This window comes from Peribacillus butanolivorans, assembly GCF_001273755.1.
GTDB classification, from domain to species: Bacteria; Bacillota; Bacilli; order Bacillales; family DSM-1321; genus Peribacillus; species Peribacillus butanolivorans.
Genome location: NZ_LGYA01000001.1, coordinates 2,757,101 through 2,814,771 on the forward strand (window position 1 = coordinate 2,757,101; position 57,671 = coordinate 2,814,771).

Sequence of the window (57,671 nt, forward strand, 5' to 3'; positions counted from 1 at the left end):
CGTACTCATCAAGATGTAAAACCTATATATGCGAAACGTAAAGAAACGATTGAGCGTGTATTCGCAGATGCAAAAGAAAAGCATGGTATGCGTTGGACTACTTTAAGGGGACTTAAAAAATTGTCGATGCAGGCGATGCTTACTTTCGCTGCCATTAATTTAAAGAAGATGGCCAATTGGACATGGCAAGGTCCAAAAATGGCCTAACAGAGTGGGCTCGTAGAGCCCCAATCTTAACCTTGGGCCAAAATTCAAAGGGAATTTCAAAAGGGGTTCGGAATTTTATAATTCCGAACCCCTTTTGTCTACAAACTGAACAAAAAAACCTTCATAGAAGGTTTTTTTGTTTTAAAATATTATTGAGTGACTTTTTCTTCAACTTTCGTAGTCCAGTTTAATTCATCTTCAACCTTACCTGTTTGGATACCAGTTAATGTATCATAAAGTTTTTTAGATAATTCACCAGTCTCTCCGTTTTGAACTATCATTTCTTCACCATTCCACAAGAATTCACCAATTGGAGAAATCACAGCAGCTGTACCAGTACCGAATGCTTCTTCTAATTGTCCTGATTTAAAGGCTTCATAGACTTCCTCCATAGAAATACGCCGTTCTGTTACTGGAAGATTCCAATGCTTTAACAATTCAATAATAGAATCCCGAGTAATTCCTGAAAGGATGCTACCATTTAAAGCTGGAGTAATGATTTCACCATTGATTTTGAAGAAGACATTCATGCTTCCTACTTCTTCAATATATTTTTTTTCTACTCCGTCTAGCCAAAGCACTTGAGAATATCCCATCTTTTCAGATTCCTCTTGAGCTTTAAGGCTTGATGCATAATTACCGCCTGTTTTAGCTTCTCCTGTACCACCATTTACGGCACGTGTAAAAGCTGATTCCACCGCTATTTTAACAGGGTGAATTCCCTCTTTATAATAAGAACCTACCGGTGACATAATGATGATAAATTGATAGCGATCTGATGGAGAAACTCCGAGATAAGGTTCAGTAGCTATAATAAAAGGTCGAATATATAAGGACGTCCCTTCTGCTCGAGGAATCCATTCTTTATCAACGCTAATTAAGGTTTTTAAGGCCTTTAACGCGAATTCCACATCAACATCTGGTATACATAGGCGACTATTTGAATTATTTAAGCGTTCAAAATTCTTTTTCGGGCGGAATAAAATAATTTCATCATCTGATGATACATATGCTTTTAATCCTTCAAAAACAGATTGTCCATAGTGAAAAATCATAGCTGACGGCTCTAATGCGAGCGGTTGATAAGGAACAATTCTTGGATCATGCCACCCTTGCCCTCGTGTGTAATCCATAATAAACATATGATCGGTAAATTTCTTACCGAACTCAAGCTGGTCCGCTTGTGGTTTTTCTTTCTTTGTTGTACTAAGCGTGATTTGCATGTCATGTTCCTTCATTACCAAAACCCCTTGTTGAATATTTTTACAAGATTTCACTTCCATAAAATCTATCTTAACTTAGTTTACTCCTATCAGGAATCATAGTTCAAGCCCTTATGACTAAATTTTCGGAATTTTTTCAAAATAATTTGATTTTTTTTGATTACTTTACGTATGATTCCTGAAAAAAGACTCTAATATTCCTTTTTTGTCAGAAAAAAACTTTTATTATTCCTATTAAAATCCTTTAATTCTAATGGCTTGATTGGAATTCTGAAGATTCTTTTATAAAGTCTTAGGTTAATTTTAACAAATATCATTGAATAATGCCAATGTGCATCTTTTCCGTTTGCCGTTGTAGATTACCATCTTGATTACGTAAGACCTTCAATAGCGAAGGAAAATCACTACCGATTCAAAATTGATAGAATGGAGCGAATTAAGGGCATTTGCCACATTCAAAATGCCAATCACAATCAAGATACAAGGGATTCTTATATAACATTCTACAGCTGCTAATTTATGCCTCTCACCTAAATTTGTCTTCCTATTCCCTATGTGAGTAAGATATAAAATAAAATTTTTTTCTAAGCCGATTCGGATTTGTATAAGAATGTTATAGCAACATTTTTTTTAGTAAAATTCAATTTAGTAGTTTACTACTAAATAATAATCTTATATACTTATCCCACGAGATAGACAAAATGCATGCAATTCATATTATTATAGATAAAACGCATGCAACTCTCTTATACTTCACGAAAAGGGGTAACAAAATGAAAAAAAACAGGTGGTTAATTGCTTTATCTGCTATTGCCATTCACCTTTCCATTGGTGGTGCATACGCATATAGCGTATACAAGAAACCTTTAGTTGAGACTATGGGGTGGTCAGAAACTGAAGTAACTTTAGCATTTACAATAATGATGGCGCTTGCAGGAACCTCTGCAGCTTTCTTTGGTAAATTTGTTGAAAAGAATGGTCCAAGAAAATCTGCCTTAGTTGCTGCTGTATTATTCGGTTTAGGACAAGCCGGTTCTGGTTTGGCTGTCATGATCGATTCACTTCCACTTTACTTACTAACATATGGAGTATTAAGTGGACTTGGTATGGGTATTGGGTACATTTCACCAGTATCTACTCTTGTCAAATGGTTCCCTGATAGAAGAGGATTAGCAACAGGTATGGCTGTACTCGGTTTTGGTGCTGGATCTCTTATTACTGCCCCAGTTGCAGCAAGTCTTATGGAATCCGTTGGAATTTATTCTACTTATTATATATTAGGAGCAGGCTATTTCATTCTTATGTTTTTAGGTGCTTCATATATTGCACCACCAAAAGCGAATTACATTCCTGAAGGTATGAAAAAAGATTTTGAGTCAGGAAAAAAAGAAATTAAAAAAGATCTAAGACAATTAACTGCAAAAGAAGCCGTTAAAACAAAACATTTCTGGATGCTTTGGTCTATGAAATTAATTAATACTAGTGCAGGGATAATGATGATTTCTGTGGCTTCTCCTATGGCTCAAGACGTAGTTGGATTGTCTGTAGCTGGCGCAGCAGCACTGGTAGGTATCATGGGAATCTTTAATGGTGGAGGCAGACTTGGTTGGGCAGCAGCCTCTGATTATATCGGTCGCTCAAATGTTTTCGTCATATTCTTTATTATTCAAATCGGAGCATTCCTTTTACTTCCAACTACTACAAATACGTTATTGTTCCAAGGACTTATTTTGTTAGTTGTTAGTTGTTATGGTGGAGGTTTCTCAAATCTCCCTGCATTTGCTGGAGATTTATTTGGAACAAAAGAAATTGGTGCTATCCATGGTTATCTTTTAACAACATGGTCTCTTGGAGGAGTTTGTGGACCAATGCTGGTTACCGCAATTAGAGAAAGTACAAACAGTTATATTCCAGTGTTCTATGTTTTCGCTGGATTAATTGCAATCGCTTTCATCATTTCCATCTGGCTACGTTTAGATATCAAAAAAATGCAAAGAGAACAGAAACAAGGATTTACTAATACATTAAGTAAAATATCATAAACCAGAGTTGTTTATCTGACTATATTGTTAGATAAATCTTTTAGATCAAGGCATTATCAAGATAACTTCCTTATTGGGAATTTTCTTGTGATAATGCCTTTTTCATTTTATATTTTACTCTTTATTATATTTTCATCAGAATTTATATTTTATAAAAATTGAAAACAATTACTGTATGGGCACTTTTCAGGAACTTCATAAGAAAGTACTTTTATTCCTTCTAGAAAAACTAGCTACCCTACTCCCCCTATCTCACTCAAACTCAAAAGTATAAAATCGTTTTATCATATTTAGAAGGCAGTCTATAATTTACACTTTTAAAAATTCAGGCTTTATATTATTAGCATTTTCTTTTTGTATTATATATTTTTGAACCACCCTAAACTGTGATAAAGGCCTAGTTTTTTCTATTAAAAAATCCTAAATTAGTTATTTCGTAATAGCATATCTTTAAAACTAATGTATAATAACTGTTGGTAATCTTTGTTTAGTAAGTATTTTTAAGGGTTTTTACTACTAAATAAGAAACACATTCTAACAAATTTTTTTGAAACATCAGGTAGGGGGAGCAATATGAGTTATTATAACCCGCAACAAATGGCGAAAATTGCAATCAAAGCAGGAACTAAGAAAGCAACATTGCCACTAACTAGTCTAATAATACTAGGTTTCCTAGGTGGGGCCTTTATCGCTTTGGGCTATTTATTTAACATAAGGGTCACTGCAGGCTTACCACATGAGTGGGGTACACTGAATAACTTAATAGGTGGTTTAGTATTCCCGTTAGGTTTAATACTTACTGTAATTGCCGGCGGAGAATTATTAACTGGAAATATGATGGCTGTATCGATGGCTGCGCTTGCTAAAAAAGTATCTGTTAAACAATTATCAATAAACTGGATCTTAATTGCTATAACCACTTCGCAGGTGCTATTTTTGTTGCTTACTTTTTCGGACATCTACTTGGATTGACCGAAACTGATATCTTTTTGAATAAAACGATAGCTGCAGCACAATCAAAGGTGGATGCCAATTTTATCGAAGCATTCATTTCAGCTGTCGGCTGTAACTGGCTGGTAGCCCTGGCTATTTGGATTACATACAGCGCTGAAGATACTACAGGAAAAATCATTGGATTGTTCTTGCCGATTTGTGCTTTCATTACACTTGGATTCCAGCATATTGTTGCCAATATGTTTGTCATTCCAGCAGGAATTTTCGTTGGTGCCGTTACTTGGGGTGAGTATTTTATGAACTTTATCCCAGTCTTCCTTGGAAATGCTGTTGGTGGTGCCATTCTCGTAGGCGGTCTGTATTACGGAGCTTATGCACGTCAGGACAAAAAAGTTGTAGAAGAAATAAAGTATATAAAAAAATCATCATAATTTTTTTATACAACGCCTTCATTTTCCAATGGAGGTTTGTTTTTCATTTTAACCAAAGAATTTTGGTATTTTAATATGAGGTCTCAGCTTCCTATTACTTAAAATATATTGGTTTATTAAAGAACTTCAATGATTCTGTGAAGTAAATGAGATACATGCATCTGCCCTAAATTAGAAATTACTTTAGAATACATCCTTTGCTCCGAATTACGAAATATTTGAATTCTAATTAAAGGTAGAATCAACAACTCGCTTGAAAACAGTCTGTAATTGAACCATCGAATGTCAAATTACATCTATTGCCCCCCTAATCATTTATTACTCTTGGTATTATTGTTTAACTCTAAGCCTAACAAGGGAATTAAGTAGCAGATGAGATTTAGGGGAGATTGTCTTGTTGATAAACAAACCCTTTTTTAAGTATGCATGTGGAATTATCTTAATAATTTTAATTATTTTTTGGCAAGATTGATTATATTCTTTTGCCGATTCAAAAAATCATTACAGCAATGTTTTTCCCAATCATTGTGGCTGGACTATTTTACTATATATTACGACCTGTCGTTAACTTTTTAACTAAATTTATACCAAGGACAGTCAGCATTTTTATTGTCTTCTTGGTTATATTTGGAATAACGGGGACAGGCAGTTACTTTGGAAGTCCTGTAGTCATGGATCAATTCCAAAAATTATCTGCTAACCTTCCAAGCAAAGTCAAGGAATTCTCTAAGGAATCGGAAGTCATGATAGAACAAAATGATTTTGGTATGGTTAATATAAAAAACTTGAAAGCAAATGGCATATCCCATTTTAAAAATTATTCTGAAAAACTTATAGAAAATGTTAATACCATATTCTCTGCGATTATAAGTGTTCTAACTGTACTGGTTATTACACCATTTATCTTATTTTATTTCTTAAAGGATGGAGATAAGCTAAGACCGTTTTTATTAAAGTATATACCGACTGAAGTTGAACCAGAAGGGAACGCGATTTTAAAAGATGTAGATAAAACCCTTTCAACTTATATCATCGGCAAATTCATCGTTTCATTCGTAATAGGGGCTTTTATGTATGTGGGGTACCTAATTATTGGACTCGATTATGCACTCGTATTAGCCCTTTTCGCAATGATTTTTACCGTTGTACCCTTTCTAGGTCCATTAATCAGAGTTATTCCAGCCCTTTTCATAGCCTTACAGCAAGATGTAGGATTGGCTGTAAAAGTACTCATTGTCCTTACTGTCGTTCAACAAGCAGAAGGCCACCTCGTTACTCCGAATATTATTGGGAAACGACTTAATATTCACCCATTAACCATTATCTTATTGCTACTTGGTGCCGGTTCAATAAACGGATTCATTGGAATTCTTATAGCCATCCCTGCTTATTCTGTGGTTAAAACGATTATAGGAAACTTCAGAAAGTTTTATAGGTTAAGGAAGATGAATACATAATTAACAGATTTGCTATCTGATCAACTTTTCCAACTGATAAAACAAAAAGTTACGTATACATAAAGCAGATAGGCATCCTTTTTATTTTATTAGGGTAATTTAATATAACTTCATTAATTACTCATGAATTTCCACAACCCTATAGGAGTTTACTAAAAAAACGCTGATTGAATTTTTCAGCGTTTTTTTATAAATTTTCTAACCAATTGTTTGATAAATGCTTTGACACTGTTTTTCTTTTTAACTTGATTGAACTGCTTCTTCTTCTCAATATAAATCTCTTCTTTATTTATGGCATTTTTTTCTGCTAGTACTAGGCCTAATTCGGAGTTATGGTCTTTGTTTAGGACAATTTTGTAAGGAATATTATGTCGATTAGCTAATTTAATATATTTCCCTAGGTATTGATAGTCCATTTGACCATTTAAAAACAAATTTGACAGTGGAAATTGCTTCATCATTTCCTCAATCTCTGGATATACATTTAGTTCAAATACTTGAGGTTTTTTTAGGACGACAATAACGCGCTCTCGTAATGTGCCAAGGAATTCCCTTCGTTCACCAGGTTTTATTTCTTTTGGACCGTACATCCCTTGTTCAAGGTAGTCCTCTACTTTTAAGCGTGACAATCTTTTCCCACCTCCGGTTTCACTTCAATAATGTATGTAATGTGACCACAAACAGTGCCCTTCTTTCTTTTTAGTAATTTTGCAACGATAAAATCCGATTTGAGTAAATCCTTCTTATTTTAAGTTTACCTTTCCTTTGAAAAAATGTCACTTTAGCTTCACTTCGTGCATAGGATAGTATATGCGTGAATATGCAGGTACTTAAATAAAGGACGGGGAAAACATGAAAAAATTTATTGTATTTGTATTAATGTTCTTTTTTTGTTTTGGTGGATACAGTAATTCTTCAGATGCAGCATCAAAACAACTGATTATCATCAATAAGTCCAATAATCAGCTTGCCTACTATGAAAATAATAAATTAGTGAGGGTATTTATCGTAGCGACTGGAAAAAAATCCTCCTACACTCCTGAAGGAAAGTTTAAGGTAGTTACAAAGATTGTCAATCGCCCCTATTATAAAGGCAAAATTAGAGGAGGAGATCCAAAAAATCCTCTAGGCAATCGATGGTTGGGGATTAATGCACGAAATACACCAGGAAATACGTATGCAATACATGGAAATAATGATTCAAATTCCATTGGAAAATATATAAGTGCCGGCTGTGTTCGTATGTATAATGAAGATGTAAAGTGGTTATATGGTAAGGTTAATATGAACACAACCGTCATAATTACCAGTTCCAGTAAATCATTTGCTTCCATAGCGGCTACAAATGGATATAAGGTTAGCGGATCAGAGAGTATCCCAGTGGGGAATACAATTTCAATTTTAAAGAAAGGAAGCAACGGACCACAAGTACGTGAACTTCAAAAAAGATTAACAACTCTTGGATATAGTACAAAGGGGATAGATGGGGTATTTGGAAATAATACAGAAATATCTGTAAAGAAATTCCAGAAGAATAACAAACTAACACCTGATGGGATAGTTGGACCAAAAACGAAGAAAGCCCTTGGAATTAAATAATCGATCAATGATATCATCTGTTATTGATGATATCTTTTTTTCGGCTAGATTTTAGTCTAAAATGTAACAATTATTACATTCTCATACATTTCGGTGCCTTTTTCCCACCTTCACTTGTAAAATTTATGTTATAATTTATACATAAACAGCTAATCATAACCGCATTGTCTTTCATTACATACAAGGAGGGAATACAAATGTACGATGAACTACTCATAAATATACTTAAAGTAACTTTTGTTGCCGGTACTATATCAATGTTTGTGATTTTAGGATTCGTTAAAGGGCGCCATTTTTAATTTTTTTCCCACTTCTTAATATGAACTTCATTGCCTGATTACTTTATATTTCTTTTTATAATGGTAATCAGGTTAATTTTCCCACAGAAAAGAAGCATATCCTCTAGGCATGCTTTACTTTACCAGTTATCCGTTTTATCTAATAATTGATCAATATCAAATGTATAGAGATTGAATGGAACTGACTCTTCGGCAATCTCTTCTGTAGCTAGCAACAATTGGTCGATATCTATAATAGCCAAAACAGTCTGCCTCCCTTTTAGTTTAAGTAACTTTTACCCTCATTTTTAATATATTAAACATTACGTTCAAAAGATATTTTATTTGAGGGTATCTTTACCTATTTCTACATTTGAGATTTATTTAAGGGCAATGAACTTGTTTCATCTACTCCTTGTGAAGAAAGCGTATGTATCAATTTAACAAGCTTATATAACGTTCCACTACAGATAGTTACTCCAGGTAAATTATGGAAAATTGATTTTTTATTAATATGGTAATTGTCTTTCTCTGGAGAATATACAACAATTTTCTTATTTAAGGACAAAGCATATCCAAGCTCATAAAGATTTCCTTTACCTGCAGTAAGAAAAATTAGCATAAAATCTGCATCCTCAATCCCCTTTTTTTCGTACTCCCCTATACTATCTATAACTCCTTGTTTATCGTCGTTCTCGATTAAATTCGAGTCATTTACACATGTAAATCCCTTGGCATTCAATTTTTTTATCAACGATCTAACTTGCTTCAAATTTTTTTCGTCTGATGCTATATAATATTTCATTCATATACCTCCAAATCTTTAACTATTGATACTTTTTACCTAGATTACCTTTACTATACATATTCGTTATAGAGAACGCAATATCCTTTCCAAAAAAATATTAATTTTAATAAATAAGGATTATTTCTTTAAATACTTGTTTTTCTTATTTTATTTAATTTTTTTAAAAAAAGCCATCATTCCTCTATAGGTAATGATGGTTTTGTTTTCAATATTATATTTTTCAAAGAAGGTCTCTTTCCCCTGTGCCCCCATATTATAACTCAATAATCGGATGCGCTCTCCATGCCTTCAGGAAAAAAGTTCTCATCTTATATCTCTTCATTTACTATCATTGTTTTCCTGGTTTCGAGATCATAACATTAACAAACAAGTATGCCTTTTTAGGCTCGAGAATACAAGACCCAATATCTTTGTAACGTTTTTTACATACCAATGTGCCAATTTTATATAAGGTTATTTTTAGGCGAATGAATTATTTTCTGCAGTTACAAGATCTAGCGATTTCAATTGGGCTATTACATAAGCCGGTAACCTAAATGGCATTTTTCTTTTCAGCTAGATACTTCCGTTTTTACAACTTCTAAAGGACTCATAGATGTTATTATTATCAAACAAAAAACCTTGTCTTCTACCAGGCAAGGTTTTTTTATTTCTCATATATGATATTTTCTATTTCAATGCGAAATGGAGCAGCCTCGCATATATTAATACCTCTATCTAAATTCACTTTTTCCATTTCACTGGCATCAGGGATTGTTTTTTTGTCGTGAATAAAATGTTCGACCATGGATTCTAACAGTTCTTGAGCACAAGCTAAAGCTTCGACCCGATTTCTGCCGCTAACGGTAGAGATAAATCCTTTTCGCTTAAAATCTGGAAAACAAACTTGAACGGAAAATGAGTCTAATATTAAGGGGTGTTTTTCGTAATAAAAAACGGCTGGATACTCATAGATTTGAACGGTCAAAAATATCATCCCTCCTATGAATCTTTAGGTTTTTATGTTAATTATAGCACAAAATTCCATTTAAAATAATTTCAACTTATTTTTCTTTGTCAAATTTACATTTGAAATTTAATAAACCATACTGTCCGTATTTACTGTGAAAAAAAATAACACAAGAAAAATAAGAATCATAATCACATTTAGGATTATTCCGATAATACTACATATTTTACCAGCAGTCACCAAACCCTTTCCAGATTCCCCCGATTGGGCCATTTCTTTTTTACTCTTTGAAGCAAAAATCAAACCTAGAATACCTAATATAATTCCGATGAATGGAATAAGAAGAGATAAAATCCCCATAATTAATGATACAATTGCTTTACTATTACTTTGTTTAATTTCAGACAATTATTCCACCTACTTTCTTTTTTACTTATATATACGGTTTATGTCAGTAAAAGATTCATTTATTGAGTAATTCATTACAAACTACTTTTTGATACAATGCCAATTGAGTGGAATGAATCCTCCAAATAAAACATGAATGTTAAAAAATCCGACTCAAATAAATGAGTCGGATTTTTTAAGTTCGTTTCAATTCAAGTCTCTGTGCTACTATAGACAAACTATAATTAACGACGAAATACATGAGAGCAACGAGAATTAAAATTGGTATCAAAAATTTTTGACTTTGCCCATAAATAATTTGGCCATGATGAGTTAGCTCCGGTAATGATATAACAACCGCTAAAGAGGTATCCTTTAATAAAGATATAAATTGACTGACAATAGGAGGTACCATGCGGCGCAAAGCCTGAGGGAGGATGATATGTATCAATGCCTGTACATAGCTCAAACCTGATGAACGCGCAGCCTCCATTTGGCCTTTATCAACGGATTTTAATCCACTTCGAATTACCTCAGAAAGCATGGCTGACTCAAAAATTGTCAAGGCAACGATAGCAGCCGGAATGATTTCTAATTTTATTCGTACCTCTGGTAAAGCAAAATACGTAAAAAATATAATTAATAGCAGTGGTAAATTACGTACTGTTTCCACAATCATTGCCAATATTTGTGATAACACTGGCACTTTTGCATACCGAATTATTCCCACAAGCCCACCAATAATGAAACTCAAAATAATAGATACAAAGGCCACCTGTATTGTTACCCAAAAACCTTCTAATAAAAATTTGATATTATCTGGTGTATAGGCACCTGCAAAATCCATGTCTTATACCTCCCTCAATTACTCTTAGCCAGACGTTTTTCTAAATAACCAACGCCAAGACTTAAAGGAATGGTAAGAATTAAGTAAAAAGCTGCGACGAAAATATAGACATCGAATACAATAAATGTCCTTGAAGAAATCAAATCACCATGGTACATAAGATCAAGCCCAGCAACCACGGCTAAAATGGAAGAATTTTTAACAAGATTGATAAATTGGTTTCCAAGCGGGGGAATAACTATTTTTACTGCTTGTGGCAGAATGACAAGTCTCATTGCCTGCCCATAGGTCAGTCCTGATGAACGCGCAGCTTCCATTTGGCCCTTTGGTACAGAAAGTATACCAGCTCGAATGGCTTCTGCTATAAAAGATGACGTGTAAATAGTTAAGGCTAAGGTTCCTGCGTATATTCCACTTAATTTAAGACCCAAAAAGAAGAAAAATGTAATAATCAATAACGGAATATTTCGAATAATCTCGACATAGGCGGTTCCAAGCCAGTTTAGTGGCTTTAGCGGGGCTATCCGCATAATAGCAACAAGCACACCAAGAATCAAACTCGCTACCAACGCTATCAAACTCGACATGATTGTATTTTTGAAGCCTACTAAATACATATCTAGATTCTCTGTTAAAATGGAGAAATCAAGCACGGCATACACTCCCCTAACTAATCAGGATGAGTAATTTGCTCATCCTGACAGATGACAATGTTTAAACTTCAGAATTATTATAAAAATCCAATTTAAACTTATTCACCTTTTTAAAAGGTAAATGTATTAATGTTTAATCCATTTATCATGGATTTCATCATACTTGCCTGAATCTTTAAGAGACTTAAGTGCCTTATTCAATTCAGCCACAAAGTTTTCATTCCCTTTTTTAACAGCAATTCCATAAGGTTCGTCTGTAAATGTACCACCAACAAGCTCATAATTCGGATCTTCATCTGCCATTCCATAAAGGATGGAATCATCTGTAGTTAAGGCGTCGCCTTGGCCAGACTTAAGTGCAGCAAATGCTTCAGAATAGTTTTCAAATTCCAGTACTTGTGCGTCAGGAGCTTTTTCACGGATATTTATGGCTGAAGTAGAACCTTTTACAGCCAATACCTTTTTACCTTTTAAACTATCAATACCTTTAATATCGCTTCCTTTTTTAACAAGTAAAGATTGTCCAGCATCAAAGTATACATCAGTGAAATCAACTTCTTTTTTACGATCATCTGTGATTGTCATAGTAGCTACAATCGCATCGATATCTCCATTATTCAATAATGCCATTCTTGTTTTCGAAGTTACTTCTTTGAATTCAACTTTCTTTTCGTCACCAAGAATCTCAGCTGCAAGAGCTTTAGCAATATCAATATCGAATCCTTCTACCTCACCTGTACTCGGGTTTTTCAAGCCGAATAACCGTGTATCATTTTTTACGCCGAAAACAATCTTATCCTTATCCTTTACCTGTGTTAGAACGTCTTTATCTTTGTCTTTGCTACCGCTTTCTTTACCATTATTGGACACTTTGTCCCCGCCACAGCCAGCTAATAAAATTACAGCCAGTACTGATAGCAATGATAATTGCAACCACTTTTTTTTCTTCAACATGTTATTCACCCCTGTTTTTTATTTAATGATTTAATATACGGCTAAGAAATAATCGAGCCCTCTCTTCACGAGGATTTGCGTAAAACTCAGCCGGTATTGCCTCTTCTAAAACCTTGCCCTCGTCCATGAAAACGATTCGATCTGCGACTTCACGGGCAAATCCCATTTCGTGCGTTACTACGACCATCGTCATTCCTTCATGGGCAAGTGCCTTCATTACATCCAGTACCTCGCCAATCATTTCTGGATCCAAGGCTGAGGTTGGTTCATCAAACAACATGATTTCCGGTCCCATAGCCAAGCCTCTAGCAATGGCTACCCGCTGCTGCTGTCCACCTGAAAGCTGCGAAGGAAAAGAATTTGCTTTATCTGCAATTCCCACCTTTTCCAAATACTTTTGCGCGATTTTTTTCGCTTCCGCATCTGTTTGTCCTAAAACCTTCTTAGGAGCAAGCATGATATTCTCAAGCACGGTTTTATGAGGATAGAGATGAAAATGTTGAAAAACCATACCAATATTTCGGCGCAGCTTGTTTATATCTGTTTTTTTATCCGCTACATTCAATCCGTTAACCGAAAGTGAACCTTCTGATATCGTTTCTAAGCGATTAATACAACGAAGCAGTGTACTTTTTCCAGAGCCGGATGGACCAATGACAACAACTACTTCCCCTTTGTTAATTGTAAGATTAATATTTTTCAAAACATGAAAATCACCATAATACTTATTAACTTGATCAAAAACAATCATAATTAACCTCCCTAAGCCCGTAAGATATGTAAAAGTGATTAAAGTCCGAAAATTAATAATAATCAGAATTCTAAGTATATAAAGTTGCAATCTGTTGGGTAAAACATCTTCTTTTTAATATCTATCTGAAATCATAAGTTAAACCTTCATCTTCTATTATTTCCCTTGAAACGATGAAAATATATAAGACGATTATTAAAGCTATATTAAACTAGTAATTTAAATATCATATTCTATCATTACATTTTTATTATATCTAACATTTCTTAAAATTACCATATAAACTTAAAATTGTTAAAAACCTTAATATGTTTCATGATATTATTGCTATATTTCATAAATTTCACCTAATTAGGTCTATTTCACCACACGTTATTTTCCTTCATAATCAAAAAAAAGTATTTATTTCCCAAAAATACCGGTCAGCGGTACGTACGTTTTAGCGGAAGACAGCAAATGTTAATAAAACAAGTAGACCAATAAAAAAGACAGCAATACGCCGTCTTTTTTATTCCTTTATAGCATCTTCAAACGGCGCTGAAAATAGACCTTTTGGTCCCAACATATCCGTTTCCGATTCACGACTTTCCCCATCCACAATATAATAACCTGCAGGAAAAAAATCAAACAAATTACTTTCCTTATGCAGCTTTAAGAAATACTCGTATAGATCATCCATAAGTTGTTGGTGTTCTTCTAACTTTATGATTTCACCACATTCATCAATTTCAAAATTTTCGTTAATCGCATCTTGAAGTTCTTCATGATTTGAAGCGGCGATATAAAGATCCACATCTCCACATTCCATACATAGCAGAAGTCTTTCTTCCCGCACCTCTTCATAGGAGTTTTGAACAATTTCTTTTAAAACGGAATCAATTTTGTCAGGATTAGCTAGTTGGATTTGAGTCTGAAACACAAAATCTCCTCCCCAGTTTTTTTAAAAATAATTGTATAGAAAATTATAAACTAGCTGCGCAGAAAATAAAAAAAGTAAGCTCAGCTTTAAGATTTTATGCTAAATTCCACATGCCAGACTGCCCCTTTTTCTTTAGTTGAATCATTCCAATACTCTATAGCTACGCATCCTGTAACAAAGGATCTTGCATCATTCCAAACTTCTCCAGGAAGTTTTATTAGAACACTAAAGAAGCCATGATGTCTAGGCCCCACCTGTTAATGGAGCTTTTTTCATTTTTGAAGCTAAATTAGCATATAGGATTTTATGAATCTTGTGGTGTTAAAATATCCTGAATACTACATAATTATCTCCTATCAATTCATTACATAAAAAACTCCATTCCTGCCGACGACTCCATATCGAACATCCTTAGCCGTTATTTTGCGATCTTTGCATTGTTTCATAACCCATTCTTTGTTGTAGACAGAGGTTAAATTTTTTGTAATAATTACACCATTATATATGAGCTCAATGGGAATTTCGGAAGATAATAGATCTTTATCTTTCTTCAATAATGGCTGGTATTCTTCTTTTTTTTCAATCGAAAGTTTACCACTAACTTCGAGTATTGCTGTTTCTATTTGATCTATCTTAAATACCCCTTGTTCCCTGATTTGCTGTTTTAAATCATCGATAGAATATTTAGCTTTTCTCATGTTAAACTCATTGATTTCCCCTTTTTCAATAATAATAATAGGCTGTCCTGATAAGTATTTTCGAAAACCTCTTTGTTTGAAAGAAAAAATAGAAGATAGAAAAAAGATAAAAATCAGTGTTAGAAAAGAAGCAAGTGTTGGAAAAAATTTAAGGTTTGTATCAAATCCCATATTTGCAATATAGGAGCCAACTGTTACGGATAAAGCAAAACTATAATAATTTAGTTGGGAATTCATGCGTTTACCATACAAATATGTAAAAACAAGTAAGACTATATAGGAAATACCTGTACGAATAATTGGTTGCATTAAGTCTTCCATGAAAAGCTCCTTTTAGTATGTTTCAAATTTCATTGAGATTTCTTATTCCAATAAATACAACAGATCTAAATCAGACCCGTATACTTTTCGTGGTTTTCTCCTTCCATATAATCCCCTCACTTTATTTGCTCTATAAACCATCATAATTATTATGTCCATTTTTTTCAGAGCCTTAATGATTGATAATAGCTGCATTTGTCAAAGTCAGCTTAATTTCTTAGTTTGAGTTGTTCTACTAATGCTATTTCTATTTACCCTTGCCGCTACTAAGTTCAGACAGAGTAATACCGTTACAATTATTAAGTAACTTTCCTAACTTAGGCCTTTTCTATTCTTTCCTAACCATAACTTTAAATCAGTTCTCTTAGCTATTTTTCGTTCCCTATTATTGACTGATCTATATGTCTTTATTCACCATCTATTATTTGGTTTTTGAAAAATATTGTGAAATATGAACAAGCATTTTCCATTGGCAATTACGCCATCCTTATTAAGCGTTATTCTCTTGAATCTTGCAGCTATGATTAATCCAGTCTTTATTGGAATCACTGCAGGTCTTCTCCTAATTGCGCTAATTGGGGTACCGTTCTGAAAATGCGGTTTTACAACATTAAGTATATCTTTCTAACGATTCCCCACCTATACGAGGAAGAAAAATGTATCATTGATCAACAGGTTCAAAAATAGTCATTGGGCAACCTTTTCTGAAATCCCTTTATAGTAAAATTAACATTTCGAAAGGATGGTTAACTTGATGCTATCTAAAGAGAAAAAAACTGTACTCGCCCACTTATCTATCATCTATTATCGTTCTTAATGTCTTATTGATGGGTTTTTATTTATTAGGGCTTTTGGTTTTTTCCCATCTACTTGGATGGATGCATTGCTTTTTAATCCACGTATCTCTTATTGCATAATAGTATATGAATTTTAACATCAATTATCCTTATACACTTTTGCAATGTAAAAAAACTTGTACAGATTATTCATGTACAAGTTTTTCACACATCTTATTCATGGCCAAGAGGTTTAAGATTTTAAGTTTCATAATAAACTAAAATTCCCTAATTTATTTTCATAAATATTAAAATATTATCTATAATACAAAGAAAAAGACAATAGGAAGCGTAATCAAACTTAAGGATGTACTAATGAACGTGGCACTTGATACAAATTCAGGCTCCGTATTAAATTGGAGAGCGTACATCGTGGTGTTAGCTGCCGTCGGCATAGCAGCTACGATAATCATAATATGCCTGACCATATCATCTACCGGCAAAGCAAGTGATAATAGGAAAGCAATGGCTGGAGATATAGCAAGCTTTACCAGCAACGAGATAGAGAGCTTTTGTAGCGCGATTTTTTTTAGTGAGATGTTGGCAAGCTGCATTCCAAGTGTAATCATAATTGTCGGAATTGCCGCATTTGCAACAAGGTTGACGGCTTCCATAACCGAATTGCTTAAAGGAATGTTCACAAGCTTAAAAACCACACCTGCAATTGCTCCGTACACAATCGGCATCCTACACACAGCTTTAAGTGCAGAATGTACTCCGTTACCTTCCGGACTTCCCTTTGCAGCAAAATATATACCTATTGTACACATGACTAACTGCTGGCCTACCATTAAAATGATGGCATAATCAAGTCCTGCTGCTCCAAATAGAAGGAAAATGACTGGTGTTCCGTAATTTCCATTATTCATGAATGCGGACGCTAAGATCATCCCACTCGTTTCCGTTACTGTATAATTACGAAAAAACGAAATGATATAGACAACCAAAATAAGAGAAAGACAGAGTACAATCGTGAATAAAAACAGATAAAAATAATTAACATTAAATTCAGCTGTATAAAAAGTACGGAACACAAGAAAAGGTGACATTAAATATAATGCTGCCGTCGAAATGGATTTTGTATCAAGTTGAAACCTTTTCTGACCGACGAACCCTAAAACAAAAATACCGAATATCGGTAAAAGAACTCCCAAAAACCCCATACATTTCACCTTCATAATCTTAATGATTTTCTTCTAACAATATCAGTTTTAAAATAATTTGTAAAAATACTTCTTAATATTTTAAATATTTTATACGTTATATTTTCTAACACAAAAGTATTTTTTATTATTTTCTGAAAATATTATTCAACTTTTATCCATATATGGTATATTATTTATTATATTTACGGCATGAAACATCACACAAACTATTTACTGTTTATCAAAAATTTTGATAGGGGTGTTTTTATTGGATGTAAAATTCATGGAGATGGCAGTTCAACTTGCATATGAAAATGTATTGGCAAAGAACGGAGGACCATTTGGGGCTATTATTGTAAAAGATGGCGTGGTCGTAGGGAGAGGTTGTAATAATGTGACAACAGCCAATGATCCGACCGCTCATGCTGAAGTACAAGCGATTCGTGATGCTTGCAGAAATCTGAACAGTTTCCAGCTTACTGATTGTGAAATATACACAAGCTGCGAACCGTGTCCAATGTGTATCGGTGCTCTTTATTGGGCCCGTCCAAAAGTGATTTATTACGCTTGTACGAAAGAGGATGCGGCCTGTATCGGCTTTGATGACCAATTTATATACCAAGAACTCGCGGTACCAATGGAGAGCCGTTCTATTAAAATGCAGCAAATGTCTTTTAGTAACCATGATTTACCGTTCCGTACATGGGAGACATATTCGGAAAAAGTGAAATACTAATCGGAAAGATTTTTTAGAAACGGAGGGCATAATAATGGAAAAAAGTTTGATTCAAAGGAGAATCGACGTTGCGTCAGGAAGAAAGCCTGCTGATTGCGTCATTAAAAATGGTCGGATTATTGATGTATTTAATGGCGATACCTATACTGGCGACATCGCAATCGTGGATGGTTTTTTTGCCGGTATTGGAAGTTACGAGGGCAAATCAGAAATTGATGCCGCTGGTAAATATGTTTCACCCACCTTTATCGATGGTCATGTCCATATTGAATCCTCAATGGTTCGTCCTTCTGAACTAGCAAAAATACTGCTTTTACATGGAGTGACCTGCATTGTTGCAGATCCGCATGAAATTGCCAATGTTTCAGGAACAAAGGGCATTCAATACATGATCGAACAATCCAATGACCTTCCTTTTGACTTCTACTTTATGATGCCATCTTGTGTACCGTCGACAAAATTCGAACATTCAGGTGCTGTCTTGAATAGCGAAGATCTAACCCCATTCTATCAAAATCCAAGGGTTCTTGGTTTAGCCGAAGTGATGAATTTTCCAGCCGTCTCCAATACAGAAGAGGATATGCTACAAAAATTAAACGATGCAATAAAACATGGCAAAAACATTGATGGCCACGCCGCGGGCTTAACCGAACAACAGCTCAATGTTTATATGTCTGCAGGTATTAAAACCGATCATGAATGCACCACAGCAAAAGAGGCAAAAGAGAGACTTCGTAAAGGAATGTATATTATGATCAGGGAGGGCACTGTTGCCAAAGACTTAATAAACCTGGTTCCAGCCATAAATGAGAGAAATTCCCGTCGTTGTTTATTTGTCACAGATGACCGACATCTGGATGATATTGTGTCAGAAGGAAGCATTGACCATAGCGTTCGACTTTCCATAGAAAATGGCATTCCCCCTCTGACTGCAATTCAAATGGCGACCATTAACGCGGCCGAATGCTTTGGTTTAAAGGAGCACGGGGCAATTGCACCTGGATATAGGGCAGACTTTCTTCTATTTGATGATCTTGTTTCTCTCCAAATTCACTCCGTATTTAAAGATGGAAATCTTATTGTACAAAATAATCAACTAATAAACTTTCCAGAAAACAAGGAATGTATTATGGAAAATGAATTAAAACATTCTGTAAACCTTCATAATATAACAGAGAAAGATTTATCCATTCAGCTCAAAAATAAATTGGCTAATATTATTGAAATAACACCAAACAGCTTGATTACAAAGCACCTGATTGAACCGGTTTATCTTAATAATGGCCAATTCCAGTTTTCTGAACGAAATGATCACATTAAGCTCGCAGTTATTGAACGGCATCATTTGACAAAACAAATAGGGCTCGGAATTGTCAAAGGACTTGGCTTGCAATCAGGTGCGATTGCCACGACAGTCGCCCATGATTCACATAATTTAATCATTGCGGGCACGAATGATCAGGATATGCTCATAGCAGCAAAGGAAATTAAAAAGATGCAGGGTGGATTAGTCGTAATCCAAGATGGAAGAACACTTGCTTCCCTTCCTCTCCATATTTCCGGATTAATGAGCACAGGTACTTATAATGAAGTTGTTGATTCCTTAAAAAGGATCGACGAGGCGTTATTAACACTCGGTGCTAATCGCCATTTCAATCCTTTCCTGACTCTCGCCTTTTTAGCACTTCCTGTTATCCCGGAAATTAAACTGACAGACCAAGGCTTATTTTCGGTCTCCTCTTTTATGCACATCTCTATCGAAGCAGTTTTACCAGTCAATAGAATGGAAATTACATAATCCCCTACAAGGGGGATTTTTTTCATTCAAAAACTTTTACATAATAAAGGTTCCAACTCCACTTAAACCAGGAAAAAGGTATATATGTGCTTTCTATGTTAAAATAAACTCAAATCTTTCTTGGAGGGGATAAATATGGTAAAACAGAATCAACAAACCATTATAGGATATATAGGAACATACACAAAAGGAAACAGCAAGGGCATTTATCGTTTTACTCTCGATACAGTTGAAGGAAAAATAAGTACACCTGTACTTGCAGCAGAATTAACCGATCCAACATATATCACAATTAGCGAAGACAATAAGCATCTATATGCCATTTTAAAGGAAGCAGGAAGCGGCGGTGTTTCTGCCTACTCCATCAATGAAGATTCAAGCGATCTTACTTACCTAGGCAAACAACTTACACCTAATGGGTCTTCTTGCCATATCAGTATTGATAGCGAGAAACACATTTTAGTTACTTCCAATTACGGAGACGGCATTATTGAAGCTTATCAACTTCAGAAAGATGCGACCCCTCTACCTGTATCATCCACTATCCGTCATGAAGGAAAAGGACCGAATAAGGATCGTCAGGAAAAAGCACATACACACTTTGCAGGATTCACACCGGATGAAAAGTTCATAGCGGTAGTCGATCTCGGAATTGATAAAGTCATCACCTATAAAATACATAATGGAGTCTTGGAAGAAGTAAATAGTTTATCAGTAGCTCCCGGCAGCGGCCCCCGGCATTTGACCTTCCATCCTAATGGAAAATTTGCATTTGTGATGGCAGAGCTAGTACCCGAAGTTATTGTGTTAAGCTACAACAGCTTAAACGGGCGCTTTTCTGAATTACAAACCGTACGGACTGTTCCAGAAGATTTTAGTGAAAATAATCAAGGCAGTGCCATTCATATTTCAGCGGATGGGCATTTCGTATATGCCGCAAACCGTGGACATGATAGTATTGCTGTTTTCCAAACTAATCATGCAACCGGTAATCTTACATTAGTTGAACTGGTATCAACTGAAGGCCACTGGCCACGGGACTTTGCAATAGATCCTAGCGGAAAATTCCTTGTTGCTTCTAATGAAGAATCAGGAAACTTGACACTATATTCTCGGAATGAAAGTACTGGAAAATTAACATTACTTCAAAAGGATGTTCAAGTTCCCTTCCCTGTATGTGTGAAATTTCTTCAAGGCTAATCTTATTAGTAATACCCAAAAAAAGGATTGGAGCTAAACTACAGCTTCAATCCTTTTCTTTTTCAATAAACAAATGCATTATTATCTAATATATCCATTTGTAAAATTGATTTCTTTAATCTATTTTTACGACAGACTTTCAAATTTGATAATAATAAATGAATAAATTTATTTCTCTACTTCCATACCTCCGCCATTTCTGGGAAATCAATAAATGGATTTCGGTTACCCTGCACTTCAAATATAGCTTGGTTTCTATGCTTTTCATAAAGACTGACTGGAAAAAGCTGATGCCATTCTAACAAAAGTTCCATGTTAACATTGGCGCTATCAATGATCCCCTCATATCGGAGTAAAAAATACAGAGTTGCCCTGGCCACAATACCTTTACCATATTCTGGCTCGAATTTTCCTTCCTCTGTCTTTCCGCACCCCTCTTTTATTCCTCTAGATGATACCTCAGGCACATAATCCTTGAAATCATGATATGGATAGTTCCCTCGGCTACTGTTACAAGTTGGTTCACAGGCGAATAAGTGATGCAAATCCCCCCTCATCGGTTCTTTTTTACTAAACCATGATTGAGGTACGACATGTTCACAATTAACGATAATATTTTCAACATTTGATGTTTGAATGTCTTTTGTCAAGATTTCAAGGATACGAATATCTTCCTCAATGACCTGCACAGGGTCCATCCTTTTCCCGGAATACAAACTTTTCAGCTTGCCGTTTTCCTGTAAATCAACCCATGGATAAACATGACGATGTGGGGAGTAGTTCAGCTGGTTTTTGTGGGTGGTTACAAGCAGGTGGTTCAGTCTTTCTCTGTCCCAGGAGCCAGCCTGATAGTATTCTTCCTGAATTTTTCGATCTTTTTTTTCATCGTAGTATTCACGGTTTTCATTGAATTTCACAAGTTCAGCCAATGCCAATTCTCGTTCCCTTTCAAGTAATTCCAAACTATACTTCATCCACTCATCCCCCCGCCTTTTATTAAACCTAACTTTTACCATATTTAAAGTTTAATAGATTTCAATTCAGAATAAAAGGTGCTTTAGAAGTGTCTAACGTAGAATTTCAATAAAATGGGTAAGGATTTTCGCCGTCATTCCCCAGATTACTCGGCCGTTATACAAGTAGAAATATTCTTCCATTTGTCTAGGCTGCCATTTATAATTTTCCCCGCCAACTACTAATTTGTGGGGGAAGTTTTCGGGTGGTTCGACTCTATAGTTCACATGATAGATCTCTGGCAGTTTTTCTATAAAAAAAGACAGGGGTACCGTAAAAATTGTTTCCACTTCAGAAGGGTTAGGTGTTATTTGATGATGGTTACGGACAAATCCTGCATAGGGATAAACAATCATCCCAAACGGAGAAACAAGATAATCAATCGGAAAGACATTATATATATCTTCCTTTTTCAAACCAAGTTCTTCATGTGTTTCCCTGAGAGCTGCTGCCTGCTCATTACTATCCTGTTTATCGATTCTTCCGCCTGGAAAACAAATATCCCCTGGCTGCCTTCTTAGTTTGTGTGAGCGCTCTTCAAAAAGAACATGTATGCCATCTTCTTTTTCTAAGAGGGGTAAAAGCACTGCATACTTTGAAAAATTCCCACTCCCTAGAATTTCGGGGCTATGTAAAGTTAATTTTTTGGTTATGTCTTCATTTTTCATGTCCCACACCTCTTTTGACTGATAATATTAACGATGAGATCTTTTGTTCTCCAATCACTTATTATATTCTATTTTCAAGCATCTGGTATAACTAAGCAAGGAAAACGATTCCAGAATATTACCTTTAATATGTACAATATTTAGCATTCATTTAAACAAAAGGTAGCAATCCTTTTTGGTATTAGCTTTTTTCAGCATCCTTATGCTAAACAATATTTGTGACTGCCTGTATTTGCGACTCGACCAAACTAAGCTTCTAGTAAAAGCAACCTCCTCTTTATTGCAGCTTGTTATTGTTTCTGGTAGTACGCTGATTAAATTGATAGCTGCTGACATTGCCATATTCTTCAGATCCAAGACTTGAATTCATAATTGTGGAATCAATCAAATCATTTACATAAATATACGTTGATAATCCTTTAGATGAGATAGCTATTGAATGTGGTCCTGATTTGATATGACCAATAGTCAAAATCCCTTTTTCATCTGTTTTCCCCTTAAATGGTTCCCCTTTATCAATCGTATACACCACTTCACTATTAGCGACAATCTCTCTGCCTTTTTTGATTGTTATAGCTGCAGTATAAGGATAGTACACATGAAAAGTAACTGCCCTTGACCTACTTTTGCTTACCGGATAGTAAAAAACTCCATCCCCCGCTTTGGTCAACTTTGTAATGTACTCTTCAAATATTATATCCAATGAAGCACCTTCACCAATATTAGTTAGGCTTTTTAGCATTGTATAGCCATCTCCACCGGCTGTTTCAAAATTATTTGAAGCAAGTACGATTTTTGTCGTAGTGTCTGAACGATTTAATACTTCGCCATCTGACCCTTCTGCATCAAGTAAAATGATTTTAGTGACCCGTTCCCCTTTTGTAAACGGCTTTGTAGTGTCTGTCGTATTGGCAGCGGTTTTCGATGGATCAAATTCAAATCGCATTCCTGAAATTTGTGGATACCTTCCATCCACACCGGTAATAAACCCAGTTTTCGGATTAACGCTCTCTATTTTTGAAACACCATTTTCCAGTACATCATATAAAATAGCAGGACTAACTTCTTTGAGAAATAAAATATTACCAAAAGGGAGGGTTGAAATGACTTGTCCTCGGTTAATAATACCCTCAGGTATCGAATCGCGTATGCCTCCCCCATTTATCAAGGAGACAATCGGCTGGTTTTCATAACTGGATTCTTTAACCTGTGACGAAGCAGACCAAACCATTGAATCCGCAATCAAATCTCCTAGGTTAGTTTCACTAATCCTGCCGATAGCAATCCCATTTACTGTCGCACCCCAAAGAGGGGTTTCAGTTCGGCCAACAACTTGATTAAAGCTCGTACCTTGTGATTCACTGATTTTTTTAGTGAAGTTAGCCACTTCGACTTCAGACTTGTAGGTCAAAGATTCTGTTTTAGATATCAAGGTTTCTTTTGCTTCGACTATTCCATCATTTTTTAGAGTAATGTCCACTTTGCCTACATTTGCACTTGCACTGCCGGTTTGAGCAATCAATGTTCCATTCACATGCTCATTAATGAGAGTATGACTGTGACCATCCAATAAAACATCAATTCCATCTACTTCAATTGCAACATCTTCACTTTTCAATTTACTGGAAGTTTCATTACCTATATGAACAATACCGACAATAACATCTGCTCCTGCTTTTTCTAACTTGTCGACCTGATTTTGTGCAGTTTTTAAAGGATCTTCAAATGTAACTCCCTTCACATTATTCGGGTTAGTTTTATACGCGGTTTCTTGAGTGGTAATTCCAAAGAACCCTACTTCTACTCCATTAATTTCTTTAATGAAGAACGCCCCGTTATTTCCGTTTATACCTGCAAGAAGTGGTTTGCCCCTATATATCGTGTTGGCTGAGATAACAGGAAATTTAGCAAGTGCCACATTCTTTAACACTTGTTCCAAGCCAAAATCAAATTCATGATTCCCCAAAGCCATACCATCATAACCAGCTGCATTCATTAAGGCAATCACATCTTTACCTTTTCTTAAATTAGCAAAAGGAAGGCCCTGGGTTGCATCCCCAGCATCAATCAGCAGAGAATTCGATTCCATATTTTTCATACTTGCAATAATATCAATACCAATCTGATTCGAATTATTCAGCAAATGGCCATGCATGTCATTGGTGTGAAAAATCGTGATTTGCTTGATTCCATTCTCTGCTGTTGCCACCAGCACATTATTTGGTAATAACGAAAAAACGATTACCAATGAACTAAGCATAGAAAAGGTGTACAAAATTGATACCTTCAACCCAGATCCCCCCTTATTCATCATTTCAGTTCATTAAAGAACAACCAACCTTCTTAAATTAGGAATATTATTATTTATTGCCTTTAATTAAAAAAATAATAAGTTCTATAACGATAGGAAAATAATGTGAAACGGTGATGGTTTTCGTATTCCTGAAACATGCCTTGTGTGATTTCCTAAAGATAAGAGTTTCAAGGTCTAAGAACAATATCCGTCTAAAGTTAGACAATAACAAAACCTTGAGTACACAAGATATACTTTGGGATTTTTTCGTAATTTCCCAAGATTTCAAGGAAGAAAGAATCAGGAAAATTAGAGCGCAGATTGCATCTGACTTTCCTATAAATTGGTGATATAAATCATATAACCCTACAATTTTTAGTGCATTCTAGTTTCTCATCACTCCTCTAGTACTTTTCAAGGAACGGAGATAACATACTTTTATATACAAAAAAGGAACAGAAGAAAAATAGATTCTGTTCCCACTGTTTATTAATATTTTTTACAGTTCAGCTAATACTTGCTTTACCGTCATTACAATAAAAGAAAAATCCTCTTCAGTAATACTTAACGGAGGTGCAAGCGTCAGGACATTATTGTAACCAGCAACGGTATCACCATTCTTGCCGATGATGAGTCCTTTATTTTTGCACGATGCAATTACTTTATTGATTTTGGAAATATCAATCGGTTGTTTTGTTTGTTTATCTTCTACAAGTTCAATTCCAACCAACAAACCTTTGCCACGGACATCTCCAACATTTGGATGAGACTTAATTTCATCTAATTCTTGTAGCAAACGAAGACCTAAATCTTTGGACCGTTCAATTAGTTTCTCATTTTCATATATCTCCATATTTTTCAAAGCCAAGGCACAGGAAGCAGGATTGCCACCAAATGTATTTACGTGTCGGAAGCGGTCATATTCTTCGGAACCAGCGTACGCTTCATAAATTTCACGTTTTACAGCTGTAGCGGAAAGCGGCAGGTAAGCGCTAGTAATCCCTTTTGCCATCGTAATGATGTCTGGTTGAACATCATAATTCATAAATCCAAACTTCTTCCCAGTACGGCCAAAACCGCAAATAACTTCATCTGAAATAAGAAGAACTCCATTTTTCTCACAAATTTCTTTAACCCTTTTCATATATCCATCAGGAGGCATCAGAATCCCTCCGCCAGTAATAATTGGTTCCATAATAACTGCCGCTACCGTTTCACTTAATTCCCATGTAATGGCACGATCAATTTCCGCAGCACTTTTTTCACCGCTTTCGTCTTCTGGATTTCGGTATAAATCAGGAGGTGAGACATGAAGAAACCCTGGCGCAAGTGGTTCATATTTATACTTCCGTTGTGCCTGCCCAGTCGCTGCAAGCGCTCCCATTGAATTTCCATGATAAGCACGATAACGGGAAATGAATTTATAGCGTCCATGTTCACCCTTTTGCTGATGATACTGACGGGCAATTTTAAAAGCGGTTTCATTTGCTTCTGAACCACTGTTCGAGAAGAAAATTACATAATCTCCTCCCAGCCAATCATTTAACTTCTCAGCAAGCCTAATAGCGGGAATGTGACTGTTTGTTAAAGGAGAATAAGGAAGTTCCTTCAACTGCTCGTAAGCTGCTTCTGCTAGTTCTGTCCGTCCATAACCAACATTGACACACCATAATCCTGACATCCCGTCAAGATAACGATTTCCATCAACATCCGTGATCCATGCCCCTTCCCCTTTTTGAACGACCATTGTCCCAGGATTCGGTCCAGCTCCTTTCATATGATGCCAAACATATTTTTCATCTATCGTCTTAAGATCTTGACCTTGTTTTTCAACCTGCATAATCCCCACTCCTCTTATAATTGTATAAAGGAAGGCCGACCATAAATAGCGTCGACCTCCTTTCTATATCAGTATCTTGCTGTTAGCATTTTTTTCCTTGTGTAAAATTCTACGCCGTCTCTTCCATTTGCATGCAGGTCTCCATAAAATGAGCTTTTATAGCCGGAGAATGGAAAGAACGCCATCGGAGCAGGTACACCAAGATTCACCCCTAGCATTCCAGCATCAATTTCTTCACGGAATTCACGGACAGCTTTCGCGCTATCTGTATAGAGACAGGCACCATTAGCAAATTCGGATTGGTTAGTTAATTCAATTGCTTCCTCAAGTGTATTAACCCGCACTATTGATAAAACAGGAGCAAAAATTTCATCCTTCCAAATTTTCATATCTGTTTTAACATGATCAAATAATGTTGGTCCTACATAATAGCCGTTTTCCTGATCACCTTCATTTCGACCGTCACGAAGGAGAACCGCCCCTTCTTTTTCACCAATCTCAATATATTGTTCCGTCCTCTTTTTATGAGTATCACGAATGACTGGGCCAAGGAAAACTTCTTTATCCATTCCATTCCCAATCTTGATTTCATCAGCTGCTGCCTTTAATCTTTCTACAAGCAGATCTCCCACTTCTCCTACTGCAACAACTACTGAAGCGGCCATACAGCGCTCACCTGCAGATCCGAAAGCAGCGTTGGTAATGTTGGTTACTGCATTATCCAGATCTGCATCAGGCATTACAATTGAATGATTTTTTGCTCCTGATAAAGCCTGAACGCGTTTTTTATTAGCAGCTGCTGTTTTATATACATACTCAGCAACTGGCTGGGAGCCAACAAAAGATACTGCTTTAATGTCTTCATGCTCCAATATCCCATTCACCACATCGTGTGCCCCATGGACAATATTTACAACACCATCTGGAACACCTGCTTCTGTTACTAACTCAACAAGACGGTTGGCTAGGAGAGGCGTTCTTTCAGAAGGTTTTAGAATAAATGTGTTTCCACAGGCAATCGCAAGCGGGAACATCCAACATGGAACCATCATTGGGAAGTTAAATGGAGTAATGCCTGCTACTACTCCCATTGGATAACGGTACATGCCCGATTCAATACCCGGAGAAATATCCGGAAGCTGGCTGCCCATCATTAAGGTTGGCGCACCTGCAGCGAATTCCACACATTCAATGCCACGTTGAACTTCACCATATGCTTCTGTATAGCTTTTTCCATTTTCAATGGTGACGAGCTTCGCAAGCTCATCCCAGTTTTCAATCAACAATTGCTGGTAGCGAAATAAGAAGCGAGCTCTTTTAGGTACAGCTACCTTTTTCCATTCTTTATAAGCATTTTTTGCCACCCGAACTGCTTGATTGACATCTTCTTTTGTGGAAAGCGGTACAATCGCCAACACTTCTCCTGTTGCCGGATTAGGCACCTCTTCATGTTTTGAGGTTGTGGATTCTACCCACTTGCCACCTATATAATTTTTCAACGTTTCTACATCATTAATAACTGCCATTAAGACACCCTCCATTTCAACCCGATTTCATAGTTTTATTATATTTTTTAAACGGACTTTTTACATTAGACGTTTTGTATAGTTTTTGAATGATTATTTGCACATTTTGTTTGTTTTTAAATTTCATATCTTCAAAGAGCCAGGGAATATTCCTCGTCAAAATTTGCGAGAGCTAGAAATGCAAATTGAAGGCTGTCAGTTTCCTTTCTATTATTCTTGATAAAATGGGAAATGAATGTTTTCCAGAATTTTCACATAGACGGAAACAGTGAGTAACCTAAGATTTGGTTTGACTTCTTCAACATTTATAAGTCCATCCCTTTAAAAGTACAGCAACCCTTATAGATTTTTCGTAATCCTTTCATTCATGTATGATTATTTAATAATTGAATATAATTTCAGGTCCTCATGCTTACCTTTAACAAACATACCTTTTCGCAAAATACCTTCAAAAGACATTCCAGACTTTTGCATGACCCGTTCTGAACCAAGATTATCCACAAAGCAGCGGGCCTGAATACGAACAAGATTCATATTTTCGAAACCAAACTCTATTACCTTTTTGGCAGCCTCCGTTATCATGCCATTTCCCCAATATTGTGGAGCAAGGACATACCCTATTTCAGCGATTTGATGATTCAAATGCCATGAAACAAAGTCGATAGTACCAATAAACTCACCATTGTCCTTGTATTCAATTCCCCATGGAGCAAGCTTATTATCTTCATAATTCTGTAACACGAATTGGATAAAATCTTTTGTATCAGATAGTGAACGATGCGGTTCCCACGTGACAAAACGAGATACTTCACTATCGGAAGCATATGCATACATATCTTCAGCATCCTTCATAGTGATTTTCCTCATAATTAAACGTTCTGTTTCTAAAGTTGGTAGCTGCCCATATATATCCTTCACCTTCATGATTACACCCCATCCTTGTTAGATATTTGTATTATATCAAGATTGCTTAGTAATCACTGTTTCCAATTGAATTATTCTCAAAACTTACGTATAATTCAGAAAAATGATAGAGGATGATGATTATGCCAAATAAAAAACTCATTATTACCCAAAACCTGAATGAACATTTATTGCAGCAAGTTAAAGGATTGATTCCCGATTGGACTGTAATTAGTGGAAGAGCCCCTGCAATATGGCAGGATCATATAAACGATGCGGAAATAATCGCTGGCTGGAAATCAGAAATGTACGAATCTATATTATATGAAGCAAGTGAATTGAAATGGATCCAGACATGGAGTGCTGGAGTGAATGCTTTGCCACTGGAAAAATTAGAACAAAAGAATGTGCAGATTACGACTGCAAATGGTGTCCATGCATATCCCATTTCAGAGACCATTTTCGCCCTAATGCTCGCCTTTACAAGAAAAATAGATACATATGTTAAGCAACAGCAGGAAAAGACTTGGCACCACGCTGATATGAAGCAGGAAATTCACGAAAAGACTATAGGCATCATTGGGGTTGGAAAAATCGGGAAGGAAACAGCTAAAATTGCCAAGGCTTTTGGAATGACCGTATTAGGGGTTCGTCATTCTGGTAAATCAGAAGAATATGTCGATGAGATGTTCACCCAGAAACAATTGAATGATCTTCTCCCTAAGTGTGATTATGTTGTCGTGACATTACCTTTGACTCCAGAAACACAGGATATGTTCGGCACAAACGAATTCAAGTTAATGAAGCCTTCCGCTTTTTTCATTAATATTGGAAGAGGATCTCTCGTTGTTCAAAATGAATTGATTCAAGCGCTTAAGGACAAGCAGATTGCAGGTGCAGGACTAGATGTGTTTGAAACTGAACCACTTCCGGAAAGTAGCCCTTTATGGGAAATGAACAATGTCATCATCACGCCACACACATCCGGAAACACTGAATATTACGACAAACGATTGATTGAAGATATTTTCATTCCCAATTTGAGGAACTATCTCAACGGTAAAAACCTTACAACAAATTTACTTAATTACAAGAAAGGATATTAACGAATCTTCATAGCAATTTCACAAAAAATAATCTTACTATGTTAGCTTGCAGATTCCGACATTATCTGTTATATTTAATAAGAATTATTTTTGTTCGGGAAGATTGATAAGTGAAACACTTTTCGTCTGAAGATTGAGCAAGGGTAGTAACACATTGTGTGGATTCACACTAGGAGAACAATGGAACAAGGTAAAGTGAAATGGTTTAACGCAGAAAAAGGATTTGGCTTCATCGAACGCGAAAACGGAGACGATGTATTCGTACATTTCTCAGCTATTCAAAGCGAAGGATTCAAATCATTAGACGAAGGTCAAGAAGTTACTTTTGAAGTTGAGCAAGGTCAACGTGGACCCCAAGCTACTAACGTTCAAAAAGCATAATTTTAAATACAATATATAACGGACTCTACTTGTAGAGTCTGTTTTTTTTCGAATAAAGATACTCTTTATAGAATATCTTTTTTTGAAAATAAAAAAACCCCTATTCACAAGGAATAGGGGAATATGAAACAAGTTTAGTAAATGGTAAACACAGTATAACACACTAAGAAAAGAAACCCTAATTTATCCGAAAAGTAAAAATTCTCACACAGTTCCTAAGTATAATTTCAATACAGAATTAATCATTTATTTTTTATCTGATTCGTATGTTCGATCCAGACCCCACGGGTAAAACGGCGGCATATCAGAGCTGCTCTTCATTGTAAATTCAGCTTTCCGTTTTTCTAAGAAAGCTTCGATTCCTTCTTGTGCATCAGCTTGCTTTCCGGTCCAATGAAGCATTTTCGATTCTATTTTATGTGATTCAACTGGATGATTTGCTCCAAGCATAGTCCACATTAGCTGCCGAGATAATGTCACAGACACGGAAGAGGTATTTTCCGCTATTTCAGATGCGATTTCCATTGCAGTTGGCATCAATTCATCAGGCTCTACAATCTTGTTAACTAGTCTCCCCTCATAGGCCTCCTTAGCTGAAATCATTCTTCCAGTAAAAATCCATTCGGATGCCTTCCCCATTCCGACAAGTCTAGGCAGGAACCAACCACTGCAAGCCTCCATTGTAATACCTCGCCTTGCAAAAACAAACCCCATTTTCGCATCAGTTGAAGCAATTCTAATATCCATAGGCAAAGTCATAGTTATACCAATACCAACCGCTGCTCCATTAATGGCTGCTATTATAGGTTTCTTCATCTCAAAAATCCTTAATGATAAAACACCACCTGCATCACGGTACTCAACTAAAGGAGTGTGATCCATAAAAGTTTCTGCACCTTTTTCCAAATCCATGCCAGCACAGAAAGCCTTCCCTGCCCCAGTTAAAATAATGGCACGCACGTCATCATTTTCATCCGCTTCATCAAAAGCACGAATCATTTCCTCACACATTTTTTCATTAAAGGCATTCATTCTTTCAGGACGGTTAAGTGTAATAATCATGACATGATCGACAATTTCACTAGTTATTGTGGAATACAACATTGTTCCTCCTTATCTCACAAAATGAAGCCATTTCTGGGTAATTTTAATTTTACATATAATTACATTTTATATGTTTTATTTTCAAATTCCTAGATTTAATTATTATAAATCTATAAAAAATATTTTCTAACAACCTAGTGGCATCTTTCCTGAAAATAAAAAGCTTTTTTAATGTGTATTTTCAAAAAAAGACCAGCCGCAGATTTTGCAACTGGCCTCATTATTTTATTTACCAATATAAATGACAAGCAACGTAGTGCCCAGGTTTTTGTTCTTTCCATTCAGGCACAGCGCTAGAACATATCTCCATCGCTTTCGGACAACGAGTACGGAATACACAGCCGCTCGGCGGATTGATCGGACTTGGTACATCGCCTTTTAGTACGATCCTTTCCCGTTTAATAGTGGGATCTGGTATCGGCACTGCAGAGAGCAAGGCTTGTGTGTATGGGTGAAGCGGATCCTTCGTTAAAGAATCACTATCTGAAAGTTCCATCATTCTCCCAAGATACATGACTAAAATACGATCTGAAATATACTTGACCATTGATAAATCATGGGCGATGAATAAATAAGTCAAGCCCATTTCTTTTTGTAACTCTTTTAATAAATTTACTACTTGAGCTTGGATTGAAACATCAAGTGCAGAAATTGGTTCATCACAAACAATGAATTTAGGATTCAATGCCAGCGCCCTTGCAATTCCGATACGCTGACGTTGTCCGCCACTGAATTCATGCGGAAAACGAGTGATATGTTCCGGACTTAGACCAACTAGTTTTAACAGGTCTTCCACCCGTTTTCTTCTCTCTTTACCTTTTGAAATCCCATGAATGGCAAGTGGTTCACCAATTAATTCTTCTACCTTCATCCTTGGGTTTAAGGAAGCGTAAGGATCTTGGAAGATCATCTGGATTTCACGGCGAATATGTGACATTTCACCAGGTTTGTAATCAAAAATATTTTTCCCTTGAAAAAGAACTTCTCCTTCTGTCGGTTCATAAAGGCGGGTTATCGTACGCCCAGCAGTAGATTTTCCACAACCGCTTTCCCCAACAAGTCCGACAGTTTCCCCTGCGTAGATTTTGAGATCCAAACCATCTACCGCTTTCAGCGACTGAGAACCAACAGGGAAATATTTCTTCAGATTCTTTATTTCAACAAGAGGAGAATTTTCGTTGACTGTCTTTTCTTTTACTGACTTATTCTTTAGTGAAACCATTGGTTCTCCTCCTTTAAACATTAGTCGGTGCTTGTACGCGTGTTGCTTTTGCCATTGGATGGTGAAGCCAGCATGCAGCTGTCTGTCCCTCTTCTACTACCTCAAGTTCCGGGTCATGTTCTTTGCACACTTTCATTGCAGATTCACATCTTGGATAAAATGGGCATCCTTTAGGCGGATCTAACAAATCCGGTGGTGATCCGATAATCGGTACCAACGGAGCCGTTTTTTCCATATCCAGCCTTGGCACCGTTTTAAGCAATCCTCTTGTATATGGGTGTTGCGGGTTTGCAAATATTGCTTCAACTGTACCTGTTTCCACAACTTTACCTGCATACATGACTACTACCCTTTCGCAAGTTTCCGCAACCACACCTAGATCATGAGTGATTAAAATGATGGAAGTATCCATTCTACGTTGGATATCTTTCATCAGTTCTAAAATTTGAGCTTGTATCGTTACATCCAATGCCGTTGTTGGTTCATCGGCAATTAACAATTTCGGTTCACAGGCTAGAGCCATCGCTATCATCGCCCGCTGGCGCATGCCCCCTGAAAACTCATGTGGATATTGCTGCATCCTTTTTTCCGGCTGAGGAATACCAACCAGTTTAAGCGTTTCTAACGCTCGTTCATATGCATCTTTTCGAGAGATATTATTATTATGCTTTAAAATACCCTCCATAATTTGGCTGCCGATTTTAGTCGTTGGATTGAGCGAAGTCATTGGGTCCTGGAAAATCATGCTGATTTCATTTCCACGAATCTTCTGCATTTCCTTTTCACTCATTTTAATAAGGTCTTTACCACCAAATGATATTGACCCTGTTCCATACTCTGCTGGAGGTGTTTCCAATAATCGCATGATCGATTTTGCAGTAACGCTTTTGCCGCATCCGGACTCTCCAACGATGGCGACTGCTTCCCCTTTTTTCACTTCAAAGTTCACGCCGCGAACAGCTTGTACTTTTCCTGCATACGTATGGAAGGTGATGTGTAAATCGTTAACTTCTAATAGGTTCTCCATCATCGTCCCTCCTATTCTAGTATTATCAAAATCTTTATGTTATGACTCATTTATTTCCGTAGTTTTGGATCTAGGGCATCCTGTAGTCCATCACCAGCCACATTAAACGCGAACATGGTTAATGAGATCAATATCGCCGGGATTAAAAGTTGATAGAAATTCCCTACCAAAATGCTTCCCAGAGCATCACTGGTCAACGTTCCCCAGCTTGCCTGAGGTGCTGGCACACCCAGTCCCAAAAAGCTTAATGTAGCTTCGGCAAAAATCGCCGTAGGTACAGTCAACGTTAAATTGACAAGGATTGGTCCCATTGTATTTGGAATCATGTGTTTTCTTAAAGTCCAGCTCGTATTAGCACCAGAGATGGTTGCCGCATGAATATATTCATTCTCTTTTAATTGTAAAACCTGCCCTCTTACCAGTCGGGCCATAGGAATCCATCCTGTAATCGACATGGCTATGATTATCGGCAATATACCAGGTTTTAATACGACCATCATCAAGATAACCATCAATAGGTAAGGGATCGCATAGATCACTTCAGCAAACCTCATCATTATATTATCGGTGCGTCCGCCACGAATGGCTGAAATCCCGCCATATAGGACACCAATTAAAAAGTCTATTAGCGCCGCCATCAAGCCAATGAACAAGGATATCCTTGCACCATACCAAGCTCGCGTAAATAAATCCCTTCCTGATGAATCCGTCCCAAACCAATGCTCGGCATTGGGGCTAAGATTCTTTTTCTCGAAATCTTGACCATAATAAGTATATCCGTTAATATACGGACCAAAAATAGCCAGCAAGACCAACAGGATAATTAGAACAAACCCCGTCATTGCTAGTTTATTTTCTTTAAAGCGACGCCAGACGTCAGACCAATATGAAACCGTTGGCCTAGCAATTTTTTCAGCTTCCTTAAAGTTTCCTTCAGCGGGTAGGAACATATCTTCGGTTAAATGTACTTTATCTGCCATTATTTTTTCTCCCCCGTCACTTTAATTCTAGGATCAATCAACGTATAGGCTATATCAACGATGAATATCAATAGGATAAGCACTGCACTATACACAATTGTGGAACCAAGAATGACCGGGTAGTCTCGATTGGATATTCCCTTTACAAACATATCTCCCATGCCCGGAATACCAAAAATACGTTCAATAATGAAGCTTCCTGTAACGATATTAGCCGTTAGGATACCAAGAATCGTGATAATCGGCAATAAAGCATTTCGGATCGCATGTTTGATTATGACACCGCTACGTTTTAACCCTTTAGCCTTTGCGGTCAAAATGTAATCCTGTCCCATTACTTCAAGCATGCTTGTCCGCATCAATCTGGCAATGAAAGCAAGAGGCATCATCGACAGGGCAATGGATGGTAATATGGTATGCTGCCATGTCGCCCATGTAGCCACTGGGAATATATGCCATTTTATTGCAAAATAATTGATTAAAATAGTCGCCAAAATAAAGTTCGGAACAGATATCCCGACGATGGCAATGACCATTGATAAATAGTCAGGCCATTTATTTCGTTTCAGTGATGCCACTACACCTAAAATGAGCCCAAAAAAGATGGCAATCACCAGTGCTTGCGCTCCTAAATGCAAGGACACTGGGAATCCCTTCAAAATGTAATCATTCACAGAAATGGATGAGGATTTCAAAGAGGGACCAAAATCAAATTGAACGACTTCCAATAAATAATTTCCATATTGGGTCAACAAAGGCTTGTCCAATCCATAGTGGACTTGAAGATTTTCATAAACAGCGGGAGGCATTGCTCCTTCTTTCGCAAATGGATTTCCCGGAATCGTATGCATTATAATGAACGTTAATGTAATAACCGCCCATAAAGTAATAATCGCCCATTTAAAACGATTTAATGTATATCTCAACATGGTAATCACCCCAATCATCGATTTTCTAAGGAGTTGAAAACGGAAATGAATTCATGAAATATTCAAATTCGCAATTGAAAAATAGGGTATGTCCATAATCGGACATACCTCCTATTTTCATCCTTCTTTTATTTTTTATCCGCGTAAATAAAGTTCGGATAAGCGTTTATTGGTGCATAAACCCCAGTAACATTCGATTTAACCATATATGGTTTTGTATAGAAGTAAACCGGGAGAATCGGCATTTCATCAATCAGAACTTCCTCTGCTTTATGCAAAGCAGCCATCCGTTCTTTTGGTTCCATTGTAGATTTCGCCTCTTTTAAGTATTTATCATATTCTTTGTTGGACCAATCCGCATCATTATAGGCACCGTCTGTCTCCCAAAGCATGAATGTCATCGGATCAACATAGTCACCAACCCATCCTGCACGGGAAATCTCGAAGTCCCCAGCTTTTTCACGGTCAAGTTTAACTTGGAATTCAGCATTTTCAAGTGTAACTTCAACACCTAGGTTATCGCGCCACATTCCTTGAACAGCTTCAGCAATTTTTTTATGAGAATCTAATGTATTATATAAAATTGAAAAATCAGGAAGTTCTTTCATGCCTTCTTCAGCTAATCCTTCTTTTAACAATTTCTTAGCTTCATCAACATTTTCCGCAAAAAGGTCACCTGTATTTTCCTGGAAATCACCACTTGCATCAGGAATACCTGGCGGGACTACTCCAAAGGCAGGCTTTTGACCACCTTGAGCAACATTATCCGTAATTTTTTTACGTTCGATAGCCATTGATAACGCTTTTCTTACTTTAGCATTATTGAAAGGTTTTACTTTAGTATTAAAGTTGTAATAGTAGACAGCAAGTTCTGCTCCATTTTTGAATTCTTTATCTCCAGAATTAACCAATTGACCTTGTACATCCACTGGTAGTGGATAAGCGATGTCCAATTCGCCACTCTGATACATTTGCCATGCAGTATTTTCATCTTCAATTAGAGCAAAATTAACGGCATCCAATTTGATTTTGTCTTTATCATAGTAATTTTCATTCTTTTCGATTTTCAGGCTTTCTTTATGTTTCCACTCCGTTAACTTGAATGGACCGTTTGATACATGTGTTTTGGCATCCAAAGCCCATTTTGGATTTTCTTCTTGTACCTTTTTATCGATCGGGTAGAAAGTATAGAAAGAAGTCAAATCAAGAAAATATGGTGTAGGCTGCTCCAATGTAACCTCTAACGTAAGGTCGTCCGTTGCTTTTACTCCTACATCCTCTTCCTTGCCTTTTTTACTGTTGTAAGCTTCCCCGCCTTTAAGATAATAAAGTTGGTAAGCATAATCAGCAGCTGTTTCTGGTTTCAATGCATATTTCCAAGCATATTCGAAATCATTCGCTGTAAGCGGATCTCCATTTGACCATTTCAAACCATCTTTCAATTTAAATGTCCATTTTAATCCATCTTCACTGATCTTCCATGATTCTGCAACACCTGGTACGATTTTGCCTTCTTCTGTTTTCTTAGTCAGTCCTTCAAACGTATGTTCAAGAATCCATGATTCATGAGTTCCTTGCGCATTAGCAGGATGAAGCGAACCAGGTTCACTTGAGTTGTTTACATTTAATACTTTTGATTTGGCTGAGTCACTCGAGCCACCTTCTTTTTCATTCGAAGTTTCCTTCGAACCGCTGTTACATGCTGCAAGCACAAGCATAATAGCCATTAGAAGCGCAAGCACTGAAAATTTAGACTTTTTCAAAAATATTCCCCCTCATCTTTAGTCTTTCTTGGAGTATCCCTAGTTTAAGAGATTATCCTTCTGCCATCTATTAACTTCTGGTTTAGTACACTAAAATATTCTGCGAGGATAGTTAGAAGTATTCATAGAAACTCACCAAAAATAACTAGCGAAGCGTTTGCATAAATTTACGTTTTTTCTCAAAAACCCAAAATCAGCAGTTTTATAGCTTAAAAGCACCTTCCTTTCAACCTCGCAAAAGGGTACTATACTTTGAATTAAAGATGTTGAATATTAAGTATATTACGAATAAATTAAAAAATCAATAAACCAATGAGTACTTTTTCACAAGATAGGTATTAAATGCTAGTAATTTTGATTTATATAGTAGGTAAAAAGAATTGAAACATTAACTTATTTCAACTTCAAACCCCTTCATTATGCGTTTCATTATAGACTCACAAGTACAAATCACTATATTTATATTTACTTGATTGGAAACTATATTTGATCTTCTTAATTATACATATTTTTCTCATTATTCAGAAGAGGTTGAATTATTAAGTGACTCAACTTCCCAAGTTAACCACTTTTTATTAGATTCCATTTTTGTATAAGGGTCACAGAAGTGATCAAACCTTTTTCAAAACAAGCTCTTTCAATTTGTTATTTTTAGGTCATTAGTATCATTTGAGCAAACTTTATTCTAAAACAACAACTGTGGTCTTTAGTACGTCTTAATGAACCAAGGTCGCTCACCCAAAAAACACAATTCCTTGTACAAGGATTGAGCCTGAATACTTAATAAACTTAATTCACTTAAAAAGGCCTCTATAAATGGTTAACTCAATAGCTGCTTTCATTTATGTTTTTTAAGCTTGTGTAGCAAGTATTCTTCCGATTTTCCTTTTTGATAACTAAGGGGCTTCCCAATTCTCATCTTTTAATTGATTACCAATATAAAAAATTTGGCCTAATGTCTGTCTCTCTATTGCTCCAAGTACTGTATGACTTTCACCACGAATATAAATATTCTTTAAAAATTCTTGTTCTCCTAAATTAGGGGGTGGACAATTTAGTTCACGGGATCATGTCCCACGCACCTGTACGTCCTACCCTAGCTCCTGATAAAATAGATTCTATTAAAAAAAGATCAACCAGTAAAAACTGGCTAATCTTAAAATACGAACGCACCCCACTAGCCAATCACATACAAAAATTGGGTAATTAGAGAAGTTATGATCGCACTGGTGGATGTCAGTCACGCTGACCCACAGGATCCATGTCCGAAGTTTAGTTGCGTTAATGACTAATCCGCGTGCTTCAAATGTCCAATATCCATTTTATGCCCTCATTAAAACATAATAATTCTAAGTATTTTATTTCTGTTCTCCTTCACTTATGATTAAATAAATACAATGACACAAAGAGTAAACAAATACCTGCTATCTTTTTCGCATCCAATGGAATACGTACCCCACCCAATAAGCCAAAATGATCAATGACAGCTCCAATCAGTATTTGTCCTAAAATAACCCCAACTAAAGTAGGGGCCACTCCAATTTGAGGGACTACTAAGACGATGACTATGACATAAATGGCCCCTAAGAGACCACCTATCAGTTGCCATTTAGGTACAGAAGTGACAGCTGAAATATTTCCATTTCCTGCAAACAAAACAATAAATAATAAAGCAAGTGTCCCGATTCCAAAAGAAATGAAAGAGGCTTCAATTACCCCTACTTTTTTTCCTAAACCGCCATTTATCTGTCCTTGAATTGCTATTGTAATGCCGCCTAGGACCGCAAGTAACGGAAATAAAATTTTCACAATAAATATGCTCCTTTTCATGTCCAGTGGACGTGATGATGAATTCATTTAATTTTATCATGAAAAATATGTATAGATTCCCTTATTTATCAAAACAAATGGTAATATGCAGATTCTTTCTTTATATACAAAAAAAGGTCCAAATGGCCAGCCCGGATATCCTTTTACATCTTTTTATTAAACTATTTATCAATGATTCTGCCTTAATTAATTAGGGAAACTGACTAAACTAGGTGATGTATCAGCTTAAACTCCGTATATAGCAAGGAAAATATCACGGCATCATGCGATTGATTACGAAGAAATATATAATTTCTAAGATTCCCCTCTTGCTTAAAACCAAATTTCTTTAAGAGGTTAGTGGATGCAATATTATCAGGGAAGGTTAATGCAGCCATTCGATGTAAGTTTAATTCTTCAAATGAATAACGTAATACTTCTCTGACAGCTTCCGATGTAAAGTGTTTCCTCCAATAATCCGGATGGATTTCATACCCGATTTCAGCACGTTTATTAGATATGCTCAAATGATTAAGACCAACAGTACCAATAAATTTCCCGGAATCTTTCACCACTACTCCCCATCGAATCCCCCTTTTGTTTATATATGCACTTTTAAACGAGTCTATTAATCGTCGAGCCTCTTCCACTCGAATTAAGCTTTCTATCCCATCATATTTGGTTACTTCATCTTTTGAGAGAATTTCAAACAGACTTTCCGTATGCTGGTGACCTATTTCTATTAAACGCAACCTCTCTGTTTCTAACTCTTGAAATCTCATCCTACAATCCCCCCGTGGATTCACTATCTTCTTTATTCTATTTATGAAAAAGAGATACCTGCATTAATGGACAATACTTTTCATTAATTTCCTTTCCTTAAGGTATAATGCAGAATCGGGATGCCCGCCCTTAGTAATCAAATCTCTAATAATTTGTGAGAGAATAACACTGTAAACCGTTCCGTTCCAACCATACCCGCCCGAGCTGCGATAGTAAGCTTTCCCATTAAAAAGGAAGGATAGGGATTTCAAAGGATACAGCAGTTTTAAAAGTAGTTACATAATACTATCTTTTCAGTAATCATATTGAAAAAAAAAATATGTTACAATAGTAAATCTAGACATAGGTATAAAGGGGCAATTACAATGAAAATAGAGGTTGGCTCTGTTATCAACGAATTAAGAATAAAACAAAATCTCACAAGAGAAGAATTAGCAAAAGATATTTGTGAGCCTATTACCTTGTTAGATTATGAAAGAAGCATCTCATCACCAACAATTGATGAGTTGGGACTATTAGCAGATAAACTTAAAGTTGATCTTTCGTATTTTTTTACGACCAAAAATGAACCGATTTATAATTACATAGAAACTATTAAATTATTAATAAACAGATATAAACGTACACGTAATTATGAAGCAATTTATGAAATCGTCCAAAAAGAAATGGCAACAGCACCGGAAAAATCCATATCATTTTATCAATTCTAATGGCATGAGGGTATGTCTTTTTTTTATTTGTTCAAAAATAAACAAATGGCTATTGATCTATTAAATGAGGCCATTCAGATTACAATGGGCAAACGGGTAATTCTTCATCAACAGGAGATAGAAGTTTTAAATAGTATTGGAATGATTCACTTTAAAACAAAGGATTACGATGAAGCTATAATCATCTTCAATGAAGCATTGGAATTTATCGAGAATATTCCTCATGTGAATCAGGAAGGTACAATTTTAGTAAAAATCATTCATGGATTAGCTCAAACCTTAACCGAACTTCATTGCTATCAAGAGTCATTAAATTATACGCTAAAAGGCATTAATATTTGTAATTCTATCGAATCTTTATATTTATTTGCAGAACTTCATTTTCTTACCGGGAAAAATCTGATTCATCTTCAACAACAGAATGAAGGACTGCAATATTTAAATCACTCCAGAACCATATTCAGTATTCAAAAAAACGAAGAATATGTACAAATAGTCGACCATGAATTAGAAAGAATCTTACAATCTATACTAGTCCTGAATTGAATTATACAAAGGTAAAGATTGCTTTAAAAAGCATTTCTCTACCTTTTTTAGTTTCCTATTATTTCATATCAATAAGAAAGTGATCTTCTAATATTTAATGATTAAGCATAGAAATTACACTAACAATCGTAGATCTAACTAATTTTTTTTCGCATAAAAGTTAACCGATTACTCCGTCACCTCTATGCTTCCCATGAGCAACTTCAATAATTTTTCCTTTATTACTCAAATTCATATGTTTCTAGTTATCGTCTATAAAATTTTTTAACAATAAATTAATTGAAATCTCAAAGGAACACTATCATTAAAAAATACGCCACTTTCAATAGGCAACCAAAATCAGATATAATAGATAAAAGTAGCCAAAATGGAGGAAAATTAATTGTCTAATAGATTAGGTTTAGTACTAGACGTAGAGACAACTGGATTGCGTCCTACTTCTGATGAAATTATCGAACTTGCCCTTATTCTTTTTACCTATAGCAGCGAAACCGGTGAAATTATTAACCTTGTTGATCAAGAATCGTTTTTAAGAGAGCCTCTCTCTTATCAAGCAAGAAGAAATTATGATCAAGCATACAGGGTTCATGGAATTCCATATAGCTCTGTCGAAGGAAAAAGCTTTCACGATGAAAAAATAAAATCTTTTATAGATCGTTCTGACTCAATTTTTGCCCATAATGCTTCATTCGACAGAAGTTTCCTCTACCATATGTATCCAGAAATCAATAACCATCAGTGGTTCTGTACAATGCGCAATGTCCCATGGAAACAATACGGTTTTGTAAATAGTAAACTCTTAACATTGCTGCGGGCTCATAACATCACAAATTTCCAAACACACCGGGCAATGGACGACATTTCTTATCTAATGGAGCTGCTGCGAAAACCTAGTCCTTCGGGCTATCCCTATTTAAAAGATGTTATTGCTAAAAATCCTATGAAAAAATATGCCCCTTCGTCTCAAAAATCTTGGGTATAATAGAAAAGCAGGAAATTCTAAATAAATTTCCTGCTTTTCTATTTAAACATCCTGGTAAAAATACAAAAAAACAGCGAACCCTATTCGAGTCGCTGTTTTTTCATTATTCTTCACCTGCATCTTCCGTAAATACGTTTTTCATCTTTTTATATCTATAAAAGAAGTATACGAAAGATAGTATTAATGCCACTACAAGGAAAATGGCAAGTATACTAAGGTTATGCCACATGAATCCAAAGTCTCCAGTTGAGATTACTGCTCTAAAAGCATTAATCGAATACGTCATCGGTAAGAATGGAGTAAACCCTTGCAGGAAGCTAGGAACTAATTCATTTGGGAAAGTTCCGCCGCTGCTGGTCAGCTGTAGAATTAATATGAGTAACGCTATAAAACGACCTGGATTATCAAAGGCTGAACCAAGAAATAGAATGATAGCCATAAATGTGCAGCTAGCAAGAATGCTTACTACAAAAAATAATGGCAGACTAGTGACTTCAATTCCAAGTCCTAATATTAATATCAAATCCACCAATATAGCCTGACATATTCCTATAATAGCCATGACCCCGTATTTACTAATAAACCAGCTTAATCCATTTGCAGGAATAACAGCAGGATCTCTTAATGGGAAAATGATTGTCAGAACGATTGCCCCAATAAATAAACTCAATGAAATTAAATAAGGTGCAAAGCTAGTTCCATAGTTTGGCACATTATTAATAGGCAATTTATCAACCTTTACTGGACTTGCAAACATGTCATAAACATCTTCATCGGCTTTTATATTACCTGCTTCGCTTGCTCCGTCTTTCAATTCGTCATGTAATTCTTCCGAACCATCTGAAAGTTTGGCGATTCCATCTTGAAGCTTAATAGCTCCATTCGCTAACTCTCCCATGCCACTTGTAAGACTTGATGTACCTTCTTTTAACTTATCTGTTCCAGTAATCAGACTTTTCGAACCTTCTGATAGCTGAGAAGTTCCATTTGATAATTGCTTCGACCCATCTTCTAATTGATCAAGCCCACTAACCAAATTATTGCTGCCTTCCGTTAATTGTCCAAGTCCACTCTGTGCTGAATCTATACTTTCGCCAAATGTTGTCAATCCAGCTACTAATTGACCCTGTCCGCTTTGTAGATCATTCGCTCCATTGGCAAGTTTATCTTGAGCTTGTTTTAATTGAGTAAAACCACCGCCGAGCGCATTGGTGCCTTTTCCTAACTGATTTGCCCCTTCACTAAGACTAGTGCCTCCCTTAGCAATTTCAGAAGCACTTGCGGATAGTTTTCCTACTCCTTCAGCTACTCCTCTACTTCCTTCACTAATTCCAGATAGAGAAGCAATTAATCCTTCTAAACGAGCTTTCTCTGCAGGATCATCTACAGTTTGAGATTGTTGTTTTAAACCGGAAATAACTTCTTCCAATCCGGCCGCAACGTTCGATGCTCCTGCTTTTGCATCACTCGTAGCAGCACTCCAATCGGACAAAGAACCTGAGAGCTGGCTTGCACCAGTAGCTACACCATTTGCCCCCTCGGTCAGAGTAGGCAGCTTTTCTTCAATCTGATTGAACCCTTCTAAAGATTGTTGCAGTCCTGAAGCTAATTCTCCAGAACCTGCTTCAGATTTTTTGGCTCCTTCTAAAAGTTTTGATTGCCCATCTTTCATTTGTCCAATCCCAGAACTAAATTGTTGTAAGCCTTGATTAAGTTCTTTCGAGCCAGAAGCTGCTGAACCCACTCCATCCGAAAAGGTCAAGGACTTTTCAGCTAATGTTTCCAGGTTTTTATGGATTTCAACTGAACCTGAATGTAGAGAACCAATTCCTTCATCTACTTTTTGTGAACCTTCTTTAGCAGAGTTAATCCCCTCTCCTAGTTCGTTAGACCCATCCTTTACCTTATCGGTCCCGTCTTTCAGTTCGCCTGCTCCATCACTGGCTGATCCAAGTCCATCAGCAACTTCTTTCAAATTATCAAACATTGACTCAGCATAGGTTTTTGTAACGGCCGCAGAAACCTCACCTTTAATTTTCTCGGAAGCTGCGTCACCTATCTTAGTAGAAATATAGTTATACCCTTCATTTGAAGTATATATTAAATCAAGTTTTTCCGGATTTTCTTCTTGCAAGGTAGTTGCATTTTTCGAAAAGTTTTTCGGAATTTCAATCTTCATGTAATAGTCCTGGTTCGCCAGGCCTTCATTCGCTTCTTTCTGACTGACAAAATGCCAATCAAAGTCCTTTTTCTCCTTTAACTCTTTCACTAAGTCTTTCCCAATGGTAAGTTCTGATTCGTTAAGCTCGGCTCCTTCATCCATATTGACAATGGCAACCGGCAATTGATCGACCTTACCATACGGATCCCAAAATGCCCATAAAAATGTCCCGCTATAAAGTAAAGGAACACTAATAATTCCTAATATAGAAATGAGAATTATTGGTTTTTTTATAATAGCCAATAATTCACCTTTCAGCGATTTTAACACACCTATCAAATCCTCCTATACGACAAACATGTCGTTTATTTACTCTACTTCGGTGTAAAGCGAATTGAAAATACATTCATGACTGCTTATCATCTAAAAAATATATATTTTATTTCCTTACTATAAATATATATTTTCTTCTAGAAAAAATATGACTATATTGTTCATCTGGTCATTATCACGAAAAATAATATAACATTTCTACTGCTGGATATCAAATTTATTTACTTTTTAAAATCACATAATTTTTCTTCTTATCTGTAGTATTTTTGAATGGTTATTTATACAAGATTATGTAATCCGTTAAAATAATGTATTCTAAAATAGTATGTAGCACTAAAAAAAGGGTACCCATAATGGATACCCTCATCAAACAAAAAAACAACAAAATTCGAACAACTTGATAAAGCGCTTTCAAATCACTTTGATATAATACCCTTTAATTTACCCGCCTGCTCGGTTAATCTCTCAAGGGATTCCTGATACTCTTTTTCTAGCTGTTTGATGATACCAGCAGTGGTATCTATTTGCTTTATCGCCCCTACACCATGTCCTGCGGACCAAATATCACGCCATGCTTTAGAATCTGATGATTTAGACATGCTGTCAAAATCGACATTTTCTTTTTTTGCTAATTGATCTGGATCCATACCTGCCTTTCTAATACTTGGTTTCAACATATTACAATTAACCCCAGAAAATGCATCAGTCAAGATAATGTCATCATGATTCGACTCGACAAGCATTTCACGATATTCATCATTTGCCCTGCTCTCTTTTGCCACGATAAAACGTGTACCCATATAAGCAAGATCCGCTCCGGCAGCTTGAGCAGCTAAGATGCTGTGACCTGTACTAATGGATCCAGCAAGCAAAATGATTCCGTCCCAGAACGTCCTTACACTGTCAACGAAAGCAAAACTATTTATCTCACCCGCATGTCCGCCAGCTCCTGAAGCAACTAAGATCAATCCATCCACACCTGACTCTGCTGCTTTTTTGGCAAATTCTACGCTGCTGACATCTGAAAAGACCAACCCACCATAGCTATGTACGACATCTACAACATGTTTTGGAGACCCAAGAGAGGTAAGAACGATGGGAGGTTGGTGCTTTTTGACTAATTCCAATTCTTCTTCAAGACGGCTATAAGTTCGGTGAACAACCATATTCATTGCCCATGGAGCAATTTTCTTGCTGGGTTCTTTATCTCTTGCTGCAATTAGTGTGTTATTTATATCACCCATCCATTGATCCAGTACTTCTATCGGCCGAGCATTCGGTGCTGGAAAAGAGCCAATTACTCCATTCAAACAGCATTCTTTCACTAATTCAGGACCAGAAATTAAAAACATAGGCGCTGAGATAACTGGTAAAGATAATTGATTCCACCAGTGTTCAGGTACAGTTCTTCTCATCTATAAAACCTCCCATTTTAATATATTACCAAAATATAACACTATAAGATTATCATACTTCTTAAAGACAAAATTTTCAAGAAATTATTTTTATCTGCAAAATACCACTCTTAACGAGTTAAATTTAAATAAAAAACTGTATATGGATTAAATCCACATACAGCTTTCAATTAATTGGAGAGCACCCATTTTTGGATTGCTTTAGCTACTCCATCTTCTTGGTTAGTAGCAGTGACCCAATCTGCTTTTTCCTTAACTATCTTTTGAGCGTTACCCATCGCTACACCCATCTTTGCTTCTTGAATCATGGCAAGGTCATTTAGACTATCTCCTACTGCCATTACATTATCCATTGTAATATTGAGCAATGAACAAACAAGGTCAATTGCTTTCGCTTTATTTACTCCAAGTGCATTCACTTCAATATTCGTTGGACTTGAATTGCTTATTTCAAGATTTCCTTTTGATTTAAGTTCGTCCATAATAGTTTGGCGAATGGCTTCATCTTTTGTATCAAAGCCGAATTTAAGCCATTGCGAGTCATGAATTCGTTGAGGCATTTCAGCCCTATATATACTATCACAACTAATTGCCCAAAAATGCGTACTATGCCTTTGGCTTAATTCCCACATCCACTGTATGGATTCACTATCGACTATATTTCTTTCCACCAATTTCCCTTGATTGTCGTAAATTTCACTACCATTAACCGTTATAAGATATGACTGAAGCTCCATTGACTTTGCAAAATCACTGCAAGTCGCATAGGATCTTCCAGTGCTTAACACCACAAAAACCCCCTGGTTTTCTGCTTCTTTAATTGCTTTCCGATTTTCCGCAGAAATTTCTCCCGCTTCATTTAGAAGTGTCCCATCCATGTCGAGCGCTACTAGTTTAATTTCTGGTTTATTCATTCTTATTCACCCTTTCTGAATTCTTCTCTATGTACATAATTCCATAATAGCGTATATTGCTTATCCAAGGAAAGAGCGTGATTCAATGAACAGGTTTCAAGGTCACAAATATTTTGTGACCTTTTAGCATTTTATTTAGATTTATATTTTATTAATTTTAACTATCTTGCATTTATAAATGTTACTTTTTTATTTAATATTATCCTTAATCAAACCTGATTTTCTATTCTCAATAGAAGCCCATACACCAATTAGACAAGATTCACATTTTGGAGATATGACACTCCCTTCTATTTATCTTGTTTCCTTTCATTTAGTTCCTTATTAAGTTCACCTTCCCAATTAGCAACGCCGTCGTTTTCATCAAATTCTATAATGACATCCGTTACCCCTCTTTCCTTGAAAATTTCATCAAAGAGCCGGTCTTTAATGTCATCAGCCTGGGCGATAGAAATTTGGGCATCAAGTTCTACCTCTAATTCCACATGAAAATCTTCTCCTTCTTTTAATACCGCCAGTTTTTGGATATCTCTCACATCCGGATCACTCATGACCATAGTTCCTATTTTCTGACGCATCTCAATATCAGCTTCACCAAGAGCTCCCGCTGCATTATCAAGAAAAACCCTTCCAACCACATAAAACATACCGAGACCAATCATGACAGAAGCAACACCTTCTGCTTGAATAAAGGGAGTGAAATTCGCCAACAATATGGCTACTAACGCCAGTATACCTCCACCTGTTGCGACCATATCTTCCATAAATACTAATTTCGTTGCTGGTTTTGCACGTTTTAACCCAGCGAAGCTTTTATAGATGACTGCAGTTCCTTTCGCTTCTATCCCCGCTTCATGTACTACTTCTTTCATCGCTTTAAATAATACATATGATTCCAACACAACCGCTAACGCGAGAACGGACAAATTAATTATCATCCCACTTGACTCTACTGGATGCAAGATGTGATGAAATCCTTCTTTTATCGTTTCATAAGACATGATCCCAACAACCAACACAGCCCCTAAAAGAACTAGGTTAACCAGTCGTCCGAATCCATCTGGAAAACGATTTGTTGGTGACTTTTTACTTAATGCGGAACCAATGAAAACGAAAAACTGGTTCGCAGCATCCCCCAAGGTATGCAATGTTTCCGCAAACATAGCCACATTCCCCGTCATGAAATAAGCTATCCCCTTTAACACAGCGATAATACTATTCACACAAGCGGCAATAAATGCCGATTTATTGCCTTGTTTTAATAACTGGAATAATTCTTTCATAATAGAGGCCCCCTTTACTTTTAATAAGCTTTTATAATATTGTATTATCCCCAACGCTGTATTATATGAAACCAAAAAAGGGAAAAAGCTCTATCTATTTCAATTGAGTTCAACATTCTCGTCATGAATGATTTACCAACGTACATTTCAAAAGTGCCCCTTCATCCTTCTAATCACTGATGAGATCAGCAGTTCTCCATATTCATGATTATATGCCACTTCTAAACATCAATTACTAAGATAAAAATCGAATCCCTCTGTACATTTTTTGCTATAAATACCTGTCACTTGGAGCAAACAATCCATACAAAAAGGCAGTAAGCAATAGCCTACTACCTGTTTTACTAAGGTATAAAGTTAGAATTATGCTTCCGTTTTTTTTAACTTTGATGGATTGTTCACTTTATAACGAATTTCTTTATCGTATTTCTTGTCAACCACTTTTCCGTCAAATTCTATTTCGTCGCCTTCTTCAAGTTCTGCCTTTTTTAATGTTTTGCTATATCCACACCAGGCATCACCAATGAAGAGTTCTGGATCTGTGGTCACTTTGACATTCTCTAACAGGATTACCTCATCTTCTTCACCGGTGAAATGGTTCATTTTTGCAGTAAATTCCTTGACGGTTGCTGTGAAATGGACTTTGTCTGCTGGTAAGTCCAGTTTAGGTTTCGCTGGTGCCTTTTTACTCTTTGACTTTGCCTTTTTTGGTGCTTCACTTAGCTGCTCAGGACTTTCTGTCACTTGGACAACTGTTACTTGTTCACCCTCAGTTAAAGGTGCAGATGCTTCAGCAACTGGCCCACTCAATAGCTCTTTACCGAAATTCGAACTTTGCATTTCCTTTAAATATGAAGGGTGAATGCAGCTAAGCTTACCATTTTCAAATTCAACAACAATCGTATCAAGACCGTTACCATATTGTTCATAACCAGCCAATTTCACTTTTCCTTGATAGCTTCCGCTTTTATATAGTAGTTCTCTTTTTACTGAACGAGCAGTGAATAATTTCCATTCTAAACCTTTAGCGATATAATCCGCCTCATCTGAAAAAGAGATAAACTCTCCCTTTGGTTCGATATAGTGAATTAAATCCTTTACTTCAGCTGGAGTTTCAGCCACAGTCACCACTCCTATTTTTTTCTTTATGCTTATATTCTAGCAAAGGAATGCAAAGTTGCAAATGAATGAGCATAATTAAGTTTAATTCAACTGACCACTCTTAACTAACTCCTGCTAATTCCTATAAAAAATAATTATTCAGTTTTTACGTAGAAATGTAAGTAGTCTGCCATGATAGTAGTTACTATATCAAAGGATTGTAAAGATGTAGTCATTCCGAACACTTTCATCTGAAAATATCACCTATATCCTCCCTTTATTTATGGAACAGAATAAAGACTACTCATCAAGAGTAGCCTTTTTACATTAATCAATTTATCAGCAGTGAATTTAGCTAAATGGACTAAAAGAATTATAATTTGTCTATTAACCTTCCTTAATCTCATCCATCGGCAACTGACCTTCCGTAGTATACTTCATTTTGTCTACACTGTAATTTTTTCTCATTTTAAACATTAGAATTAAACCAATAGCCCACCATCCTGCAAAAATCAGCCATTCATAAGGCCAAATTAGTGCTGCTGGCATACCTGGTAAGTATAAAGAAATAAATCCTATACTTAATATTAATGCAACCCAACCAACGATATTTGATTTACCAGCACGGAAAGGTCGTTCCATCTCGGGTGCGTGTTTCCTTAATTGAACAAATGCGATAGCCACGAAAAAGTATGCCAGGACAATAGCAAGCCCTCCTGCATCTACCAACCAAACTAACATCGGTCTCCCTAATAATGGACTAATCATGGATAAAGCACCTATAAACAAAACGGCATTGGTAGGCGTATTTGTTTTTGGATGTAATTTACCAAACCAAGCTGGAATCATCTTTTTTTCCGCCATCGAATATAACACTCGACTGCCGCCAATAATAAATGCGTTCCAGCTCGTCAAAATACCTGCAACACCGCCTATTATTAATACAGTTGCAAAAATACTCGATCCATAAACTTTAGCCATAGCATCCGCCGTTGGTAAAACTGAACTTCCTATAATACTGTTATCTAAAGAAACTCCTACAGCATATATAATTGCAATATACCAGATAACAGCAAGGCTTACAGATAATACAAGAATTTTCCCGATGAATTTTGGTTCAACATTCATTTCTTCAGCTGTTTGAGGGATAACATCAAAGCCCACAAACATGAATGGCGTCATAATGAGTACGGTAATGATTCCTACCGTTCCATCCAAAAATAACGGTTTTGCATCCGCGAAATCACTAGTAAATCCTGCTCCAAAAATTAACATCAAACCGATTAGACCGATTACAATAGTTAGAACCATTTGGAGTATAGCTGCTGATTTCACCCCAAAATAATTAATTAGTGTAACTAAAATAGAACCAATTACCCCAACAAGCACCCATGTTAAATACACATCATATCCAGTAATTGAATACATAAAACCTACTTTATAATTAGGGAATACATATTCAATTACTGTTGGCAAAGCAACGGCTTCAAACGCTACCACAGAAATATAGCCTAACGCTAGAGCCCACGATGCTACAAACGCAGCTTTAGGACCAACGCCCCTTAGGACATATGATAGGGCACCCCCGGCTGCTGGCATCGCAGAAGCTAATTCAGCATAAGTCAGTCCTACAAATGTAACTAATACTCCTCCTATTAAAAATGCTATCATAGCTCCAAGTGTTCCAGCTGATTCTATCCATGTACCTGATAATACTACCCAACCCCAACCGATCATTGCTCCAAAAGCTAGAAATAATATATCGACCTTTGAAAGTACTTTATTGAGACTTTTATTTTCTTTAATGGCAATCCATCCCTTTCATGAAAGACTCTCGAGTTAGTTACAAAAGCAGTAGAACTTTTTTCAAAAAAATAATGGCTTAAAAAAAGAATAAATAAGAGCTATTGGTTTTTATATGTATAGAACTTAACAGAGGATTGTTACTTACAAATCGATGGTGTTTAATGTATAAGTTATTATTTTTCTAATTCTCACAACCTTTCTCTACGATACCTTCATATCATATAAACATCCTCTCTTACTAAAAATTTGTAATTATATAAAATAAAAGCAAGTTTCATGCCAAGAAAAGGATTGTTAGAATATAAGGATTTAGAAGTTTCCATAACTAAAAATGATTCGATTTTGAATCAAAAACTTAATTTGTGATTCATAAATTAATTATTAACACTTTTTGATTCATATCCGAATCACAAAATGACAATTTAATTGTTTTCTTTTAGAATTTCGACATAACTTTTATGGTGAACTTACAAGGTATATTGCATCCGTTCATTTCGGGTGAAAATGAATTGATCGTCATACCAGGACAATTTATTAAAAATGTCTAAAAATCTGACACTTGTAGTAATTGCTTAAATCCGTAAATATTCAAACATGTCCGTAGTGAAAAATATCAGACTAGAGGGTTAATAATTAAATGAAAAGAAGATGCCTAAATTTCCATTACTAATTTAGGCATCTTCTTTAAATATTTATTTTTAATTCTTAGGAAAGACGAAATCACCTTTATCCGATTATTCGCTTTCATCACTCCGCCGCCCTTAGAAATCATTCTTGCCCTGTAAACTCGTACACCTAAAACCTGTAAAAGTAAGAGAATCTTGATTTTCGGGGTATATTGGCCATACAGATTTTGGTCCTCTCCCTAAAATAACCGTAAGTTTAGTGATGTGCTTCAACTATTTAGCTAAATACAACACTACAACGAGTTTCTGCTGTAAAATATGTGAATATGTATTAAGGAAACATTGGGTCTTTATATTCCTAAGATATGTATTAATCCCCATGAACTTGAACTTTTAGGTCACTAATAATTTAACTATTGGGGAAATGTATACTGAATGTTGTTAAATTGTCATTAGACACACAATTCATATAACCATCATTACTTTCTATAATCTTTTTACATACGTAAAGTCCAATTCCTGTACCTAACTCTTTTGTTGTGAAAAAGGGCTCAAAAATGGATTCTATCATTTCACTTGCAATAGCAGGTCCATTATTTGATATTCTAATAACCCGTTCATTTGGCTCAGTTATAGTATGTATTTTTAATGTTCTAGGCTGGTCTTTCCCCTTTAAAGCATCAATTGAATTTATAAAAAGGTTTAGAAATACCTGCTTTAGTCCATCCTTGCTCGCTGTTATGACAAAGTTCGGATAAATATCTATTTCTACATTAACGCTAGCATCAACAATACTCGCATATGTTAGTTGTTGGATTTCTTCAAGTAATTCCAACACAGAAATTTCCTCTCTTTGTTCCTCGTTAAAATCAGATTTAGAGGTGTGGAGGAATTGGGTTATTCTAAAATTCAGCTGATTTAGTTCATAATCTATTATATCTAAATATTTTAGATTGGGGTTCTCCCTTATTAGTAATTTATTAAACCCCATAATAGCTGTAAGAGGATTTCTGAACTCATGTACAAAGCTTGATGATATTTGTCCCAATACCGCTAATTTATCTTTGTGATTTTCACTTATAAAAGATTGTTTTTCCTCAATCACTTCATTTGTTAGATTTGTATACCTCGTTACGGCATGATAACTGAATGTATCGAAGTGTGTGTTGATTTCATCAATAAACTTCTGTATATATTTAATGGGGATATTTGCCCCAAAAACCTTTCTGACAATGATATTTCTACCTAAATTAATATTGTACAAAAAATCTCCAATATTAATATTTGCTTTAAGGCGTTCATTTGCTACCTGGTAAGCCAATTTTGTTAGCACGTCATTTGACAATGATCCCTTAAAAATATTAATGACTAGGGAGTACATCCCATATCCATTTTCTTTGATTTTTTCTTTGTAGGGGTCGATTTCATTTACTTTGATGGTCTCGTTCCATTCATTTAAAAACAGTGATTGATTTTCTTCTAAATATTGAATCAATACTTTTTTATACTTCTTTTGTTCTGATAACAATTCCATACTATTGACCACCACATTCTCTTTCGGAATTTTAGTTTATTATATTAATAACATTATTCTATATGATGTTTTAATTTCCTGCACTTCACACGACATATTATATAAGTACGATAAGCCTATCATTGTTTTATTCAAGATCTGTTAATCTTCTTATGATACGATTTTAGAATAGAAAAAACAAACTCCAAAAGGAACAAACACATGAAAAAACAGCTCGTAAAGTAGATGAAATGTTGATAAGTGACAGGGAAAATAGTCTGGAGACCACAAGTATGGTTGGTGGATAACAAAGAAACCGACCAAAATAGGTCGGGGAAGTTGGTGATTGGTTAAAAAGTATCATCAGTTAAATACTTCAAAAACACTCTGAATCACCTACTTTTTGAGTTATCGCATGATTTTGTAGGTTCTCATCTTTCTATAAAGAGTATTACGGCCAATTTTAAGTTGTTTTGCTGCGTTGCTAATATTTCCATTTGTTCGTTCCAACGCTTTTTTAATAAGTTGGATTTCTTGATCTAGCATGCTTGTAGGTTCTTGCTCCTTTGTTTCTTCTACATTTCTTGACGGAGATGAAACTGGACAAAGTGAAACGAGCAAAGCCTTTGTAATCGGATTCTGATTGGCTAGAAAAGCAGCCTGCCCTAGCACGTTTTGTAATTCGCGGAAGTTTCCTGGCCATTCATATTCGAAAATAAATGTTTTAGCATCTTCTGTTAACTCTGTACTTTCATTTCTATAGGGTAAATGCGATAAAACATGTTCAGCTAACATTAATAAATCTGTACGATTCTTTAATTTTGGAAGTTTTAAGGTTAAACCATTCAGACGAAAAAATAGATCCGCACGAAACTGTCCTGCTTCTATTTCTTTCTGTAAGTCTTTGTTAGTTGCTGCGATTATTCTCACATCGATGGGGCGCGAAGTATTACCACCAACACGTGTCACACAACGTTCCTGAAGCACCCGAAGTAAAGTCGCTTGAGCAGTAAGCGGCATATCCCCGATTTCATCCAAAAACAAGGTTCCACCATTTGCCGCTTCAAACTTCCCCTTATGTCCACCGCTATTTGCACCAGTAAAGGCACCCTTTTCATACCCAAATAACTCACTTTCTAATAAATTTTCAGGTATTGCACTGCAATTAATCGCGATAAATGGTTTATCTCTTCTTAAGCTGACACCATGAATAGATTGAGCAAACAGCTCTTTGCCTGTGCCGCTTTCACCAGTAATAAGAAGACTAATATCAAGTTTCGCAGCCCTTTTTGCTATGGATATCGTTTGATTCATTTGAGAATCATTACTGATGATATCAGAAAAATGATAACGATTTGTTTGTTCATCAATCTGTTTTAGTTTCTCTAACCGAAGAGTCACATAGGACAGATGTTGAGTATCTTTAATAAGGGGCTGTGCTGTAAACTTCTGATTTTTTATTGCAACCTTTTGTTCTAGTCCTTTAATTAATGCAAGAGTATCTAGTCCTGATATTATACTCGATATCGGTTGCCCCGTTGTGGTTTGTTCTATACTGCCAATAGCACGGGATGCTGCGATATTAAGACTTGTAACGTTACCTTCTTTATTAATTGTAAATAGAGGGTCAGGATGCTGATCATATATAAAATAAAGATTTTTCTCTCGTTTTTGTGTTTGGGCTAATAAGAGGGCTTGTTTAATACTATCTGCCACTCTTTGAACTAAACTAATAGAAAACGGATGATAATCCTGTTGATGACTGCTTAAGTTTAAAACACCAAGAAGATGACCATCAGGATGATAAATGGGAGTTGCGGTACAAGTAAGGAAATGGTTATCCTGATAAAAATGTTGGCTGCCGTGAATAAGTACTGTTTTTTTCTCTACTATAGCTGTACCTATTGCATTTGTCCCTTTTGATTCCTCCAGCCAATTTGCCCCTTTTCTAAGGGCAACATTGTCAGCATGCCGAATAAATGATGGATCTCCGACAGTTTCAATGATGTATCCTTCAGGAGCAGCAAGTAATAGAATAGATTCCATGCCATGAATAGAGCTATACACGTCTTCTAAAATGGGTGAAGAATAATAAAGGAGCTCTGCATATTGATCCTGGAATTCGGCCAGCTCAAATTCACCCAGCATATTTTCCTTGTCCATTATTCTAGGTTGAAGTCCTTTTGAATGGCAACGCTTCCAGGATTCTTGAATGAAAGTAGGAATGGTTTCTTTAGGCGCGCTAATATTGACCGACATAGAATAACTCCTCCCATTTGTAAAATACTCTTTATGTAATTTTGTTGATTCACTATCTTAACTTTGAACACACAGAACAACAAAATTTTTATAGGCTAAAAAGGGTTTGTCCATACAATTTCATTATAGCAGAAAATTCAGAAACTAAACCAACGGATTCTACGTTTCGTTCAATTTTGTTCTAATATGGAACATGTAATTGTTCCATATTAGAACAATAACTATTTTTCTAAAAACTACCCAATCATTTTTTACGGTTTTCATAGGGTTTTTGTTATTGGCATGAGTCTTGCATTATAACCAGTTGAGTACCTTATTCCAATTTTTTTAAAAAGGAGGCGTAAATAACCATTAGATAAATAGAAAGAATAAATGGCAGCACAAACCCGTTTTAAACATGAGTTGCATCCGAAAATTGGATAAAAAAACACAGATTCGTCACGAAGCATTGTGGTACTAACTGAACATCAACAGCTCTTGAAGGTCTTAAAAATGCCCGATTCAGCACTTACTGCAGATGATTTGTCGTAGTGATTGCATGCAAGGATAAATATTTTTGTAGATTCGGTCTAAGTATCCCCTTTGTTTTTGGACACAAATTTCGTGCAGTAATTGATGAAGTTGATAGTCACGTGTTTATGAGTCATACTCTTAATTTCGCGAAGGAATTAGGTACTGCCGTTTCAATAAATGGTAAGGCTAAGAATTCTGAATAAAGGATAGTTGAATTAACAAAAGGTCGCGCACATATATCGATTGATAATCTAGGTATAACATCTATATGCCAAAATTCTAATAGTAAACTGAAGTTTGATAGGTTTCATGGATAGACTTTCATATTATCTAAGCGAATTTGCAAGAATAAACATTTACTTATACCAAATGAAAAGGGGTTTTATAAATGGAACAAACAATTCGACTTACTCCACGTGTACAAGAATTCTTAAAGGGTACTAAAAAGCTTTTGATTAATGGGGAATTGGTAGAAGCTACTTCTGGTCAAACTTTTGAGACTCTTGATCCTTCCAACGGGAAAGTTTTAGCAATTGTGAGCGAAGCCGGACCAGAAGATGTTGATAAAGCAGTCAAAGCAGCCCGCCAAGCATTTGACAATGGTCCTTGGAAAAAAATGAGTGCTTCTGAACGCAGTCGCCTCATTTATAAATTAGCGGATTTAATGGAAGCCCACAAAGAAGAGTTAGCACAATTGGATACACTAGATAACGGGAAGCCTATTGGTGAAACAACTAATGCGGACGTCCCTCTTGCCATTGATCACTTCCGTTATTATGCTGGGTGGACTACTAAGATTGTCGGTCAAACGATTCCTGTTGCAGGGAATTACTTCAACTATACTCGCCATGAAGCAGTAGGTGTAGTTGGACAAATTATTCCTTGGAATTTCCCTCTTCTTATGGCAGCGTGGAAATTAGGTGCAGCCCTTGCAACCGGATGTACAATCGTTTTAAAACCAGCAGAGC

The 57,671-nt window shown here is 36.0% G+C and carries 49 protein-coding genes and 1 pseudogene (1 of these 50 cut by a window edge); 14 read left to right on the forward strand and 36 right to left on the reverse strand.

The annotated features are described in order from the left end of the window. The coding region (locus AKG34_RS12565; protein WP_053345888.1) for a transposase at positions 1-207 on the forward strand (207 nt) is incomplete at its 5' end. Positions 208-356: 149 nt separating this feature from the next. Here the strand turns inward: AKG34_RS12565 and AKG34_RS12570 are convergent. Next, a complete protein-coding gene (locus tag AKG34_RS12570; RefSeq protein WP_053346377.1) occupies positions 357-1,445 on the reverse strand; it encodes a branched-chain amino acid aminotransferase in 1,089 nt (362 codons plus the stop codon). Positions 1,446-2,203: 758 nt separating this feature from the next. Between AKG34_RS12570 and AKG34_RS12575 the strand changes: the two genes are divergently transcribed. From AKG34_RS12575 to AKG34_RS12585, 3 genes and pseudogenes are all read left to right on the forward strand, one after another. Next, on the forward strand, positions 2,204-3,472 hold the full coding sequence (locus tag AKG34_RS12575) for an L-lactate MFS transporter (RefSeq protein ID WP_053346378.1): 1,269 nt from the start codon (positions 2,204-2,206) through the stop codon (positions 3,470-3,472). 573 nt (positions 3,473-4,045) lie between these two features. Beyond that, positions 4,046-4,857 (forward strand): annotated as a pseudogene (locus AKG34_RS12580) (formate/nitrite transporter family protein). Between the two features lie 482 nt (positions 4,858-5,339). Beyond that, a complete protein-coding gene (locus AKG34_RS12585; protein WP_236694939.1) occupies positions 5,340-6,314 on the forward strand; it encodes an AI-2E family transporter in 975 nt (324 codons plus the stop codon). A gap of 176 nt (positions 6,315-6,490) precedes the next feature. On the opposite strand, the gene AKG34_RS12590 is transcribed toward AKG34_RS12585, so the two are convergent. Beyond that, positions 6,491-6,943 (reverse strand): YueI family protein, encoded by a 453-nt coding sequence (locus AKG34_RS12590; RefSeq protein WP_082527393.1) that lies wholly within the window; start codon positions 6,941-6,943, stop codon positions 6,491-6,493. Positions 6,944-7,166: 223 nt separating this feature from the next. On the opposite strand from AKG34_RS12590, the gene AKG34_RS12595 reads away from it, so the two are divergent. Beyond that, entirely contained in the window at positions 7,167-7,913 is a 747-nt protein-coding gene (locus AKG34_RS12595) for a L,D-transpeptidase family protein (protein ID WP_053346379.1), read from the forward strand. Positions 7,914-8,331: 418 nt separating this feature from the next. Here the strand turns inward: AKG34_RS12595 and AKG34_RS29310 are convergent, their stop codons facing one another. From AKG34_RS29310 to AKG34_RS12645, 11 genes are all read right to left on the reverse strand, one after another. Beyond that, positions 8,332-8,454, reverse strand: a complete 123-nt coding sequence (locus tag AKG34_RS29310) for a hypothetical protein (RefSeq protein ID WP_269083735.1) — start codon at positions 8,452-8,454, stop codon at positions 8,332-8,334. 104 nt (positions 8,455-8,558) lie between these two features. Further along, the gene (locus AKG34_RS12600) at positions 8,559-8,996 is read right to left on the reverse strand and encodes a nucleoside 2-deoxyribosyltransferase (RefSeq protein WP_053346380.1); all 438 of its coding nucleotides are present in this window, start codon (positions 8,994-8,996) and stop codon (positions 8,559-8,561) included. 649 nt (positions 8,997-9,645) lie between these two features. Further along, a complete protein-coding gene (locus AKG34_RS12605; RefSeq protein ID WP_053346381.1) occupies positions 9,646-9,966 on the reverse strand; it encodes a type II toxin-antitoxin system HicB family antitoxin in 321 nt (106 codons plus the stop codon). A gap of 108 nt (positions 9,967-10,074) precedes the next feature. Continuing rightward, the gene (locus AKG34_RS12610; protein WP_053346382.1) at positions 10,075-10,356 is read right to left on the reverse strand and encodes a DUF4190 domain-containing protein; all 282 of its coding nucleotides are present in this window, start codon (positions 10,354-10,356) and stop codon (positions 10,075-10,077) included. 175 nt (positions 10,357-10,531) lie between these two features. Beyond that, the gene (locus AKG34_RS12615) at positions 10,532-11,182 is read right to left on the reverse strand and encodes an amino acid ABC transporter permease (protein WP_053346383.1); all 651 of its coding nucleotides are present in this window, start codon (positions 11,180-11,182) and stop codon (positions 10,532-10,534) included. Between the two features lie 14 nt (positions 11,183-11,196). Then, positions 11,197-11,835 (reverse strand): amino acid ABC transporter permease, encoded by a 639-nt coding sequence (locus AKG34_RS12620; protein WP_053346384.1) that lies wholly within the window; start codon positions 11,833-11,835, stop codon positions 11,197-11,199. A gap of 126 nt (positions 11,836-11,961) precedes the next feature. Next, a complete protein-coding gene (locus tag AKG34_RS12625) occupies positions 11,962-12,789 on the reverse strand; it encodes a transporter substrate-binding domain-containing protein (protein ID WP_053346385.1) in 828 nt (275 codons plus the stop codon). Positions 12,790-12,811: 22 nt separating this feature from the next. After that, complete coding sequence (locus AKG34_RS12630; protein WP_053346386.1) at positions 12,812-13,540, reverse strand: amino acid ABC transporter ATP-binding protein; 729 nt, start codon at positions 13,538-13,540, stop codon at positions 12,812-12,814. A 508-nt stretch (positions 13,541-14,048) separates the two neighbouring features. Continuing rightward, positions 14,049-14,459 (reverse strand): hypothetical protein, encoded by a 411-nt coding sequence (locus tag AKG34_RS12635; protein ID WP_053346387.1) that lies wholly within the window; start codon positions 14,457-14,459, stop codon positions 14,049-14,051. Between the two features lie 356 nt (positions 14,460-14,815). After that, positions 14,816-15,478 carry a DUF421 domain-containing protein gene (locus tag AKG34_RS12640; RefSeq protein WP_053346388.1) on the reverse strand — a complete coding sequence of 221 codons (663 nt, stop codon included), beginning with the start codon at positions 15,476-15,478 and terminating at the stop codon, positions 14,816-14,818. Between the two features lie 1,096 nt (positions 15,479-16,574). Next, positions 16,575-17,477 (reverse strand): AEC family transporter, encoded by a 903-nt coding sequence (locus tag AKG34_RS12645; RefSeq protein ID WP_053346389.1) that lies wholly within the window; start codon positions 17,475-17,477, stop codon positions 16,575-16,577. A gap of 265 nt (positions 17,478-17,742) precedes the next feature. Between AKG34_RS12645 and AKG34_RS12650 the strand changes: the two genes are divergently transcribed. The 3 genes from AKG34_RS12650 (at position 17,743) to AKG34_RS12660 (ending at position 21,193) form a co-directional block, all read left to right on the forward strand. Beyond that, positions 17,743-18,195 carry a nucleoside deaminase gene (locus tag AKG34_RS12650; RefSeq protein ID WP_053348096.1) on the forward strand — a complete coding sequence of 151 codons (453 nt, stop codon included), beginning with the start codon at positions 17,743-17,745 and terminating at the stop codon, positions 18,193-18,195. Positions 18,196-18,229: 34 nt separating this feature from the next. Beyond that, positions 18,230-19,993 carry an adenine deaminase gene (ade, locus tag AKG34_RS12655; RefSeq protein ID WP_053346390.1) on the forward strand — a complete coding sequence of 588 codons (1,764 nt, stop codon included), beginning with the start codon at positions 18,230-18,232 and terminating at the stop codon, positions 19,991-19,993. A gap of 135 nt (positions 19,994-20,128) precedes the next feature. After that, positions 20,129-21,193: a lactonase family protein gene (locus AKG34_RS12660; protein ID WP_053346391.1), complete on the forward strand. Its 1,065-nt coding sequence runs from the start codon at positions 20,129-20,131 to the stop codon at positions 21,191-21,193. 176 nt (positions 21,194-21,369) lie between these two features. Here AKG34_RS12660 and AKG34_RS12665 read toward each other — a convergent pair whose 3' ends face one another. The 6 genes from AKG34_RS12665 to AKG34_RS12690 all read right to left on the reverse strand — a co-directional run bounded on the left by AKG34_RS12665 (position 21,370) and on the right by AKG34_RS12690 (position 29,458). Next, positions 21,370-22,167, reverse strand: coding sequence for an endonuclease I family protein (locus tag AKG34_RS12665; RefSeq protein ID WP_053346392.1), 798 nt, complete (start codon positions 22,165-22,167; stop codon positions 21,370-21,372). 93 nt (positions 22,168-22,260) lie between these two features. Next, positions 22,261-22,875: an NUDIX hydrolase gene (locus tag AKG34_RS12670; RefSeq protein WP_053346393.1), complete on the reverse strand. Its 615-nt coding sequence runs from the start codon at positions 22,873-22,875 to the stop codon at positions 22,261-22,263. 277 nt (positions 22,876-23,152) lie between these two features. Continuing rightward, on the reverse strand, positions 23,153-25,165 hold the full coding sequence (locus AKG34_RS12675; RefSeq protein ID WP_053346394.1) for a bifunctional metallophosphatase/5'-nucleotidase: 2,013 nt from the start codon (positions 25,163-25,165) through the stop codon (positions 23,153-23,155). 502 nt (positions 25,166-25,667) lie between these two features. After that, positions 25,668-27,008 (reverse strand): aspartate aminotransferase family protein, encoded by a 1,341-nt coding sequence (locus AKG34_RS12680; protein WP_053346395.1) that lies wholly within the window; start codon positions 27,006-27,008, stop codon positions 25,668-25,670. A 68-nt stretch (positions 27,009-27,076) separates the two neighbouring features. Further along, the gene (locus AKG34_RS12685; protein ID WP_053346396.1) at positions 27,077-28,534 is read right to left on the reverse strand and encodes a CoA-acylating methylmalonate-semialdehyde dehydrogenase; all 1,458 of its coding nucleotides are present in this window, start codon (positions 28,532-28,534) and stop codon (positions 27,077-27,079) included. A gap of 375 nt (positions 28,535-28,909) precedes the next feature. Beyond that, a complete protein-coding gene (locus tag AKG34_RS12690) occupies positions 28,910-29,458 on the reverse strand; it encodes a GNAT family N-acetyltransferase (RefSeq protein ID WP_053346397.1) in 549 nt (182 codons plus the stop codon). 122 nt (positions 29,459-29,580) lie between these two features. On the opposite strand from AKG34_RS12690, the gene AKG34_RS12695 reads away from it, so the two are divergent. After that, a complete protein-coding gene (locus tag AKG34_RS12695) occupies positions 29,581-30,543 on the forward strand; it encodes a D-2-hydroxyacid dehydrogenase (protein WP_053346398.1) in 963 nt (320 codons plus the stop codon). A gap of 180 nt (positions 30,544-30,723) precedes the next feature. After that, on the forward strand, positions 30,724-30,924 hold the full coding sequence (locus AKG34_RS12700; RefSeq protein ID WP_029714163.1) for a cold-shock protein: 201 nt from the start codon (positions 30,724-30,726) through the stop codon (positions 30,922-30,924). Between the two features lie 246 nt (positions 30,925-31,170). On the opposite strand, the gene AKG34_RS12705 is transcribed toward AKG34_RS12700, so the two are convergent. The 9 genes from AKG34_RS12705 to AKG34_RS12740 form a co-directional block, all read right to left on the reverse strand. Continuing rightward, positions 31,171-32,025, reverse strand: coding sequence for a crotonase/enoyl-CoA hydratase family protein (locus tag AKG34_RS12705; protein WP_201224176.1), 855 nt, complete (start codon positions 32,023-32,025; stop codon positions 31,171-31,173). A gap of 232 nt (positions 32,026-32,257) precedes the next feature. Then, positions 32,258-33,250: an ABC transporter ATP-binding protein gene (locus tag AKG34_RS12710; protein WP_053346400.1), complete on the reverse strand. Its 993-nt coding sequence runs from the start codon at positions 33,248-33,250 to the stop codon at positions 32,258-32,260. 13 nt (positions 33,251-33,263) lie between these two features. Further along, positions 33,264-34,277 carry an ABC transporter ATP-binding protein gene (locus tag AKG34_RS12715; protein ID WP_053346401.1) on the reverse strand — a complete coding sequence of 338 codons (1,014 nt, stop codon included), beginning with the start codon at positions 34,275-34,277 and terminating at the stop codon, positions 33,264-33,266. Between the two features lie 50 nt (positions 34,278-34,327). Continuing rightward, positions 34,328-35,257: an ABC transporter permease gene (locus tag AKG34_RS12720; RefSeq protein ID WP_053346402.1), complete on the reverse strand. Its 930-nt coding sequence runs from the start codon at positions 35,255-35,257 to the stop codon at positions 34,328-34,330. Beyond that, on the reverse strand, positions 35,257-36,186 hold the full coding sequence (locus AKG34_RS12725; protein WP_053346403.1) for an ABC transporter permease: 930 nt from the start codon (positions 36,184-36,186) through the stop codon (positions 35,257-35,259). The genes AKG34_RS12720 and AKG34_RS12725 overlap by 1 nt, the downstream gene beginning before the upstream one ends. A gap of 128 nt (positions 36,187-36,314) precedes the next feature. Beyond that, the gene (locus AKG34_RS12730; RefSeq protein ID WP_223305493.1) at positions 36,315-37,949 is read right to left on the reverse strand and encodes a peptide ABC transporter substrate-binding protein; all 1,635 of its coding nucleotides are present in this window, start codon (positions 37,947-37,949) and stop codon (positions 36,315-36,317) included. A gap of 896 nt (positions 37,950-38,845) precedes the next feature. Then, entirely contained in the window at positions 38,846-38,959 is a 114-nt protein-coding gene (locus tag AKG34_RS29685) for a DUF1572 family protein (protein ID WP_169787523.1), read from the reverse strand. Positions 38,960-39,323: 364 nt separating this feature from the next. Continuing rightward, on the reverse strand, positions 39,324-39,758 hold the full coding sequence (locus AKG34_RS12735) for a DMT family transporter (protein ID WP_053346404.1): 435 nt from the start codon (positions 39,756-39,758) through the stop codon (positions 39,324-39,326). A 224-nt stretch (positions 39,759-39,982) separates the two neighbouring features. After that, complete coding sequence (locus AKG34_RS12740; RefSeq protein WP_053346405.1) at positions 39,983-40,540, reverse strand: GNAT family N-acetyltransferase; 558 nt, start codon at positions 40,538-40,540, stop codon at positions 39,983-39,985. A 366-nt stretch (positions 40,541-40,906) separates the two neighbouring features. Here AKG34_RS12740 and AKG34_RS12745 point away from each other — a divergent pair, with 366 nt between their 5' ends. The 3 genes from AKG34_RS12745 to AKG34_RS12755 all read left to right on the forward strand — a co-directional run bounded on the left by AKG34_RS12745 (position 40,907) and on the right by AKG34_RS12755 (position 42,779). Next, a complete protein-coding gene (locus AKG34_RS12745; RefSeq protein WP_053346406.1) occupies positions 40,907-41,251 on the forward strand; it encodes a helix-turn-helix domain-containing protein in 345 nt (114 codons plus the stop codon). A gap of 12 nt (positions 41,252-41,263) precedes the next feature. Then, a complete protein-coding gene (locus AKG34_RS12750; protein WP_053346407.1) occupies positions 41,264-41,797 on the forward strand; it encodes a tetratricopeptide repeat protein in 534 nt (177 codons plus the stop codon). A gap of 382 nt (positions 41,798-42,179) precedes the next feature. After that, on the forward strand, positions 42,180-42,779 hold the full coding sequence (locus AKG34_RS12755) for an exonuclease domain-containing protein (RefSeq protein WP_053346408.1): 600 nt from the start codon (positions 42,180-42,182) through the stop codon (positions 42,777-42,779). 103 nt (positions 42,780-42,882) lie between these two features. On the opposite strand, the gene AKG34_RS12760 is transcribed toward AKG34_RS12755, so the two are convergent. The 8 genes from AKG34_RS12760 to AKG34_RS12795 all read right to left on the reverse strand — a co-directional run bounded on the left by AKG34_RS12760 (position 42,883) and on the right by AKG34_RS12795 (position 56,190). Next, entirely contained in the window at positions 42,883-45,270 is a 2,388-nt protein-coding gene (locus tag AKG34_RS12760) for a YhgE/Pip domain-containing protein (RefSeq protein WP_236694941.1), read from the reverse strand. 419 nt (positions 45,271-45,689) lie between these two features. After that, on the reverse strand, positions 45,690-46,688 hold the full coding sequence (locus AKG34_RS12765; RefSeq protein ID WP_053346409.1) for an NAD(P)H-dependent flavin oxidoreductase: 999 nt from the start codon (positions 46,686-46,688) through the stop codon (positions 45,690-45,692). A gap of 170 nt (positions 46,689-46,858) precedes the next feature. Further along, a complete protein-coding gene (locus AKG34_RS12770; RefSeq protein WP_053346410.1) occupies positions 46,859-47,602 on the reverse strand; it encodes a Cof-type HAD-IIB family hydrolase in 744 nt (247 codons plus the stop codon). 290 nt (positions 47,603-47,892) lie between these two features. Next, positions 47,893-48,885: a cation diffusion facilitator family transporter gene (locus AKG34_RS12775; protein ID WP_053346411.1), complete on the reverse strand. Its 993-nt coding sequence runs from the start codon at positions 48,883-48,885 to the stop codon at positions 47,893-47,895. Positions 48,886-49,248: 363 nt separating this feature from the next. Then, a complete protein-coding gene (locus tag AKG34_RS12780; protein ID WP_053346412.1) occupies positions 49,249-50,007 on the reverse strand; it encodes a hypothetical protein in 759 nt (252 codons plus the stop codon). Positions 50,008-50,373: 366 nt separating this feature from the next. Next, on the reverse strand, positions 50,374-51,798 hold the full coding sequence (locus AKG34_RS12785) for an APC family permease (protein ID WP_083450779.1): 1,425 nt from the start codon (positions 51,796-51,798) through the stop codon (positions 50,374-50,376). Positions 51,799-52,827: 1,029 nt separating this feature from the next. Then, the gene (locus AKG34_RS12790) at positions 52,828-53,952 is read right to left on the reverse strand and encodes a histidine kinase N-terminal domain-containing protein (RefSeq protein ID WP_053346414.1); all 1,125 of its coding nucleotides are present in this window, start codon (positions 53,950-53,952) and stop codon (positions 52,828-52,830) included. 387 nt (positions 53,953-54,339) lie between these two features. Next, positions 54,340-56,190, reverse strand: a complete 1,851-nt coding sequence (locus tag AKG34_RS12795) for a sigma-54-dependent Fis family transcriptional regulator (RefSeq protein ID WP_053346415.1) — start codon at positions 56,188-56,190, stop codon at positions 54,340-54,342. A gap of 901 nt (positions 56,191-57,091) precedes the next feature. Between AKG34_RS12795 and AKG34_RS12800 the strand changes: the two genes are divergently transcribed. Next, on the forward strand, positions 57,092-57,671 hold the start of the coding sequence (locus tag AKG34_RS12800; protein WP_053346416.1) for an aldehyde dehydrogenase family protein. The gene runs 902 nt beyond the window's last position; the window shows 580 of its 1,482 coding nt (coding positions 1-580); the start codon lies at positions 57,092-57,094; its stop codon lies beyond the right edge, outside the window.

Coding starts and splice junctions, on each gene's coding strand:
- AKG34_RS12570 (WP_053346377.1), bottom strand. CDS start 1,445: ATGAAGGAACATGACATGCAAATCACGCTTAGTACAACAAAGAAAGAA.
- AKG34_RS12575 (WP_053346378.1), top strand. CDS start 2,204: ATGAAAAAAAACAGGTGGTTAATTGCTTTATCTGCTATTGCCATTCAC.
- AKG34_RS12595 (WP_053346379.1), top strand. CDS start 7,167: ATGAAAAAATTTATTGTATTTGTATTAATGTTCTTTTTTTGTTTTGGT.
- AKG34_RS12600 (WP_053346380.1), bottom strand. CDS start 8,996: ATGAAATATTATATAGCATCAGACGAAAAAAATTTGAAGCAAGTTAGA.
- AKG34_RS12615 (WP_053346383.1), bottom strand. CDS start 11,182: ATGGATTTTGCAGGTGCCTATACACCAGATAATATCAAATTTTTATTA.
- AKG34_RS12625 (WP_053346385.1), bottom strand. CDS start 12,789: ATGTTGAAGAAAAAAAAGTGGTTGCAATTATCATTGCTATCAGTACTG.
- AKG34_RS12630 (WP_053346386.1), bottom strand. CDS start 13,540: ATGATTGTTTTTGATCAAGTTAATAAGTATTATGGTGATTTTCATGTT.
- AKG34_RS12640 (WP_053346388.1), bottom strand. CDS start 15,478: ATGGAAGACTTAATGCAACCAATTATTCGTACAGGTATTTCCTATATA.
- AKG34_RS12645 (WP_053346389.1), bottom strand. CDS start 17,477: ATGGGGTTTTTGGGAGTTCTTTTACCGATATTCGGTATTTTTGTTTTA.
- AKG34_RS12650 (WP_053348096.1), top strand. CDS start 17,743: ATGGAGATGGCAGTTCAACTTGCATATGAAAATGTATTGGCAAAGAAC.
- ade (WP_053346390.1), top strand. CDS start 18,230: ATGGAAAAAAGTTTGATTCAAAGGAGAATCGACGTTGCGTCAGGAAGA.
- AKG34_RS12660 (WP_053346391.1), top strand. CDS start 20,129: ATGGTAAAACAGAATCAACAAACCATTATAGGATATATAGGAACATAC.
- AKG34_RS12665 (WP_053346392.1), bottom strand. CDS start 22,167: ATGAAGTATAGTTTGGAATTACTTGAAAGGGAACGAGAATTGGCATTG.
- AKG34_RS12670 (WP_053346393.1), bottom strand. CDS start 22,875: ATGAAAAATGAAGACATAACCAAAAAATTAACTTTACATAGCCCCGAA.
- AKG34_RS12680 (WP_053346395.1), bottom strand. CDS start 27,008: ATGCAGGTTGAAAAACAAGGTCAAGATCTTAAGACGATAGATGAAAAA.
- AKG34_RS12685 (WP_053346396.1), bottom strand. CDS start 28,534: ATGGCAGTTATTAATGATGTAGAAACGTTGAAAAATTATATAGGTGGC.
- AKG34_RS12690 (WP_053346397.1), bottom strand. CDS start 29,458: ATGAAGGTGAAGGATATATATGGGCAGCTACCAACTTTAGAAACAGAA.
- AKG34_RS12695 (WP_053346398.1), top strand. CDS start 29,581: ATGCCAAATAAAAAACTCATTATTACCCAAAACCTGAATGAACATTTA.
- AKG34_RS12700 (WP_029714163.1), top strand. CDS start 30,724: ATGGAACAAGGTAAAGTGAAATGGTTTAACGCAGAAAAAGGATTTGGC.
- AKG34_RS12710 (WP_053346400.1), bottom strand. CDS start 33,250: ATGGTTTCACTAAAGAATAAGTCAGTAAAAGAAAAGACAGTCAACGAA.
- AKG34_RS12715 (WP_053346401.1), bottom strand. CDS start 34,277: ATGGAGAACCTATTAGAAGTTAACGATTTACACATCACCTTCCATACG.
- AKG34_RS12720 (WP_053346402.1), bottom strand. CDS start 35,257: ATGGCAGATAAAGTACATTTAACCGAAGATATGTTCCTACCCGCTGAA.
- AKG34_RS12725 (WP_053346403.1), bottom strand. CDS start 36,186: ATGTTGAGATATACATTAAATCGTTTTAAATGGGCGATTATTACTTTA.
- AKG34_RS12740 (WP_053346405.1), bottom strand. CDS start 40,540: ATGAGATTTCAAGAGTTAGAAACAGAGAGGTTGCGTTTAATAGAAATA.
- AKG34_RS12745 (WP_053346406.1), top strand. CDS start 40,907: ATGAAAATAGAGGTTGGCTCTGTTATCAACGAATTAAGAATAAAACAA.
- AKG34_RS12750 (WP_053346407.1), top strand. CDS start 41,264: ATGTCTTTTTTTTATTTGTTCAAAAATAAACAAATGGCTATTGATCTA.
- AKG34_RS12765 (WP_053346409.1), bottom strand. CDS start 46,688: ATGAGAAGAACTGTACCTGAACACTGGTGGAATCAATTATCTTTACCA.
- AKG34_RS12770 (WP_053346410.1), bottom strand. CDS start 47,602: ATGAATAAACCAGAAATTAAACTAGTAGCGCTCGACATGGATGGGACA.
- AKG34_RS12775 (WP_053346411.1), bottom strand. CDS start 48,885: ATGAAAGAATTATTCCAGTTATTAAAACAAGGCAATAAATCGGCATTT.
- AKG34_RS12790 (WP_053346414.1), bottom strand. CDS start 53,952: ATGGAATTGTTATCAGAACAAAAGAAGTATAAAAAAGTATTGATTCAA.
- AKG34_RS12795 (WP_053346415.1), bottom strand. CDS start 56,190: ATGTCGGTCAATATTAGCGCGCCTAAAGAAACCATTCCTACTTTCATT.